This is a genomic window from Brevundimonas sp. SL161 (genome assembly GCF_049896985.1).
Taxonomy (GTDB): domain Bacteria; phylum Pseudomonadota; class Alphaproteobacteria; order Caulobacterales; family Caulobacteraceae; genus Brevundimonas.
This window is the reverse complement of sequence record NZ_JAFCVJ010000001.1, coordinates 387,979-443,082: the sequence shown is the minus strand read 5'-3', so window position 1 is coordinate 443,082 and position 55,104 is coordinate 387,979. Positions and strand designations below refer to the sequence as shown.

Annotated in this window: 55 protein-coding genes and 3 tRNA genes (2 of these 58 cut by a window edge); 20 read left to right on the top strand and 38 right to left on the bottom strand. The window is 65.8% G+C overall.

The window, feature by feature from the left end:
• On the top strand, positions 1-78 hold the end of the coding sequence (locus ACP7AU_RS02265) for a sulfurtransferase TusA family protein (RefSeq protein WP_426035696.1). 168 nt of this gene lie to the left of the window's left edge; only the last 78 of its 246 coding nucleotides appear in the window; its start codon lies off the left edge, out of view; its stop codon occupies positions 76-78.
• On the opposite strand, the gene ACP7AU_RS02260 is transcribed toward ACP7AU_RS02265, so the two are convergent.
• The gene (locus ACP7AU_RS02260; RefSeq protein ID WP_426050398.1) at positions 44-967 is read right to left on the bottom strand and encodes a YihY/virulence factor BrkB family protein; all 924 of its coding nucleotides are present in this window, start codon (positions 965-967) and stop codon (positions 44-46) included. The genes ACP7AU_RS02265 and ACP7AU_RS02260 overlap by 35 nt on opposite strands.
• 190 nt (positions 968-1,157) lie before the next feature.
• Between ACP7AU_RS02260 and ACP7AU_RS02255 the strand changes: the two genes are divergently transcribed.
• Complete coding sequence (locus tag ACP7AU_RS02255) at positions 1,158-2,474, top strand: diguanylate cyclase domain-containing protein (protein WP_426050397.1); 1,317 nt, start codon at positions 1,158-1,160, stop codon at positions 2,472-2,474.
• A gap of 209 nt (positions 2,475-2,683) precedes the next feature.
• On the opposite strand, the gene ACP7AU_RS02250 is transcribed toward ACP7AU_RS02255, so the two are convergent.
• From ACP7AU_RS02250 to ACP7AU_RS02240, 3 genes are all read right to left on the bottom strand, one after another.
• Positions 2,684-3,094 carry a hypothetical protein gene (locus ACP7AU_RS02250; RefSeq protein ID WP_426050396.1) on the bottom strand — a complete coding sequence of 137 codons (411 nt, stop codon included), beginning with the start codon at positions 3,092-3,094 and terminating at the stop codon, positions 2,684-2,686.
• A gap of 247 nt (positions 3,095-3,341) precedes the next feature.
• Positions 3,342-6,806, bottom strand: a complete 3,465-nt coding sequence (gene mfd, locus ACP7AU_RS02245; RefSeq protein ID WP_426050395.1) for a transcription-repair coupling factor — start codon at positions 6,804-6,806, stop codon at positions 3,342-3,344.
• Positions 6,806-7,126, bottom strand: a complete 321-nt coding sequence (locus ACP7AU_RS02240) for a succinate dehydrogenase assembly factor 2 (protein WP_426050394.1) — start codon at positions 7,124-7,126, stop codon at positions 6,806-6,808. The genes mfd and ACP7AU_RS02240 overlap by 1 nt, the downstream gene beginning before the upstream one ends.
• A gap of 98 nt (positions 7,127-7,224) precedes the next feature.
• On the opposite strand from ACP7AU_RS02240, the gene recG reads away from it, so the two are divergent.
• Positions 7,225-9,315 carry an ATP-dependent DNA helicase RecG gene (gene recG, locus ACP7AU_RS02235; protein WP_426050393.1) on the top strand — a complete coding sequence of 697 codons (2,091 nt, stop codon included), beginning with the start codon at positions 7,225-7,227 and terminating at the stop codon, positions 9,313-9,315.
• Here recG and ACP7AU_RS02230 read toward each other — a convergent pair.
• Genes ACP7AU_RS02230 through kdsA form a run of 4 tightly spaced genes read right to left on the bottom strand, consistent with a single transcriptional unit; the run spans position 9,312 to position 13,794 of the window.
• Complete coding sequence (locus ACP7AU_RS02230; protein WP_426050392.1) at positions 9,312-10,418, bottom strand: DUF3089 domain-containing protein; 1,107 nt, start codon at positions 10,416-10,418, stop codon at positions 9,312-9,314. The genes recG and ACP7AU_RS02230 overlap by 4 nt on opposite strands.
• Positions 10,415-11,404: an ADP-glyceromanno-heptose 6-epimerase gene (gene rfaD, locus ACP7AU_RS02225; RefSeq protein WP_426050424.1), complete on the bottom strand. Its 990-nt coding sequence runs from the start codon at positions 11,402-11,404 to the stop codon at positions 10,415-10,417. The genes ACP7AU_RS02230 and rfaD overlap by 4 nt, the downstream gene beginning before the upstream one ends.
• A gap of 8 nt (positions 11,405-11,412) precedes the next feature.
• Positions 11,413-12,885: a D-glycero-beta-D-manno-heptose 1-phosphate adenylyltransferase gene (rfaE2, locus tag ACP7AU_RS02220; protein ID WP_426050391.1), complete on the bottom strand. Its 1,473-nt coding sequence runs from the start codon at positions 12,883-12,885 to the stop codon at positions 11,413-11,415.
• An 18-nt stretch (positions 12,886-12,903) separates the two neighbouring features.
• Positions 12,904-13,794, bottom strand: a complete 891-nt coding sequence (gene kdsA, locus ACP7AU_RS02215; protein ID WP_426035680.1) for a 3-deoxy-8-phosphooctulonate synthase — start codon at positions 13,792-13,794, stop codon at positions 12,904-12,906.
• A gap of 93 nt (positions 13,795-13,887) precedes the next feature.
• On the opposite strand from kdsA, the gene ACP7AU_RS02210 reads away from it, so the two are divergent.
• Positions 13,888-15,345 (top strand): cryptochrome/photolyase family protein, encoded by a 1,458-nt coding sequence (locus ACP7AU_RS02210; protein WP_426050390.1) that lies wholly within the window; start codon positions 13,888-13,890, stop codon positions 15,343-15,345.
• Between the two features lie 9 nt (positions 15,346-15,354).
• Here ACP7AU_RS02210 and ACP7AU_RS02205 read toward each other — a convergent pair whose 3' ends face one another.
• Positions 15,355-16,920, bottom strand: a complete 1,566-nt coding sequence (locus ACP7AU_RS02205) for a cryptochrome/photolyase family protein (protein WP_426050389.1) — start codon at positions 16,918-16,920, stop codon at positions 15,355-15,357.
• Between ACP7AU_RS02205 and sseA the strand changes: the two genes are divergently transcribed.
• Positions 16,919-17,755, top strand: coding sequence for a 3-mercaptopyruvate sulfurtransferase (gene sseA, locus ACP7AU_RS02200; protein WP_426050388.1), 837 nt, complete (start codon positions 16,919-16,921; stop codon positions 17,753-17,755). The genes ACP7AU_RS02205 and sseA overlap by 2 nt on opposite strands.
• Positions 17,756-17,758: 3 nt before the next feature.
• Here the strand turns inward: sseA and ACP7AU_RS02195 are convergent, their stop codons facing one another.
• On the bottom strand, positions 17,759-19,087 hold the full coding sequence (locus tag ACP7AU_RS02195) for a dicarboxylate/amino acid:cation symporter (RefSeq protein ID WP_426035672.1): 1,329 nt from the start codon (positions 19,085-19,087) through the stop codon (positions 17,759-17,761).
• Between the two features lie 48 nt (positions 19,088-19,135).
• On the bottom strand, positions 19,136-20,275 hold the full coding sequence (locus tag ACP7AU_RS02190; RefSeq protein WP_426050387.1) for an amino acid ABC transporter substrate-binding protein: 1,140 nt from the start codon (positions 20,273-20,275) through the stop codon (positions 19,136-19,138).
• Between the two features lie 79 nt (positions 20,276-20,354).
• Here ACP7AU_RS02190 and metC point away from each other — a divergent pair, with 79 nt between their 5' ends.
• Complete coding sequence (gene metC, locus ACP7AU_RS02185; protein WP_426050386.1) at positions 20,355-21,527, top strand: cystathionine beta-lyase; 1,173 nt, start codon at positions 20,355-20,357, stop codon at positions 21,525-21,527.
• Here metC and ACP7AU_RS02180 read toward each other — a convergent pair.
• The 10 genes from ACP7AU_RS02180 to ACP7AU_RS02135 form a co-directional block, all read right to left on the bottom strand.
• Positions 21,524-21,784: a hypothetical protein gene (locus ACP7AU_RS02180; RefSeq protein ID WP_426050385.1), complete on the bottom strand. Its 261-nt coding sequence runs from the start codon at positions 21,782-21,784 to the stop codon at positions 21,524-21,526. The genes metC and ACP7AU_RS02180 overlap by 4 nt on opposite strands.
• A 20-nt stretch (positions 21,785-21,804) precedes the next feature.
• Positions 21,805-21,881, bottom strand: a tRNA-Arg gene (locus ACP7AU_RS02175).
• A gap of 116 nt (positions 21,882-21,997) precedes the next feature.
• Positions 21,998-22,303, bottom strand: a complete 306-nt coding sequence (locus tag ACP7AU_RS02170) for an ETC complex I subunit (RefSeq protein ID WP_426050384.1) — start codon at positions 22,301-22,303, stop codon at positions 21,998-22,000.
• Positions 22,304-22,375: 72 nt separating this feature from the next.
• Positions 22,376-22,452 (bottom strand) — tRNA-Pro (locus ACP7AU_RS02165).
• Between the two features lie 67 nt (positions 22,453-22,519).
• Positions 22,520-22,996 (bottom strand): DUF192 domain-containing protein, encoded by a 477-nt coding sequence (locus ACP7AU_RS02160; protein ID WP_426035664.1) that lies wholly within the window; start codon positions 22,994-22,996, stop codon positions 22,520-22,522.
• A gap of 23 nt (positions 22,997-23,019) precedes the next feature.
• Entirely contained in the window at positions 23,020-23,583 is a 564-nt protein-coding gene (locus ACP7AU_RS02155) for a cold-shock protein (RefSeq protein WP_426050383.1), read from the bottom strand.
• Between the two features lie 217 nt (positions 23,584-23,800).
• A tRNA-Glu gene (locus tag ACP7AU_RS02150) sits at positions 23,801-23,875 on the bottom strand.
• A 60-nt stretch (positions 23,876-23,935) separates the two neighbouring features.
• Positions 23,936-25,768 (bottom strand): single-stranded-DNA-specific exonuclease RecJ, encoded by a 1,833-nt coding sequence (gene recJ, locus ACP7AU_RS02145; RefSeq protein WP_426050382.1) that lies wholly within the window; start codon positions 25,766-25,768, stop codon positions 23,936-23,938.
• Positions 25,768-26,724, bottom strand: coding sequence for a class II fructose-bisphosphatase (gene glpX / locus ACP7AU_RS02140; RefSeq protein ID WP_426035654.1), 957 nt, complete (start codon positions 26,722-26,724; stop codon positions 25,768-25,770). Before glpX ends, recJ begins: the two co-directional genes overlap by 1 nt.
• 62 nt (positions 26,725-26,786) lie before the next feature.
• Positions 26,787-27,242: a hypothetical protein gene (locus ACP7AU_RS02135; protein WP_426050381.1), complete on the bottom strand. Its 456-nt coding sequence runs from the start codon at positions 27,240-27,242 to the stop codon at positions 26,787-26,789.
• Positions 27,243-27,326: 84 nt separating this feature from the next.
• On the opposite strand from ACP7AU_RS02135, the gene phaC reads away from it, so the two are divergent.
• Positions 27,327-29,306 (top strand): class I poly(R)-hydroxyalkanoic acid synthase, encoded by a 1,980-nt coding sequence (gene phaC, locus ACP7AU_RS02130; protein ID WP_426050380.1) that lies wholly within the window; start codon positions 27,327-27,329, stop codon positions 29,304-29,306.
• Complete coding sequence (locus ACP7AU_RS02125) at positions 29,303-29,677, top strand: hypothetical protein (RefSeq protein WP_426050379.1); 375 nt, start codon at positions 29,303-29,305, stop codon at positions 29,675-29,677. The genes phaC and ACP7AU_RS02125 overlap by 4 nt, the downstream gene beginning before the upstream one ends.
• Here ACP7AU_RS02125 and msrB read toward each other — a convergent pair.
• From msrB to ACP7AU_RS02095, 6 genes are all read right to left on the bottom strand, one after another.
• Positions 29,664-30,167, bottom strand: a complete 504-nt coding sequence (gene msrB, locus ACP7AU_RS02120) for a peptide-methionine (R)-S-oxide reductase MsrB (RefSeq protein ID WP_426035646.1) — start codon at positions 30,165-30,167, stop codon at positions 29,664-29,666. The genes ACP7AU_RS02125 and msrB overlap by 14 nt on opposite strands.
• Before the next feature lie 89 nt (positions 30,168-30,256).
• Positions 30,257-31,195, bottom strand: coding sequence for an N-acetyl-gamma-glutamyl-phosphate reductase (gene argC, locus ACP7AU_RS02115; RefSeq protein WP_426050378.1), 939 nt, complete (start codon positions 31,193-31,195; stop codon positions 30,257-30,259).
• On the bottom strand, positions 31,192-31,611 hold the full coding sequence (locus tag ACP7AU_RS02110) for a DUF3806 domain-containing protein (protein ID WP_426050377.1): 420 nt from the start codon (positions 31,609-31,611) through the stop codon (positions 31,192-31,194). Before ACP7AU_RS02110 ends, argC begins: the two co-directional genes overlap by 4 nt.
• A gap of 71 nt (positions 31,612-31,682) precedes the next feature.
• The gene (gene rpsI, locus ACP7AU_RS02105) at positions 31,683-32,183 is read right to left on the bottom strand and encodes a 30S ribosomal protein S9 (protein ID WP_303695693.1); all 501 of its coding nucleotides are present in this window, start codon (positions 32,181-32,183) and stop codon (positions 31,683-31,685) included.
• A gap of 2 nt (positions 32,184-32,185) precedes the next feature.
• On the bottom strand, positions 32,186-32,662 hold the full coding sequence (gene rplM, locus ACP7AU_RS02100) for a 50S ribosomal protein L13 (RefSeq protein WP_425991582.1): 477 nt from the start codon (positions 32,660-32,662) through the stop codon (positions 32,186-32,188).
• 184 nt (positions 32,663-32,846) lie between these two features.
• On the bottom strand, positions 32,847-33,938 hold the full coding sequence (locus ACP7AU_RS02095; protein ID WP_426050376.1) for a COX15/CtaA family protein: 1,092 nt from the start codon (positions 33,936-33,938) through the stop codon (positions 32,847-32,849).
• Between the two features lie 93 nt (positions 33,939-34,031).
• On the opposite strand from ACP7AU_RS02095, the gene ACP7AU_RS02090 reads away from it, so the two are divergent.
• From ACP7AU_RS02090 to ACP7AU_RS02060, 7 genes are all read left to right on the top strand, one after another.
• The gene (locus tag ACP7AU_RS02090) at positions 34,032-34,337 is read left to right on the top strand and encodes a transglycosylase (protein ID WP_426050375.1); all 306 of its coding nucleotides are present in this window, start codon (positions 34,032-34,034) and stop codon (positions 34,335-34,337) included.
• Positions 34,337-34,549: a DUF2842 domain-containing protein gene (locus ACP7AU_RS02085; protein WP_426050374.1), complete on the top strand. Its 213-nt coding sequence runs from the start codon at positions 34,337-34,339 to the stop codon at positions 34,547-34,549. The genes ACP7AU_RS02090 and ACP7AU_RS02085 overlap by 1 nt, the downstream gene beginning before the upstream one ends.
• A 399-nt stretch (positions 34,550-34,948) precedes the next feature.
• Positions 34,949-36,232, top strand: coding sequence for a tyrosine-type recombinase/integrase (locus tag ACP7AU_RS02080; protein ID WP_426050373.1), 1,284 nt, complete (start codon positions 34,949-34,951; stop codon positions 36,230-36,232).
• A gap of 976 nt (positions 36,233-37,208) precedes the next feature.
• Positions 37,209-37,409 (top strand): helix-turn-helix transcriptional regulator, encoded by a 201-nt coding sequence (locus ACP7AU_RS02075; RefSeq protein ID WP_426050372.1) that lies wholly within the window; start codon positions 37,209-37,211, stop codon positions 37,407-37,409.
• Positions 37,406-38,482 (top strand): hypothetical protein, encoded by a 1,077-nt coding sequence (locus ACP7AU_RS02070; protein ID WP_426050371.1) that lies wholly within the window; start codon positions 37,406-37,408, stop codon positions 38,480-38,482. Before ACP7AU_RS02075 ends, ACP7AU_RS02070 begins: the two co-directional genes overlap by 4 nt.
• Entirely contained in the window at positions 38,479-38,688 is a 210-nt protein-coding gene (locus ACP7AU_RS02065) for a hypothetical protein (RefSeq protein ID WP_426050370.1), read from the top strand. The genes ACP7AU_RS02070 and ACP7AU_RS02065 overlap by 4 nt, the downstream gene beginning before the upstream one ends.
• Positions 38,689-39,670: 982 nt before the next feature.
• Positions 39,671-42,277 (top strand): VapE domain-containing protein, encoded by a 2,607-nt coding sequence (locus ACP7AU_RS02060; RefSeq protein WP_426050369.1) that lies wholly within the window; start codon positions 39,671-39,673, stop codon positions 42,275-42,277.
• Positions 42,278-43,298: 1,021 nt separating this feature from the next.
• Here the strand turns inward: ACP7AU_RS02060 and ACP7AU_RS02055 are convergent.
• The 7 genes from ACP7AU_RS02055 to ACP7AU_RS02025 all read right to left on the bottom strand — a co-directional run bounded on the left by ACP7AU_RS02055 (position 43,299) and on the right by ACP7AU_RS02025 (position 46,503).
• Entirely contained in the window at positions 43,299-44,540 is a 1,242-nt protein-coding gene (locus ACP7AU_RS02055) for a helicase HerA-like domain-containing protein (RefSeq protein ID WP_426050368.1), read from the bottom strand.
• A 47-nt stretch (positions 44,541-44,587) separates the two neighbouring features.
• Positions 44,588-44,866, bottom strand: a complete 279-nt coding sequence (locus ACP7AU_RS02050; protein WP_426050367.1) for a hypothetical protein — start codon at positions 44,864-44,866, stop codon at positions 44,588-44,590.
• Positions 44,863-45,015 (bottom strand): hypothetical protein, encoded by a 153-nt coding sequence (locus ACP7AU_RS02045; RefSeq protein WP_426050366.1) that lies wholly within the window; start codon positions 45,013-45,015, stop codon positions 44,863-44,865. Before ACP7AU_RS02045 ends, ACP7AU_RS02050 begins: the two co-directional genes overlap by 4 nt.
• Positions 45,012-45,293 (bottom strand): hypothetical protein, encoded by a 282-nt coding sequence (locus tag ACP7AU_RS02040; protein WP_426050365.1) that lies wholly within the window; start codon positions 45,291-45,293, stop codon positions 45,012-45,014. Before ACP7AU_RS02040 ends, ACP7AU_RS02045 begins: the two co-directional genes overlap by 4 nt.
• Positions 45,290-45,778 (bottom strand): hypothetical protein, encoded by a 489-nt coding sequence (locus tag ACP7AU_RS02035; RefSeq protein WP_426050364.1) that lies wholly within the window; start codon positions 45,776-45,778, stop codon positions 45,290-45,292. Before ACP7AU_RS02035 ends, ACP7AU_RS02040 begins: the two co-directional genes overlap by 4 nt.
• Positions 45,779-45,780: 2 nt before the next feature.
• Positions 45,781-46,167: a hypothetical protein gene (locus tag ACP7AU_RS02030; protein WP_426050363.1), complete on the bottom strand. Its 387-nt coding sequence runs from the start codon at positions 46,165-46,167 to the stop codon at positions 45,781-45,783.
• Positions 46,168-46,239: 72 nt separating this feature from the next.
• Positions 46,240-46,503: a hypothetical protein gene (locus ACP7AU_RS02025; RefSeq protein WP_426050362.1), complete on the bottom strand. Its 264-nt coding sequence runs from the start codon at positions 46,501-46,503 to the stop codon at positions 46,240-46,242.
• 426 nt (positions 46,504-46,929) lie between these two features.
• On the opposite strand from ACP7AU_RS02025, the gene ACP7AU_RS02020 reads away from it, so the two are divergent.
• Entirely contained in the window at positions 46,930-47,196 is a 267-nt protein-coding gene (locus ACP7AU_RS02020) for a hypothetical protein (RefSeq protein WP_426050361.1), read from the top strand.
• On the opposite strand, the gene ACP7AU_RS02015 is transcribed toward ACP7AU_RS02020, so the two are convergent.
• Positions 47,193-47,963, bottom strand: a complete 771-nt coding sequence (locus ACP7AU_RS02015) for a hypothetical protein (RefSeq protein WP_426050360.1) — start codon at positions 47,961-47,963, stop codon at positions 47,193-47,195. The two genes, ACP7AU_RS02020 and ACP7AU_RS02015, sit on opposite strands and share 4 nt — an antisense overlap.
• 31 nt (positions 47,964-47,994) lie before the next feature.
• Complete coding sequence (locus ACP7AU_RS02010; protein WP_426050359.1) at positions 47,995-48,177, bottom strand: hypothetical protein; 183 nt, start codon at positions 48,175-48,177, stop codon at positions 47,995-47,997.
• A 176-nt stretch (positions 48,178-48,353) separates the two neighbouring features.
• Here ACP7AU_RS02010 and ACP7AU_RS02005 point away from each other — a divergent pair, with 176 nt between their 5' ends.
• The gene (locus tag ACP7AU_RS02005; protein WP_426050358.1) at positions 48,354-48,548 is read left to right on the top strand and encodes a hypothetical protein; all 195 of its coding nucleotides are present in this window, start codon (positions 48,354-48,356) and stop codon (positions 48,546-48,548) included.
• Positions 48,532-49,065, top strand: a complete 534-nt coding sequence (locus tag ACP7AU_RS02000) for a DUF2335 domain-containing protein (RefSeq protein ID WP_426050357.1) — start codon at positions 48,532-48,534, stop codon at positions 49,063-49,065. Before ACP7AU_RS02005 ends, ACP7AU_RS02000 begins: the two co-directional genes overlap by 17 nt.
• A gap of 80 nt (positions 49,066-49,145) precedes the next feature.
• Here the strand turns inward: ACP7AU_RS02000 and ACP7AU_RS01995 are convergent, their stop codons facing one another.
• Both ACP7AU_RS01995 and ACP7AU_RS01990 read right to left on the bottom strand, forming a co-directional pair.
• Positions 49,146-49,976, bottom strand: a complete 831-nt coding sequence (locus tag ACP7AU_RS01995; RefSeq protein WP_426050356.1) for a KilA-N domain-containing protein — start codon at positions 49,974-49,976, stop codon at positions 49,146-49,148.
• Between the two features lie 661 nt (positions 49,977-50,637).
• Positions 50,638-50,985 (bottom strand): hypothetical protein, encoded by a 348-nt coding sequence (locus tag ACP7AU_RS01990; RefSeq protein ID WP_426050355.1) that lies wholly within the window; start codon positions 50,983-50,985, stop codon positions 50,638-50,640.
• A 1,045-nt stretch (positions 50,986-52,030) separates the two neighbouring features.
• On the opposite strand from ACP7AU_RS01990, the gene ACP7AU_RS01985 reads away from it, so the two are divergent.
• Positions 52,031-53,578 carry a site-specific DNA-methyltransferase gene (locus ACP7AU_RS01985; RefSeq protein WP_426050354.1) on the top strand — a complete coding sequence of 516 codons (1,548 nt, stop codon included), beginning with the start codon at positions 52,031-52,033 and terminating at the stop codon, positions 53,576-53,578.
• On the top strand, positions 53,578-55,104 hold the 5' portion of the coding sequence (locus ACP7AU_RS01980) for a DEAD/DEAH box helicase (protein WP_426050353.1). Its footprint extends 1,059 nt past the window's final position; the window shows 1,527 of its 2,586 coding nt (coding positions 1-1,527); its start codon is at positions 53,578-53,580; its stop codon lies off the right edge, out of view. The genes ACP7AU_RS01985 and ACP7AU_RS01980 overlap by 1 nt, the downstream gene beginning before the upstream one ends.

The window sequence follows — 55,104 nt, the reverse complement described above, 5'->3', positions numbered from 1 at the left end:
GGACGGGTGATGTCGGTCGAGGAGACCGACGGCGTCCTGACGATTACCGTCGAGACGCGCGCCGCTCCGACAGATTGACGACCGAGGGGCTGTCCTCGGGCGCGATATCCGGCGCTCCCCTGGCCCGCGAGGCGATCTCCATCTCGGTGGCGAAGGCGCCGCCGTAGAAGATGGCGTTGACGTTCCACGACAGCCAGATCAGCAGGACCACGACGGCGCCGACCGATCCGTAGGTCGCGCCCAGCTGGGCGATCTGCTCGACATAGATGGCGCAGAGCCAGGACGAGATCATCGAAAGGATGGTCGCCACCGCCCCGCCGGCGATGGACGGGACCCAGGCCACAGGGTCCCGGTGCGACATGGCGTAACGATACAGCAGCGTCAGCCCGAGGCCGAGGCCGGCCGCGGGCAGGAAGCCGTTGAACGGCAGCCCGGCCTGCCCCGTGACCGGCCCGGCATGCTCCAGCAGCCGCGCGGTGACCACGGCGCCCGAAACGATGGTGAACAGGCCGAACGCCACCACGGCGACGATGAAGGCGAGGAAGTTGAACTTGAAGAAGCCGTGCGGCTCCGTCTCGTCATGAATCAGGTTCAGTCCGGCCAGCAAGGCCTTGAATCCACGATGGGCGGCATAGGCGCCGACCACCAGGGCGAAGGCGCTCTGGGTCGAGACGGCGCGGGCCGAAGCGTTCGACAGCCGCTCGACCTCGGCGCGGAATATGGCGCGGGCGGCATGGGGCATGACGTCGGCCAGGGCCGCCGCCTGCTCGCCGACCTGACCGATCGACAGCACGGCCTTGTAGAAGCCGATCAGGATGGCGATTGCCGGGAACACTGCCAGCAGGGCGAAGAACGACACCCCGCCCGTGTACAGCATGACGTCCCGGCCCCAGCTGCGGGCGAACGCCCGCCCTGAGAGCCGCACCCAGAAGCCGGGTGACGCCAATTCTGTAGTCTGTCCGCTCAAGCCGGTTCCCGCCGTAGCCCAAGGGGTGACTCTAGCGGAAAATCCTCGCTTTGGAAGCGGCCGGGCCACCGTCGTTTTCCCCTGCCGCGCGCATCAGCACCGTTGCGCCGAACGGGGCCGCGTCGGTATGGTCCGCCCGCTCCGTGTCCGGAGTCGCGGCCGTCCGGTCGCGCAGGGGGGGTCATCGATTTTGGGTTCGGATCCACGCGTTCTGGTCGTCGCCGAGACGGATGAGCGGATCGGCGCCTTGTGCCGCGGGCTGGACTCGCTGGGCTGGCGCACAATGACGGCCCGGTCGGGCGCCGCCGCAGTGGCTGCCCTGACGGACTTCACGCTGGAGGCGGCGATCCTGGACGCCGGTCACCCGGAGATTGACGCCCTTCCCGAGGCCCTGCGACTCGCGGCCGGCGCCCGGCGGCTGCCCGTCATCGCCCTCGGCCCCATGGCGGCGAGCCTCGCTGCCGGGACGTTTGATCTGACGATGGCCGAACCGCCGCATCCGGCCCAGGCCGCCCTGCGCATCGAACAACTGGTTCGCGCCGCCATCGCCGAGGAGGAGTTCCGCCTGCGTCAGGCGACCTTCGCCCTGCACGGCGCGACCCTGGATCCGGGGGTGCCTGATCCCAGCCCGGTTCGTATCCTGATCGCCGGCGCCCCGGATCACCGGTTCATCGCCCTTTCAAACACGCTGATCGCCGGCGGAGCCGAGGTGGTGGCCGCGCCGACGCCCTACACCGCCTTCGACTATCTGCACGAAAGCGCCTTCGACGCGGCGGTTCTGTGGGGCGCGCCGGACCATGCGCCGGCCCTGTCCATCGCCTCGGGCATGAAGCGGAACACGCGCCTCTATCACATCCCGCTGGCCCTCTATCTGCGGTCGGAAGGCGAGATCAATCTAAGCGAACTGTACAACCGGGGCTTCTCGGAAGTGGCGGCCGCCGGCACGCCGGAGCCCGAGGCCGCCGCGCGCGTCCTCGACCTGGCCCACACCCATCGCCGCCATCTGGCCATCCGCAAGGCTCTGGAAGGCGCGCGTGGCGCAGGCATCATGGATCCGTCTACAGGCCTGTTCACCCGGAACCTGTTCGCCAGCCATCTTGGGCGGGTCGCCGAGGGCGCTTCGGCGCGGCGGCGACCCCTGTCAGTCTGCGTCCTGCGGGTGGCGGACAGCGATAACCTGACCCGTGCGCGCATGGGCGGCTGGCTGGACCGGGCCATGCCCCAGATCGGCGCCATGGTGTCGCGCCTCGTTCGGGTCGAGGACACGGCGGCCCGACTGGCCCCCGAGGTCTTCGCCCTCGCCCTGCCCGCCACCCCCGGACCGGCCGCGCGCCTGGCGGTCGAGCGGATCGCAGCGGTCATCGGCTGCACCGCCTTCGACGCCGGTCCCGACCGGACGCCCTTCGTGGTCGACTTCAGCGTCGGCGTCGCCGAACTGATGCCGGGCGAAGGCGCCGCCGCTGTTCTTGAACGCGCCTCTGCCGACATGCAGACCCAGCTCGCCTGACCGATAGACAGGACCATCCGGACGCGCATAGTCCGGCTCAGCCATCAAGCGGGCCTGTGACTCCATGGAGTTGGACTGCTCTTCACTTGGTCCACCAAATGCATCGGTGAAGGGACCAGAATCCGTCGTGGCTGACCAAGGCGCTGGAGCAACAGGCACGGCCGCAGCACAGCGGTCGGACGGTCGGAGGGCGGCGCTTGAGGCGCAGCTTAGCCTTGGCCGGGGGCTGGTTGGCAGGTGGGCTCATCCGACCCTTGCTGATCCACGCGATAGCCGCCTTCACCATCGCTGACGATGCGCACGGCGCTCCGGGCGTAGTAGGTTCCGCCATTCCGGGCCTGGTCAGAGAAGCATGCCACGACCGCTTCGCCTTCCTGCCGAATGATTGTCAGGCCGATCGTCCAGCTGCGGCGGCCCGCGACCTGCTGCGTGAGGTAGGCCCACCCAGCTTCGTTAGTGGGGCCGGCGAAGCCCCAATCGGCTGGTCGCTCCAGCCCTTCTGCCGCACGCGGTCGAAGGGAGTTTCGGAATGTCGTCATATCCAGCTTCGACAAGATATCGGCAGCTTGGGGATCGCTCATCGAAATGGCGGTTGCGAGGGCGACGGAAACGAGAATCATGGCGCTGTTTCGGGACAAGAGGTGGATGCCACGAAGGAAAGCGGCGGGGGGGGCGTCGAGTCACGAGTGCGTGCGTCGGCAGGTAATTCTACATCGACATCGCCGAGGTCAGGATCGACGAGGGCAGGCTCAGACGATTCAGGACCTTAAAGGGCCTCACACACTACGAAGCCATCTGTGGGGCTTAGGCTGACGAGCCGGAACGCCTCAAATACGGTCTGGCCCACCTCAATTCGGGACTGAACACCTAGGCCCCCGCCACCCGCGCCAGATCGGTCGTGATGCGCTCGGCGACCTTCAACCGATCCTCGGGGGTCGGCCAGTCGCCCTTCACGACGATCTTCTGATCCGGGCGGATCTTCCAGAACGCGTGGTTCTTCTGGATCAGGCCGACCAGCCCCATCGGGTTCGGGACGGAGTTGTCGCGCAGGGTCAGGACGCAGCCCTTGGGCCCGATGTCGATCCGCTCGATACAGGCCGTCTTGCAACTGGCCTTGATGCCGACGATGCGCAGCAACTGTTTGGCTTCATCCGGCAGCGGGCCGAACCGGTCGATGAGTTCGGCGGCCAGGGCCTCACGGGACTCGGTGTTCTCGGCGTCGGACAGGCGGCGATAGAGGCTCAGACGAACGTTGAGGTCCGAGACATAATCCTCTGGAATCAATACAGCCGCGCCGACGTTGATGGCCGGTGACCAGCCGCGATCGACGGGACCGCCCTCGCCGTTCTGGCGCAGCTCGGCGACCGCGTCCTCCAGCATTTGCTGGTACAGTTCGACCCCGACCTCGCGGATATGGCCCGACTGTTCGTCGCCCAGCAGGTTGCCGCCGCCGCGCTGATCGAGGTCGTGGCTGGCCAGTTGGAAACCGGCGCCGAGGTTGTCGAGCGACTGCAACACCTGCAGCCGCCGCTCGGCCGACAGGGTCATCGGCCGCTTCGGATCGACCGTCAGATAGGCGAAGGCGCGGGCCTTGGACCGGCCGATCCGGCCCCGGATCTGGTGCAGTTGGGCGAGGCCGAACATGTCGGCGCGGTGCACGATCAGGGTGTTAGCGGTCGGAATGTCGATGCCGCTCTCCACGATCGTGGTCGAGACCAGCACATCGTAGGAGCCGTCGTAGAAGGCGCTCATCACGTCTTCGAGCTGGGTCGGGCTCATCTGGCCGTGACCGACGACGAACTTGATCTCCGGCACCTGGATGCGGAGGAACTCCTCGATGTCGGGCAGGTCGGACAGGCGCGGGCAGACGTAGAAGGCCTGACCGCCGCGGTATTTCTCGCGCAGCAGGGCCTCGCGCACCATGACCGGATCCCAGGGCGCGACATAGGTCCGCACGGCCAGGCGGTCGACCGGAGGTGTGGCGATGATCGACATCTCGCGGATGCCGGACAGGGCCATCTGCAGGGTGCGCGGGATCGGGGTGGCGGTCAGGGTCAGCAGATGGACGTCGGCGCGGAGGCTCTTGAGCTTCTCCTTGTGCTTGACGCCGAAATGCTGCTCCTCGTCGACGATGACCAGGCCCAGGTCCTTGAACCCGACCTGTTCGGCGAGGACGGCGTGGGTGCCGACGACGATCTCGAACTGACCATCCCTGAGCCCGGCTCGGGTTTCAGCCGCATCCTTGGCCGTGACCATGCGCGACAGATGCCGGACCTTGATCGGCCAGCCGGCGAACCGCTCCGAGAAGGTCCTGAAGTGCTGGCGGGCCAGAAGCGTCGTCGGACAGACGATGGCGACCTGTTGCCCGCTCATGGCCACGACGAAGGCGGCGCGGATGGCCACCTCGGTCTTGCCGAAGCCGACGTCGCCGCAGATCAGGCGGTCCATCGGCACGCCCTTGCCGAGGTCCTCCAGCACGTCGCCGATCGCGTTGAGCTGGTCGTCGGTCTCTTCATAGGGGAAGCGGGCGCAGAACTCGTCGAACAGACCGGCCGGCGGATTGATCGCCTCCCCCACCCGGAGCGCGCGCTTGGCCGCGAGCGCGATGAGCCCCTCGGCCATGTCGCGCAGCCGGGCCTTGGCCTTGGCCTTGCGACCCTGCCAGGCGGCGCCGCCGAGCCGGTCGAGCTGGACACCATCGGATTCGGATCCGTACCGGGTCAGAAGATCAATATTTTCAACCGGCAGATAGAGTTTGCTATCACCGGCATAGAGGAGCTCGAGGCAGTCGTGCGGCGCCTCCTGGATCTCGAGTGTCTTGAGACCCTCGTAGCGGCCGATGCCGTGGTCGAGGTGAACGACGAGGTCGCCCGTCGTCAGGGCCGAGGCCTCGGCGAGGAAGTTCGACGCCCGGCGTTTCCGCTTCGGGCGGGCCAGCCGGTCGCCGAGGATGTCGGTCTCGGAGATGACGGCGAGGGCGCCGGTCATGAAGCCATGCTCTACCGGCAGGATGGCGCGCAGATAGAGGTCCTTCGACGCGGTCTGCACATCGGCCCAGTCGCGCACGGCAACGACATGCTCCAGCCCGTGATCGGCAAGCATGACGCCGAGGCGATCGGACGAGCCCTCGCTCCAGGAGGCGAACAGGACGCGCTTGCCGTCGGCTTTCAGCCTGGCCGCATGGTCGGCGACGGCCTCGAACAGGTTGACGCTGTCCTGGGCCCGCTCGGCGGCGAAGGTCCGACCCAGACGGCCGCCGGCGTCCTCGGCCGCGGTGTCGAATGGCGACAGACGGCGGACATTTCGCCCGGCCAGCGCCGAGTTCCAGTCCTCCTCCGGCATATAGAGGCGGTTCGGCGGCAGGGCGCGGTTGGCGCCGCCGCCCCCCTTTCCAGACTGGGCCTTCGACGCCTCCTGGCGTGCCTCATAAGCGTCGCGGGTCAGGTTCCAGCGGTCTGTACGGGCGGCGTCGGCCTGGTGGTCGAGGAAGATCGAGGCGCGATCCGGAAGGTAGTCGAACAGGGTCTCGAGGCGGTCGTAGAGCAGCGGCATCCAGTGCTCCATGCCCTGACGCCGGGCGCCCTCGCTGATGGTCGCATAGAGCGGATCGTCGCCGGGCGCGCCGAACAGGTTCAGATAGCCGGTGCGGAACCGGCTGATGGTCCCGGCGTCCAGCAGGGCCTCGGACACGGGAGACAGGGCCACCTCGGTGCGCTGGCCGGTCGAGCGCTGGGTCGCAGGATCGAAGGTGCGGATCGATTCCAGTTCGGAGCCGAACATGTCGAGCCGCACCGGCTCCTCGAAGCCCGGCGGAAAGACATCGATGACTCCGCCGCGCACGGCGTATTCGCCGCGCTCGTTGACGGTCGAGGCACGCATGTAGCCGTTGGTGGTGAAATAGATCTCGAGCGCCTTGATATCGAGCTCCCGCCCGACGACGGCCAGGAACCCAGCGGCGCAGGTGACCTCGCGCGGCGGCGTGCGCTGCAGGGCGGCGGCCACGGTCGTGACGACCAGCAGAGGCCGGGTCTCGTCGGCGGCGCGCCCGGCCAGTCGGGTCAGGGCGGCCATGCGTTCGGCCGAGATGCCCGAGGTCGGGCTCAACCGGTCGTAGGGCAGGCAGTCCCAGGCCGGAAACTCGACGATCTCGACGTCCCCGGCGAAGAAGTTGAACGCCTGCACGAAGGCGCCGGAGCGCGAGAAGTCGCGGGCCACGAAGACGCCGACGCCGCCGGAGGCCTTCAACCGTTCGGCGACGACGAGAGCGTCCAGCCCTTCCGGCGCGCCGCCCAGTTCCTGATCGGTCCGCCGATCCATCCTGGCGCCGTCCATCAGCCCGCCCCATCGGCGACGGCCGCGGCGACGTGGGCGCGCATGAAGACGCGCAGCTTCATCATTAGCGGCGTGTCGTGCTCGGCCGGCGTCGGCCGGGTCTCGATGATCCAGGCGTAGAGGTCGTGATCGTTGTCCTCGGCCAGCAGGGTCTCCAGCGCGTCGAGCTCGGCGTCGCTCAGGCTCGCACCCTCGCGCTCCATGAAGGGGCCGAGCACCAGGTCCGCCTCGCGGAAGCCCCGCCGCCACGCCCTGAAGGTGATCCGGCCCAGCCGCTGCTGGCGGAGGTCGGTGTCGGCACGCACATCGTTATCGGCCACAAGAATCCTTGCCCGGTCCAGTCATTCAACAGTGGTTTCCAGATAGCGCTCCCCATCCCGTTTCGCCAGCGCGGCCGCACCGTCTAATGTCATCGGCGATGCGGCCCCAGATTCTCTTTCCCCTGTTCGCGGAGGTCACCATCCTGAAGGGGGTGGGGACCAAGGTCGCTCCCCTGATCCAGAAGCTGGCCGGGCCGCTGGTGCGCGACGTTCTGTTCCTGGCGCCGGTCGGGGTCATCACGCGCCGCAGGACCCAGGCCGCGGATGCGGTGGAGGGCGAGGTCGGAATCTTCGACGTCGTCGTGGACCGGATGATCGCGCCGGCTCGCCCGGGCGTGCCGCTCAAGGTCCGGGCCAGCGACGAGACCGGCTTCGTTCACCTGATCTGGTTCGGCGGCAGTCCGCAGCACATCGACCGTCAGCTGCCGCAGGGCGAGCGACGGCTGGTCTCCGGTAAGGTCGAGCGGTTCAATGGCGAGGTCCAGATCGTCCATCCCGACTGGATCGTGCCCCTGGACAGGAGCGAGGAGATTCCGGCCGTAGAGCCCGTCTATCCGGCCACGGCCGGGCTGACGTCGCGGGTGGTGCGGAAGCTGGCGCTCGGCGCGCTGGGTTCCGCGCCGGAGTTGCAGGAGTGGCAGGATCCCGCCTGGCTGGCGAAACAGCGGTGGCCGGGCTGGCACGCGGCGATCGAGGCCCTGCATACGCCGGCGGGCGAGGCCGATCTGTCGCCGGATGCCGCGCCGCGCCAGCGACTGGCCTATGACGAACTGTTCGCCCATCAACTGGCGTTGGCGCGACGGAAGCGCGCGCGCCAAATAACGCCCGCGCCCATCATCGCGCCCGGAGCCGTGTCGCAGGCCTTGCTGACCGCCCTGCCCTTCACCCTGACCCATGCCCAGGCCAGGGCCGTGGCCGAGATCCGCCGCGACCTCGCCTCGGGCGAGCAGATGGGCCGGTTGCTGCAGGGCGACGTGGGCTCCGGCAAGACGGCGGTCGCGGCCCTGGCTCTGGCCGACGCGGCTGGTTCGGGTTTCCAGGCGGCCCTGATGGCGCCCACCGAGATCCTCGCCCGCCAGCATTTCCAGCGGCTGGCTCCGATGCTGGAGGCGGCCGGGGCGCCGACGATCCTGCTGACCGGCCGCGACACGCCGGCGGAACGGCGCGAACGGCTGGCGGCCCTGGCGTCAGGCGAGGCCAGGGTGGCCATCGGCACTCACGCCCTGTTCCAGGACGCCGTCCGCTTTGACCGACTGGCCCTAGCGGTCATCGATGAGCAGCATCGGTTCGGGGTCAATGAACGCAGCCGACTGCAGGCCAAGGGCGATCCGCGCGTCGGCGGCGTCCACCTGCTGACCATGTCGGCGACGCCGATTCCACGCACGCTGGAACTGACCCAGTACGGCGAACTGGAGGTCAGCCGGTTGATGGAGAAACCGCCGGGGCGAACGCCGATCTCCACCGCGGTCCTGCCGCTCGCACGGATCGGCGAGGTGGCGCAGCGGCTCAAAGCGGCGGTCGAGAGCGGAGCCCAGGCCTACTGGATCTGTCCGCTGGTGGCGGAATCCGAGGTCAGCGATCTGGCCGCCGCCGAGGAACGGGCGCGCGACCTGCGGCGGATCCTGAATATCGAGGTCGGCCTGGCCCATGGGCAGATGCCGGGCGCCGAGCGGGAGGCGGTCATGGCCGATTTCTCCGACGGGCGGCTGTCGGTGCTGGTCGCCACCACGGTGGTGGAGGTGGGTGTCGACGTGCCGAACGCCACCATCATGGTCATCGAACACGCCGATCGATTCGGCCTGGCCCAAATGCATCAGTTGCGCGGGCGGGTCGGACGCGGGGCGAAATCGAGCGCCTGCATCCTGCTTTACGGCGGTCAGGATGGGGGCCTGGGGGATACGGCGCGAGAGCGGCTAGAGACCCTGAGGCGCAGCGAGGACGGGTTCGAGATCGCGGAAGAGGATTTCCGTCTGCGCGGCGGCGGCGATCCGCTGGGCCTCAGGCAGAGCGGCTTCCCGGCCTATCGATTTGCTGATCCGATCCGGCACCGGTCCCTGCTGCTGGCGGCGGCGGACGATGCCCGCCTGGTGCTGGGCCGCGATCCAGACCTGACGGGTCCGCGTGGCGAGGCGATCCAGGTGCTGGAGGCGCTGTTTGACTGGAAGACAGAGCGGGGCGGGCTGGACTAAGGCGCGTCCGACGCTTCCCAGACGTTCAGGCGGCGCTCAACGTCCGCTTCAATATCGGCATAGAACAGATTGTAGGGCCGTGCTTTTCTTCGATCCGCCCAGTTGCCGATCTCGCGGAAGGATTCCGTGGTCAGCTCGGTGTGGCGCAGGATGCCGTCGACGCACCGGGTCGCTACGGCGCGGTCGATGAAGGCCGGTCGCACGCCCCATTCCAGCCCCGTCGCATTGGCCGCGCCGTGATGGAGGCGCGCGGGCACGGCGGCGTCGCTGCGGGCTCCGCTGACCGGATTGACACAGAGGGCTGCTCGGCCGCCGAGATCGACCAGTCGTCCGGCCTGGTCCCAGACCAGAGCGCGGCGCAGACGACGCCAGGCGGCGCCGTCATTCTCGTCTCCGACCTGTGACCAGCCGACGACGCAGCCGATACTGGTGGCCGTGACGCAGGCGGGCACGGCGGGCGACAGCGAGTCTTCGGCCACGATCACATCGACCAGATAGACGGCGACGATCCGGCGGCGAAGCGCAGCGTCCCCGGCCACACGTTCCCGCACCAGCCGGTCGATCAACTCACCCCCCTGCTCCACTCCGGCCAGCACCAGCGGTCCGGTTGGATGGGCGGTCAGCCAGACTTCGAGGGCGGCAAGGGCATCACCATAGGCGAAGGCGCGGGCGTCACGAGCGTCATCCCTCAGCGTCAACCGGGTGTAGAGCGACGCCTGGCGATAGCGTGGCAGGCTGATGGCGCCGGCCCGCGCAAACGGACCCGCATAGTTCGGGATCACCACCCGCTCCAGATAGGCGTCGGCCCCGGCGGCGCCGATCGGCCCGTTCCAGTCCTCGCCGCCGTCGAAGGTGGTCGAGTGCAGAAAGAAGATGGCGGCCGGGCCCGAGGTGGGGGCCCGCTCATCGCTCATGACCCAGGAGGCCGCCGAAGTGTAGTCCGGTGCGGGTGGCGGGTCGTAGGTCTGGAACGGCACCTGGGGGTCCAGACCGGCTTTCAGGATATCCCCGCGCCAGACCGTAACGGCGGTCGCGATCAGGAACACGAGGGCGAACCCGGCCCAGCCCACGCTCTGCGAGAAGGTCAGGCGCGGCAGTTTCACCGATAGGGATCCGGTTGCGACAGGAAGGACTGAACGTAGCGACGGACACCCTCTTCCAGCGGCGTCGACTGGCCGCTGAAGCCGAGGGCGCGGACGCGGTCCATGCGGGCCTCGGTGAAATACTGATACCGGTCGCGGATGACCTCGGGCATGTCGATATAGGTGACGGCGGGCTCCTTGCCGGCGGCCGCGAAGGTGGCATTGGCGAGGTCGAGGAAGGACCGCGCCTGGCCCGATCCGGCGTTGAAGACGCCGCTGACGTCGGGGGTACAGAGAAGCCAGTCGATGATGTCGACCACGTCGTCGACGAAGACGAAGTCCCGCAACTGGCCGCCGTCGGCGTAGTCGGGGTGGTGCGAGCGGAACAGGCTGACGGTCTCGCCGGCCGCGACCTTGGGCCAGATCTGGGCGATGACCGACTTCATCCCGCCCTTGTGACCCTCGTTCGGGCCATAGACATTGAAGAACTTAAGCCCGGCCCACTGACACGGCGCGTGGTCGCGCGAGGCCTCGCGCACAGCGTACTGATCGAACAGTTTCTTTGAATATCCGTAGGCATTTAGCGGCTGAAGCTTCGAGATTGACCCAAGATCATCGGCATCCTCGAACCCGGCCTCGCCGTCGCCATAGGTGGCCGCCGAGGAGGCGTAGATCATCCGCGTGTCGTTCAGGGCGCACCAGTCCCAGATGTCGCGCGACAGGCTGAAGTTGGTGCGCAGGATCAGGTCGGTGTCCTGCTCCGTCGTCGAGGAGATCGCGCCCATGTGGACAATGGCGCTGACCCGTTCGGCGTGACGTTCGAGCTGCACGAACAGCTCCTCCGGCTGCCAAAAGTCGGCGATGGCCGATTTGGCGATATTCCGCCATTTGCCGAGATTGGCGTCCTCCAGCCGGTCGCAGACTACCACGTCCCAGCGGTCCTCTGTGCACAGGCGAGAGACGATGTTGGAGCCAATGAAGCCGGCGCCGCCGGTGACCACGATCATCCGCCGCATCAGCCGGCCTCTCCGAGGGTGCTCTCAGCTATCTTCTCGATCGTCCGGGTGGTGGAATAGCCGTCGGCGAACGCCGCCAGACGCACTTCGCCGCCCCAGCTCTCGACCAGATCGCCGCCGACCACCCCCTCGCGGGTGTAGTCCGCGCCCTTGATCAGGACGTCGGGGCGCAGGCGTTCGATCAGTGACAGCGGGGTCGGATCGTCGAAGGAGGTGACGCGGTCGACACTGGCCAGGCCGCCGATGACCACGGCGCGGCTGTCGAGATCGTTCACGGGACGTCCATCGCCTTTCATGCGGCGCACCGACGCATCGGTGTTCAGGGCCACGACCAGCCGGTCGCACCAGGATCGCGCCTGGGCCAGATAGGCGACGTGGCCGCGGTGCAGGATGTCGAAACAGCCGTTGGTGAAGCCGACCTTCAGTCCCTGACGGCGCCAGGCCTCGACCTCGGCCGTGAGATCGTCGAGCGCCGTGACCTTGGCAAGGGCGGCACCGGCGTGCTGGCTCATCTCGGCCTCGATCAGTTCGCCCGGAGTGACCACGGCTGTGCCGCTCTTGCCGACCACGACGCCGGAGGCCAGGATGGCCAGCTGTACCGCCTGTTCCAGCGAGGCCCCGGCGCCGAGCGCCAGACCCAGGGCCGCCAGACCCGTGTCGCCGGCGCCGGACACATCGAACACCTCGCGCGCGCGACCGGGGAAATGCTGGACTGGCTCGCCGCGCCGCATCAGGCTCATGCCCTTTCCGGCGCGGGTGACGACGATCGCCCTCGCGGTTGTGGCGGCCAGCAGGGCCTCGAGCGCGGCCTCAATCTCGGCATCGGTCTCGACCGGCAGGCCGGTGGCACCGGCCAGTTCTGAGGCGTTGGGCTTAATCAGGTCGACCGCGCCGTAGCGGGCGAAGTCGCGGCCCTTGGGATCGACGATGACTACGGCGCCCGTCTGTTGCGCCTGCCAGAGAGCCGAGCGGATCAGGCGCTCGGTGATGACACCCTTGGCGTAGTCGGACAGGACGATGGCGGAAGCGTTTGAAAACACGTCCTCGCGGGCGAAGGCGCCGACCGCGATTTCTTCCTCGTCCAGCCGCATCAGCTGCTGACCGCTCGAGACGTAGCGGGTCTTGACGATGGTGCCGGCGGCTTCGGTCCGATCGATGAAATCCTCGATCCGGTCTTCGGCGGCGACCAGCCGGGCCAGTTCCTCACCCGCTGCGTCCACGCCCGTGACGCCGCCCAGCCGGGCCAGACCGCCAAGGGCCGCGACATTGCGCGCCACATTGCCGACGCCGCCCGGCATGGACACCGTGCGGCGAGAGCGCAGCACCGGGATCGGAGCTTCTGGGGAAATCCGGCTGACCTCGCCATAGACATAGCGGTCCAGCATCAGGTCGCCGACACAGGCCACCGTCTGATCGCGCGCGCGGTCGAGCAGGCTTTGCAGGGCGCCGAGGTCCAGGGTGCGATCAAACATCGCCTTGGCCTATCGGATTCAGGCCGCCTTCGCCATCCGCGCCTTCGACAGGTCGTCATAGGCCAGCAGCTCGGCGGCCAGGCCCTCGAACTGATCCAGCGGCACCATGTTCGGGCCGTCCGAGGGGGCGTGGTCGGGGTCCTGGTGCGTTTCCATGAAGACGGCGTCGACGCCGACGGCCACGGCGGCGCGGGCCAGGACCGGGACGAACTCGCGCTGGCCGCCCGAAGACGTCCCCTGCCCGCCCGGCTGCTGGACGCTGTGGGTCGCATCGAACACGACGGGGCAGCCGATCTCGCGCAGGATCGGCAGGGCGCGCATGTCGGAGACGAGGGTGTTGTAGCCGAAGCTGGCGCCGCGCTCGCAGGCCATGACGTTCGGATTACCCGCGCCGACGACCTTGGCGATGACGTTCTTCATGTCCCAGGGGGCCAGGAACTGCCCCTTCTTGATATTGATGGCCTTGCCCGTCGCGGCGGCGGCCAGCAGCAGGTCCGTCTGGCGGCTGAGGAAGGCAGGAATCTGCAGCACGTCCACGGCCTGGGCGGCCTCGCGGGCCTGCTCCTCGGAATGGACATCGGTCAGGACCGGCAGGCCTGTGACCTCGCGGATTTCGGCAAAGATCGGCAGGGACTCCTTCAGTCCCAGGCCGCGCGCGGCGCTGGCGGAGGTGCGGTTCGCCTTGTCAAAACTGGTCTTGTAGATGATGCCGACATTCAGACGCTGGCCGATTTCCTTCAGGGCATGAGCCATCTCGAGGGCGTGCTGGCGGCTTTCCAGCTGGCACGGGCCGGCGATGAAGGCGATGCGCGCCCCGCCGCCGATGACGACCGGCGTAGTGATGCCGTGGCCTGACAGGGTGATGACGGAATTGGGAGCGCTCACGGGCGGGCCTTCTCTTTGAGACATTCTGACGGATGGCGCGTTGGCGATGCCACGCCTATGGGGCGGTGAGGTGGCCCCGCGCGCCTTGTTTTTCAACCTACCACGGAGATCCGAGGCGTGACCACTGAAGGCGAGCCCCCCGTCATCCTGTGGTTCCGCCGCGACCTGCGGCTGGCGGACAATCCCGCGCTCGAGCGTGCCCATGCGACCGGCCGGCCCATTGTCCCTGTCTATATCCACGACGAGGGTTCGGCGGTTCGGCGCGAGGGGGCAGCGAGCCTGTGGTGGCTGGACAAGTCCCTGCGCGCCCTGTCTGCAAGGCTGGCGGAACGCGGAGCGACCCTGATCCTGCGCCGGGGCGATTCGGACGCCGAACTGCGTCGGCTGATCACCGAGACGGGCGCGCAAACGGTCTTCATGAACCGTTTGTTCGAGCCCGACGCCTCGCGCCGCGATTCCGATATCGCCCACGACCTGAAGGCCGAGGGCGTCGAATGCCGGGGCTTCAACGGCTCGTTGTTGTGTCGGCCGGGGGCGGTGCTTAACGGGACGGGCGGGCCGTACAAGGTCTTCACGCCGTTTCTGAAGAGCTTGCGCGCGCAGGCGGAGGCGCCGCCACACACGAGGGGACCGACGTCGTTCGGGGCGGTCGCGACGCTGGACAGTGACACGGTTGACGACTGGGGGCTGCACCCCTCCGATCCGGACTGGTCGAAGGGGTTCGACTGGACGCCCGGTGAGGCTGGCGGAATTGAGGCGCTGCGGCGATTCACATCCTCGGCGCTGAAGACCTACAGCGTCGGCCGCGACCGGCCGGCGGAGATCGGCGGCAGTCGCCTGTCGCCGCACCTGCATTGGGGTGAACTCAGCCCGTGGCGGGCGTGGACCGCTGTCGAGGAGGCGGAGCGAGCGGGCCAGGCCCCTGCGGCCGAGGCGGACAAGTTCCTCGCCGAGATCGGCTGGCGCGAGTTCTCCGCCCATCTGCTGCATCATTTCCCGACCCTGCCAGACCGGGCGTTCCGGCCGGAGTATGACGCCCTGCCCTGGCGGAATGACGACACGGGGTTCACGGCCTGGACGCGCGGCCTGACGGGGTACCCGATCGTCGATGCCGGCATGCGCCAGCTGTGGGCGACCGGCTGGATGCACAATCGGGTGCGGATGATTGTGGCCTCCTTCCTGATCAAGGATCTGCTCATCGACTGGCGCCGGGGCGAGGCCTGGTTCTGGGACACTCTGGTCGATGCCGACCTGGGGTCGAATTCGCAGAATTGGCAGTGGGTCGCGGGGTCGGGAGCCGACGCCTCGCCCTATTTCCGCATCTTCAATCCGGTCACCCAGGGGCGGAAGTTTGATGCCGAAGGCCGATACGTCCGGCGCTGGCTCCCCGAACTGGCCCGCGTCCCGAACAAATGGGTGCATGCGCCCTGGACCGCTCCGCCCGAGGTCCTGCGCGATGCCCGGATCCGTCTCGGCCATGACTATCCAAGGCCGGTCGTCCATCACGCCGAGGCCCGCGACAGGGCCCTGGCGGCGTTGAAGGCGATCAGCGGCGGCGCACGGGCCGACGACTGACGGGACGCCCTATTCCCGCCTCGGAGCCGCGCCCAGTCTGTCACGGGCCGCCTCGGCGTCGTTCAGCAGGGCGGTCCGGCGCTCAGGCCCGAAGTTTTCCAGGGTGCGGTAGGGCATTGCGAGTCGAACGTTGCCGCGCAGCCGCTTCTGGTTTCGTTCCAGAAAACCCCAGTACAGACGATTGAACGGACAGGCATTTTCACCTGATTTGGCCTTCACGTCGTACCGGCACGATCCGCAGTAGTCGCTCATCCGGTCGATGTAGGCGCCGGACGCGGCATAGGGTTTCGAGCCCATGATTCCGCCATCGGCGAAGGTGGCCATGCCGCGCGTGTTGGGCATCTCCACCCACTCATAGGCGTCGGCGTAAACCACCAAATACCAGTCGTCGATCTCGTCGGGATGGACGCCCAGCAGCATGGCGAGGTTGCCGGTGACCATCAGCCGCTGGATATGGTGGGCGTAGGCGTGGCTGCGGGTCTGGGCGACGACGTCGGCGACGCAGGCCATGTCGGTCTCACCCGACCAGTAGAACCCCGGCAGGGACCGATCTGCGTCGAGGAAGTTGCGCCGCGCATAGTCCGGCATCTTCAGCCAGTAGATGCCGCGCACGAATTCCCGCCAGCCCAGGATCTGGCGGATGAAGCCTTCGACGGCGTTCAGCGGCGCGCAACCCGCGCGATACTCGGCTTCGGCGCGGCGGCAGACGTCGAGCGGATCGAGCAAACCCAGGTTGAGCGAGGTCGAGATCAGCCCGTGCCACATCCACGGTTCGCCCAGCGCCATGGCGTCCTGCCAGTCGCCGAAGTTGGGCAGGACGTTCGTCATGAAGTCGGCGAGGACGCTCTCGGCCTGTTCGGTCGTCGTCGGCCACCCGAACTCATCGAGGTCACCGAAGTGATCCGGGAACAGACGCGCCACATCGGTGATGGCCGCCTGCGCAATCTCGTCGGGCGGGGTCCGCAGGCGCGCGGGCGGGCGCAGGCCCTTGGTCAGGCCCTTGCGGTTCTCGGCGTCGTAGTTCCATTTGCCGCCGACCGGCTGGCCGTCGTCGAGAAGGATGCCGGCATCGCGACGCATCTCGCGATAGAAGAACTCCATCCGCAGCTGGGACTTGCCGGACGCCCAGCGGCGGAAGCGGTCGTGCGGGCAGATAAAGCGACGATCCTCGCGCACCTCCACCGGGACGGCGGCGACGCCTGCAAAGGCGGCCAGCGCCTCGGCCAGACGCCATTCGCCGCATTCAGTGATCACAACCGCGCTGAAAGGCTGATCGTCGAGCGCCCGGTGCAGCTCACAGACGATCGAATGGGTGTTTGCAGGATCGTCGATGCGGACGTAGCGCACCGCGACGCCGCGCGCCTCAAGCCTCAGGGCGAAGCTGCGCATGGCGGCGAAGATCAGGGCGATCTTCTGCTTGTGGTGTCTGACGTAGGTGGCCTCGTCGTTGACCTCGGCCATCAGGACGACGTCGCGCGTCGGATCGAGACCTTCCAGAGCGGACAGGCTGTCGGACAACTGGTCGCCGAGCACCAGACGAAGCCTGGACGTCGCCCCCGTGGTAGTCTCGGTCATGGCCACACTCCCTCCTCTTGTCTCCGCAGCCGAACTCCTTACCGCGTCCGGCGATTCTGACCTTCGGATTCTCGACGCCAGCTGGCATCTGGACGGCACGCGCGCGCGGCCGATCTTCGAGGCAGGGCATGTGCCGGGGGCGGTCTTCTTCGAACTGGAGGCGATCTCGGACCGGGACGACCCCCTGCCCCACATGATGCCGTCGGCTGATCAATTTGGCGAACAGGCTGGTCGACTTGGCGTGTCGGAGACGGACCGGATCGTCGTCTATGACACCTTCGGTCTTTTCACGGCGGCGCGCGCTTGGTGGATGTTCCGCGCCATGGGCTGCGACCGGGTTCAGGTGCTGGATGGCGGCCTGCCGGCCTGGAAGCGCATGGGCGGATCGCTGGAGACCGGGCCCGCCTCGCCCCGCCCGGCCGTGTTCACAGCCGACCCCCGGCCGGACATGATCGCCGATGTGGCACGGGTCCGGGCGGCGCTGGACGCCGGAGAGCCGGTGCTCGACGCCCGCGCCGCCGTCCGTTTCGCCGGGTCCGCCCCCGAGCCGCGCCCCGGGCTGCGCGCGGGTCACATGCCGGGCGCGGTCAACCTGCCGTTCGGCGAATTGCTGACGGCCGAGGGGTTGATGCGTGACCCCGAGGCGCTGGAAGCAGCCTTTGCGGCGCGGGGGCTGGGCCCTGCGGACAGGCCGATCACCAGCTGCGGCTCCGGCGTCACCGCCGCCGTGACCCTGCTGGCCCTCGCCCTGCTGGGGCGCGAAGGCGTGCTCTATGACGGGTCGTGGGCCGAATGGGGCGGCCGGGACGACACAGAGGTCGCCACCGGCCCCTGAGGATCAGGCGACAGACGCCACGGTCGGCGGCGTTGCGGGCTCAGGCGAAACCGGGTCGTCCTTCTCGCCGCGAGAGACGACGGTGGCCAGGACCAGGTCGCCCGTCACGTTCAGCACGGTCCGGCACATGTCGAGGAAGCGATCGACGCCCAGGATCAGGCCGATGCCCTCGGCCGGCACCCCGACCATGACCAGGATCATGGCGATGACCGGCAGCGAACCCGCCGGCACCCCGGCTGTGCCTACGCCGCCCAGGATGCAGACCAGCATCACCACGACCTGCTGGGTCAGCGACAGTTCGATCTGGAAGAACTGGGCCAGGAACAGCACCGTGACGCCCTCGAACAGAGCCGTGCCGTTCTGGTTGGCGGTGGCGCCGACGGTGAGGACGAAGCGGGCGATCTTGCGCGGCAGCTTCAGCTCTTCCTCTGCCGCCTTCAGCGACACGGGCAGGGAGGCGTTGGACGACGCGGTCGAGAAGGCCACGATCATCGGGCGCTGCACGCCCTTGAAGAAGGTGATCGGGTTCATGCCGCCGCCGATCCAGACGACCAGCGGATAGACCACGAACATGTGGATCGCCATGGCGCCCACGGCCACGCCGACATAGGCCGCCAGTCGCACCAGCAGGTCCCATCCGAACAGGGCCGCCAGGTTGAACATCAGGCAGGCGATCGCGATCGGCGCCAGCTTGATGACCAGGTTGATGAGCTTCATCGTGACTTCGAGAATGCCCTCGATGACGTTCTGCAGCTTGTCGGTGTTGGGGCTCTTGGCCATGACAAGGCCGATCCCGAACAGCAGGGCGAAGATCATGATCGGCAGGATCTGGTTCTCCGACGCCGCCGTGAAGACGTTCGACGGGATCAGGTCCAGGAAGAAGGTACCGAACTGGACGCCTTCCGGCGCCCGCTCCACGATCGCCGCGGCGCCGTCCGCCCCCTGGGCGAGAAGCAGTTGGGCCAGGGCCGGATCGACACCATCGCCGGGGCGGAAATAGTTGACCATGCCCAGACCGATCACCACCGCGATGCCGGACACCAGGATGGTCAGGAGCAGGGTCTTGATGCCCGCGCGACCCAGGGATTTCAGGTCGCCCATCTCGGCCACGCCGACGACGAGCGCGGAGAAGAGCAGAGGGATCACCAGCATGAACAGGAGGCGCAGGAAGATCTGTCCTGCCGGTCCGGTCACGTTCGAGGTCAGCCACTGGACCCAATAGGTCTCCGGCCCGATGTACTGATTGACGTACAGGCCTCCGCCCAGGCCGATCACGAACCCGATCAGCATCAACCAGTGGAGCGGAATGCCGCCCTTCTTCGTCGTATCCATTCGTCCCCCGAAAGCCGCCGGCTGCGTCTTCGCAGCCGCGCTAGATCATCATCGCACCGGCAGGCCGTAGATCAGCCCGCCCGGTCTAGCGTTCCATTGTGCATTCAACCCGCGCGCCAGGTCGAGAGGCGATTGCGAACCAAGGTTCCGGTCGAAGATTTCGCCATAGTTGCCGACCCCCTCGACAGCGTCCGCCGCCCAGGTCTTCGACAGGCCCAGCCGCGGGCCGAAATCGCCCTCCGCGCCCAGCAGGCGGCGGACCTGTGGAACGCTCGAGGTTTCTGCCTGCTCATCGACGTTGGCCTGGGTCACGCCCATTTCCTCGGCAAGAATCAGGGCGTTCAGGGTCCAGCGCACGACAGCGGTCCATTGCTCGTCGCCGCGGCGGGTGACGGGGCCCAACGGCTCCTTGGAAATGACGTCCGACAGGACGACGTGCTGCTGAGGGTCCGCCAGGGTGGTGCGTGCGGCGGCCAGGGCCGAGACGTCGGCGCTCAATGCATCGCAATCCTCGCGGCCATAGGCCTGACGCGCGGCCTCCTCGGTCGGCAGGACCACGGGGCGATAGTCGATGCCCCGGCTGCGGAAATAGTCGTCGGCGTTGAGGGCGCTGGTCGAGCCCACCTGAACGCAGACCCGAGCGCCGGTTAACTCCGTGGCGCTGTTCAGGTTGAGCGAGCGCCGGACCAGGAATCCCTGACCGTCATAGTAGTTCACCCCGGCGAAGGCGAGTTGGCCGCCGGTGTCGCGCTCCATGGTCCAGGACGTATTGCGCCACAGGACGTCGATCCGCTCGTCGGCCAGGGCCTGGAACCGGTTCTCGGCCGTCAGGGGCACGAACCGCACGGCGTCCGGGTCGCCGAAGATGGCCGCCGCCAGACCACGACAGAAGTCTACGTCGAAGCCGCGCCACTCTCCCCGATTGTCGGTGTAGGCGAAGCCGACCAGACCCTGGTTAACGCCGCAGTTGAGCCGTCCTCGCCGCTTGATCGCGGCCAGCGTCGGGCTTTCGACAGCTGCGGTCGCCGTCGGGGTCGCGCCCGTCCTCGCCTCCGTGACCGGGGCTTCGGCCTCACGATCACGGTCGCCGCACGCGGCCGCCATGGTCAGGGCTGCGAGGCCCGCCATCCGCATCCAGAAAGCCGTGGTTGGTCCGCCCATGGTCTGTCCCGCGTTCGCTGTCGTCACGACTCTCCCGCCGCGACCCCTTGCGCCCCCGCTGCTTTAGAGGCCTTTGGGGCTTCGTTCGCAACCCGTCGAGGCCGCCATGGATCCGCTTTCCGACCGCACCCGGCTGATCGCGGCGGCGACCCGGCGGGGAGACGGACGCCGTCCGGTCAATCCTCCGATCGAGCGCGCCTCGACCATGCTGTCGGATGCAGTCGGCGACATGCGCGACGCCGGGCTAGGGCCGCTCTACGGCATCGACGGTACAGCGTCGCAGGATGCGTTGAGACGCGCGATCGCCGACCTCGAGGGCGCGGAAGGCTGCTGGCTGGCGCCGTCCGGCCTCGCCGCCATGACCCTGCCGCTGCTGGCCCTGACGAGGCCCGGCGACGAGGTTCTCACCACGGATGCCGTCTATGGACCTGTCCGGCGATTCCTGACCCGCTACCTGGCTGCGCGCGGCGTCACGGTCCGCTTCCACCCCGCCGAAGCCTCCGCCCAGGAGGTCGCGGCGATGATTTCCGACCGCACGCGGGTGGTCCTGATCGAAGCGCCCGGGTCGCTGACGTTCGAGATGATCGACGTTTCTGCCGTGGCCGCCGCCGCCCGTTCACGGGGCGCCCTGACCGTCATGGACAACACCTGGGCCGCCGGACTGGCGTTCAAGCCGCTCGGCCATGGCGTCGACGTCAGCGTCCAGGCCCTGACCAAATACGCCGGCGGCCATTCGGACCTGCTGCTGGGGTCGGTCTGCGCGCGCGACGCCGGCGTCATCAAGGCCATCGCCGAGGCCCATGAGGACATCGGCCTGTGCGTCTCGCCGGACGATTCCTGGCTGGCCCTGCGCGGCCTGCGCACCCTGCCTCTTCGCTATGCGGAACAGGGGCGGTCGATGATGCAGGTCGCCGGCTGGCTGGCGCGCCGGCCAGAGGTCTCGCGCGTGCTTGGCCCCGCCCTTCCCGGCGATCCGGGGCACGCGCTGTGGGCGCGCGACTTCACCGGTGCCGCATCCCTGTTCGGGGTGGTGATGAAGGGCGGGGATGCGAAGGCCGCCCATGCCTTCCTCGACACCCTCAGCCTCTTCGGGCTCGGCTACTCATGGGGCGGGTTTGAGAGCCTAATCACCCTTGAGACGCCGCAGATGGCGTTCCGGGAGAGGCCGCCGACGCTGGAGGGGCCGCTGCTGCGACTCCACGTCGGGCTGGAGCATCCGACGGAACTTGTCGCGGATCTGGAGGTCGGGCTCGCCGCCTGGCGGGCTGCCCTGCTCTAGACGCCGATCTCGGGCATCATGCCGGTGACGAACGAGCGCATGCCGGTCTCGGGGCGGAGCATGCCGCGCAGCAGGTTCACCGTCACCGCCGCATTGTCCTCGAACACGAAGCGGCTCCGGGTGAATTTGCAGGTGGCGAACCCAGGCTGTTTCACGCCCTTGAACACCAGCTGCGCATTCCTGAATTCGCAGTCGATGAAGCTGTTTCCGTCGAGAAGCTGACGGCCTTCGAGAACCTGATTGCGGATTTCGGCCATGGGGGTCCTTGCGATCGGGATGGCGCGCCCAGCAGGACTCGAACCTGCAACCGTCCGCTTAGAAGGCGGGTGCTCTATCCGGTTGAGCTATGGGCGCGTGTTCGGGAGCGTTAGCCGCACCGCCCGTGCGGCTCAAGCGATGGCTGGTCAATGGTCGAGTTCGCGGCTCAAGTCGTGAGCCGCCGCGCGGCGAGCGATCGCCGCCCTCTTGAATCAGTGCGTCCAGGACTGCTTGCGGGCGGTGGCGAAATTGTCGGCATAGGCCTTGAGGATCACCGGCGGCTCCTGGGGCTGATGCAGACGGAACGGAATGCCATGGCGTTCGGCGTAGGCGACGGCCTCTTCCTTTGTCTCGAATGTCAGGCGGACCTGGCCGTTCATGTCGGAAGAACTGGTCCAGCCCATCAGCGGATCGATGGTGCGCGCCGACGCCGGCTCGAAGTCGAGCCGCCAGTCCTTCGACTTGGCCTTGCCTGACTGCATGGCGGTCTTTGCGGGGCGATAGATGCGGGCCAGCATGGGCAGTCTCACAACATCCGTGGCTCAAGCAGCGCGACGCCGCGCGTCGAGCGGTAGCCACTCAAGGGATAATGGTCGGAGTGAGAGGATTCGAACCTCCGACCCTCTGGTCCCAAACCAGATGCGCTACCAGGCTGCGCTACACTCCGGCGGAGGTGTCTGCCAGCATCCGGCCCAACCTGCAACGTAAGAATGGGCCGCGACGCCAGATCGAGCTCAGGGGCGGAAGAAGGGGTGGACAACCTTGTCGCCGGCCTTGGCGCCGATCTCTTCCGCCCGGCCGGCCCTGAGTTCCAGCACGCCATTGGCGGCGCCATTCGACGGCAGCGGGGCTTCCGAATAGGGGGTTGCGTGGTGGGCGATCGAGACGATGCTGCCCGTCGGGTCGATGTAGAGGATGTCGAGCGAGCTGGGCGTATTGCGCATCCAGAATGACCGCTCCGCGGAATCGGGGAACTGGAACAGCATGCCGCGGTCGTCGGCCAGCGGCGGGCGGAACATCAGGCCGCGCTCGCGTTCCGGCTCGTCGTCGGCGATCTCGACCAGGAAGTCGTGCTCGCCCGAGGCGGTGACGATCTTCAGTGCCTCCAGCGGACGACCGGCTTCATCGACGGGTGCGGAGGATTTGGCGCAGGCAGACAGGACCAGGCCGAGGGCCAGGGTTCCGACAATGAGGAGACGTCTCGACAGCATGACCGCCCTTTCGGGGCGACCGATCAGTCGCCCGGTCTGATTTCCGCGACCACCAGACCCTTGGGGCCTTCGGCGAATCGCACCGCGACCGTCTCGCCGGGGACCAGATCGTCCAGTCCGCAGCGACGCAGGGTCTCGATGTGGACGAAGATATCGCCAGGATCGGTCGCGCGCACCACGAAACCGTATCCCTTGGTGCGATTGAACCATTTCACGGTGGCCACCTCGAGCACGCCGGCGGCCTCAGCGTCCCCCGGCTCGCGGATTGCGCGCGAATCCGCCCGCATCCCTTCGTAGCCGGATCGCCGAGCTGGCGCCTCGACCTCGCCTTCGCCAAGGTCGTGGACCTGGACCACCTGCCAGCCCTTGGGGCGGCGCGTGCAGTCGCATTCGATCGGAGCGCCTTCGCCCGCACTGTCCCAGCCGCCGTCCCTCAGACTGCTGATGTGCAACAGAACGTCCTTGGCCCCTGTCTGGGCCGGGTCATCGGGCACGATAAAGCCGTAGCCCTTGCCCGCATCGAACCATTTTACCCGGCCGGCGATCCGGACCATGTCCGGCGCGTCCAGCCCCTCGTAGTCAGACACTTCAAACCCCCCGCCCGCTCTCCCGACGAACGGTTCACGTTTAACACGGTTCTGTGAACGCGGGAAAACCGAAAAACGCCGGTTTCAACCTCATCGCGAACTTCACCGGGAATGAACTCGCCCGGCGTCTCGCTCAGGACAGAGCTCCACGGCACGATCCCTGCGCGTCGCGACGGCGACGGGGGGCGGCGGATCAGGATGTGTGGAATGCCCCGCGTGGCAGTCCCTAGGGGAGTCGAACCCCTCTTTTCAGGTTGAAAACCTGACGTCCTAACCGATAGACGAAGGGACCGCGGCGCGGGGAAGCGGCGATATAGCGGGCGATTCCGGGGGGCGCAAGCGCCGTTTCGAACTAACTAGCCATCCGCGGATCGGCGATGTCCTCGATCTCGAACTGCACGCCCTTGCGACCGTTCCAGTCGTCCGCCTTCAGACGACCCACGACGCTGAGACCGCCCTGCCCTGCCAGCAGCGCCCGGCCGGTCGGCAGGTCGGCACAGCGCCAGGCGATGGCCTTGACCGAGGCGCCGTCCGCCCCGACGAGTCGACAGCGCACATGGCCGCCGTTCATCTGCACCGGCTCGCGGGCCTGGACGCCGTGCAAGGCGAACAGGGGTTCGGGGTTGGCGGGGCCGAAGGGGGCCAGCCGTTCGAAATCCTCGAACAGGGCGCGAGACGCGGCGCCCGGCTCGATCAGGGCGTCGACCTCGACCCAGTCCAGCGCGTCGGCATCGGCCTGTTCGTCGGCCATGGTCCCGTTCAGGAAATCTCTCAAGGCGTCGATCCCGTCCGGCCGCATCGTCAAACCCGCCGCCATCGCGTGCCCGCCGCCGGCCAGCAGCAGGCCTTCGCGCCAGGCCGCCTGGATGGCGCGACCCAGGTTCATGCCCGGCTGGGACCGGCCCGAGCCCTTGGCGACACCGCCGACCGCGTCCACGCCGATGACGATGACGGGTTTCCGCCAGCGCTCGCGCAGCCGTCCCGCGACGATGCCAACGACGCCGGGGTGCCAGTCCTCGCCGGAGACCACGACCACGGCCGAGCCGTCGGCGTGCTGGCCGGTCGCCTCGACGCGGCGAGTGGCGGTCTCGGTGACCTCGCGCTCGACCTCCCGTCGGGCGATGTTGAGGGCGTCGAGCTCTTCGGCCAGGGCCCGGGCCTCGAGCGGGTCATCCGTAGACAGCAGGCGGGCGCCGAGATCGGCCCGACCGATTCGCCCGCCCGCGTTGATGCGCGGCCCGAGGATGAAGCCGGCGTGATTCGACTTCGCGGGGCCGGGTTCGGCGCCCGCGACAGCCAGCAGGGCCTTAAGCCCGGGATTGCCCCAGCTCGACATGACCTTCAGGCCCAGGCCGGTCAGGGCGCGATTGAAGCCGGTCAGGCCGGTGACGTCGCAGATGGCGCCGAGCGCGGCGAGATCCAGCCACTGGCGGATATCCGGTTCGGCGCGATCGGCGAACAGCCCCTGTTGGCGGGCCTCGCGGTTCAGGGCAGCCAGAAGGACGAAGACCACCCCCGCCGCCGCCAGGTTGCCCTGGCCTGAGGTGTCGCCGGGGCGATTCGGGTTCACCACGGCCAGACACTGCGGCGGCTCCTCGCGCATCATGTGGTGGTCGATGACCACGACCTTGAGCCCGACCGCGCAGGCGTGGGCGATGGCTTCGTTGGCCGCTGCGCCGCAGTCCACGGTAATGACCAGATCGGCGCCCGACGCCTTCAGCCGGTCAAAGGCCAGCGGGCTCGGCCCGTAGCCTTCGGTCAGACGATCCGGCACATAGAGGGGCAGGTCAGCCCCCATGGACCGGAACCAGCGCACCAGCAGGGCCGCGCTCGAAGCGCCGTCGACATCATAGTCGGCGAAGACGTGGATGCTCTCGCCCGCCTGGAGGGCGGCGACGATGGCCGCAGCGGCCGCGTCCATGTCCATGAAGGACGACGGATTGGGGAACAGCCGTTTCAGCGTCGGCTCAAGAAAGTCCGCGCCCTGATCCGCCAGGACGCCTCGAGCGGCGAGCGCCCTAGCCAGGGGTTCGGACAGGCCCAGCCCCTGCATATGCGCGCGGACGACCGAAGCCTCGGCCGGCCTCTGCCGCCAGGCGCGTCCGGACAGCGAGCGCGAGACATCGAGGAACCCCGGCGCCCATCCCTCTTTATGAGGGCCGGATGCGGGGGCTCCATCCGCCATCAGAGGGGGCGCGTGGTGTGGATGCGCCGCACGGTGCGGGTCGAGGAGTCCATGACCAGGGTGTGGGTGGTGACGAATCCCTGCCCCATCTTCACCCCGTCCAGCATGGCGCCCTTGGTCACGCCGGTGGCGGCGAAGACGGCGTCCTTCGACACCAGCTCATGCAGGTCGTATTTGCGGTCGAAATCGGTCACGCCGGTGCGTTCGGCGCGGGCGCGCTCGTCGTCGTTGCGGAACAGCAGTCGGCCCTGGAAGTGACCGCCGACGCATTTCAGCGCCGAGGCGGCCAACACACCCTCCGGCGCTCCGCCGGAGCCGAGATACAGGTCGATACCCGTTTCCGGCTCGGCCGTGTGGATGACGCCGGCCACGTCGCCGTCGGTGATCAGCATGACCCGAGCGCCGACTTCGCGCAGGGCCGCGATCAGGTCCTCGTGGCGCGGACGGTCCATGACGCAGACGGTGATGTCTTGCGGCCGCACGCCCTTGGCGGAAGCCAGCGAACGGACATTGTCGCCCGGCTTCATGTCCAGATCGACGGTGCCCGGCGCATAGCCCGGGCCGATGGCGATCTTGTCCATATAGGTGTCGGGCGCGTGCAGCATGCCGCCGCCGGCCGACATCGACAGGACCGTCAGGGCGTTGGCCATGGCCTTGGCCGTCAGGGTGGTGCCTTCCAGCGGGTCCAGGGCGATATCGATCTTGGGGCCTTTGCCGGTGCCGACCTTCTCGCCGATGTAGAGCATCGGGGCTTCGTCGCGCTCGCCCTCGCCGATGACGATCTTGCCGTCGATGTCGAGGCTGTTCAGCGCCGTGCGCATGGCGTCGACCGCCAGCTGGTCGGCCTGTTTCTCGTCGCCGCGGCCGATCTGGGCCCAGGACGCGATGGCCGCCAGTTCGGTGACCATGGCGGCGTCGGCAGCGAGGGTCGAGGCGAAGGGGGCCGTGTCAGCCATGTCGAATGCTCCTGAGGAAGGATGATCCCCGGATTCTCTCGACCGGGCGATAGGGACGAAAATCAGCGGGGCGCCGGGCCCCTGTCCACGGGCGGCGGAGCGGTTCCGCGCTGGCGCGTGCGGGCGGCGAAGGCCTCGACCTCCGCCTGGGTCTCGGCGGTGATCGGGGCCACGGCCTGGGCGTCGATGCGGCTGTTGACCTCATTGGCGAAGGCGACCGGATCGCCCAGCTGCCAGTCGACCCGCGCGGCCTCGGCGGCCAGGTCCGTGCCGCTGACGCGCAGGCCGTTCACGCGGGCGGCGACCTCCACGGGTTTCGGCAGGGGATCGGTCGAACGCGGAAAATCCTCCCAGCGGGGATAGGCGCGGTTGGCGTCCACCAGGGCCTGAACACGGGGCGCGAGGGGCGAGGCCTCGTCCGTCTGGGGGTCGAACGCGGTCGCGCATCCGCCCAGGGCCGTGACGGCCGAAGCGAGCAGCAAGCCGCCGGATATCTTTTTCGCCTGACGCGCGTTCATTTCGGGTCCGGTCTAGGCCATGATCGCGACAGGCGGAAGGGCGGAGCAAACGTCCGACGTCACAGCGGAGGCGCGCGGATACCCATGGCCAGGACCCCCAGGACCCCGCCCGAGCCCCTGCCCGTCGCCCGGGCGCCGCGGAAGTCAGGCCGCCCGACCTCGGCCAAACCCCGAGCGCCGCGTGCGCATACGGCGCCGGTCGAGACGGTCCCGCAGCCGGAACCCCGGGTCGAGGCCCAGGCTGAAGCGCCCACGGCCGGCTCGTCGCCCCCGGCTGACACTCCGTTCGCCTTCCCCGGCGCCGACCAGCGCGAAATGCTGGAGGCCCTGTCGCTGAACCTGGCCAGGGCGGCGATGACGGCGCAATCGGCGATCGCCGAGGCGGCTCTGTCACAGGCGGATCGCCCCGCCGCCCTGTCGCCCGACCCGTTCAACGTCGGCCCGGCGATGAATTCGGTGATGACCAGCCTCGCCTCGCGCCCGGACAAGCTGTTCGCGGCCCAGGCCGATCTGTTCAATCGCTATATGGACCTGTGGGCCACTTCGACTCGGCGCGCGGCCGGGGAAGAGACCCTTGCCCCCTCGAAAGACAAGCGGTTCAAGGACCCGGCCTGGTCGGAGAATCCGATGTTCGACATGATGCGCCAGTCCTATCTCGTGACGTCGGACTGGATGAACGGCCTCGTCTCCTCGGTCGAGGACGTCGATCCGCGCACCAAGCGGCGGGCTGAATTCTTCACCAAACTGCTGACCGACGCCTTCTCGCCATCGAACTTCCTCGCCTCCAACCCGGTCGCCCTGAAGGCCATGGCCGAGACCAACGGCGAATCGCTGGTCAGGGGGATGCAGAATTTCGCCGCCGACCTCGAACGCGGCATGGGCAAGCTGAAGATCAGCCAGGCCGACTACGGCAAGTTCGTCGTCGGCGAGAACGTCGCCACCGCCCCGGGCCAGGTTATCTGGCGCGACGAGCTGTTCGAGCTGATCCAGTTCGATGCGGCCACGGAGACGCAGCACGCCGTCCCGCTGCTGATCTTCCCGCCATGGATCAACAAATTCTACATTATGGATCTGCAGCCGGAGAACTCGCTGATCCGCTGGCTGTCGGCCCAGGGCTTCACCGTCTTCGTCTGCTCCTGGGTCAATCCGGACAAGGACAAGGCCGGATTCGGCTTCGACGAGTATCTGGAAAAGGGCATCTATCGCGCCGTCGAGAAGACGCTTGAGCAGACGGGTTCGAAGACCGTGAACACCGTCGGCTACTGCATCGGCGGGACGCTTATGGGGGCGGCGCTGGCGCATATGGCCGCCAGGAAGGACGGCCGTGTCGCCGCCACCACATTCTTCGCCGCCCAGCACGACTTCGCCGAGGCCGGCGACCTCTTGCTGTTCACCGACGAGCACTGGCTGGCCCATGTCGAGGAGCAGATGGACGCAGCGGGCGGCGTCCTGCCCGGTGCGGCGATGGCGGAGACCTTCAATGCCCTTCGCGCCAACGATCTGATCTGGTCGTTCTTCGTCAGCAACTACCTGATGGGCAAATCGCCTGCTGCGTTCGACCTGCTGTTCTGGAACGCCGACCAGACCCGCATGCCCAAAAAGCTGCACCTCGACTATCTGCGCTCGATGTACGGCCAGAACCTGTTGTCGAAGGGCGAGTTCACCATCGGCGGCATCAAAGTCGACCTGTCGAAGGTGACCATCCCGCTCTATTTCCAGGCCAGCCGCGAGGACCATATCGCGCCCATGAACTCGGTCTATCGCTCGGCCAAAGCCTTCTCGAACGCCGCCGTGACCCTGACGCTGGCGGGGTCCGGCCATATCGCCGGGGTCATCAATCCGCCCAGCGCGAACAAGTACCAGCACTGGACCAACGCCGCCCTGCCGGGGACCCTCGCCGAATGGCAGGCGGCGGCGGTGGAGCATCCAGGCAGCTGGTGGAACCACTGGGCCGCCTGGCTGGCCGACAAGTCAGGCGACATGATCCCGGCGCGTGATCCGAACAAGGGGCCGCTGAAGCCCATCGAGCCGGCCCCCGGCTCCTATGTGAAAGTGAAGTCTTGAAGCGTCTCGAACCGAACTTCCTGCTGGCCGTCTCGACCCTGATCGCCCTGACCCTGCTGATCGCGACCGGCGCCCTGTTCGGCGCGCCGGGAGGGGCGATCAAATATCCGGTCATCGCCGTGATCTGCGTGGTCGCCTTCGTGATCGGCAACGGCATCATGGCCCGGCGCATGGGCCGGGTGACACCGCCGATGATCAATCTCGACACGCCCGCGACCGCCGCCTGGGCTGGCGGCTTCCCGGTCGTGGTCATGCTGTTCGCCGCCATCCCGATGATCTGGAGCGGCCATGACTACGGACTGCTGGTCATCATCGCCTCGGTCATGGCCAGCGTGACGATCGAGTCGGCGCTGAAGGTCAGGCGGGCCTGAAGGTCAGGGCGACGCCGTTGTTGCAGTAGCGTTTGCCGGTCGGGCGCGGACCGTCGTCGAACACATGGCCTTGATGCCCGAGGCAGCGGGCGCAATGGTATTCGGTGCGGGGAATGCCGATGGCGAAATCCTGCTTCATGCCCAGCGAGCCCGGGATGTAGTCGTAGAAGCTGGGCCAGCCGGTGCCGCTGTCAAACTTGGTCCGCGACTGAAACAACGGCAGATCGCAGCCCCGGCAGACGAAGGTTCCTGCCCGATGCTCGTCGTTCAGCGGGCTGGTGAACGGCCGTTCGGTCGCTTCGTGGCGCAGGACGTCGTAGCTCAGGCCCGGCAACCGCGCACGCCACTGGGCGTCGGTCACGCGACGGAACGGCGAGCTGGCATACTGCGCCACGGAGGCGTCGGCCTCGCCCGAGGTGCAGGACGCCAGGGCGGTCGCGGCGGCGCCGAGCAGAAGGGTCCGGCGTGAGGTCGTGAGAACGTGGGTCATGATCTCTTATACGTCGCAAAGGCGGGCAGGGTTTCAAGCGTCGACCGCTGTAAACTCCGTGCATCCCTGCCTTCGCGGGGATGCCCGGATCAAATGAGCCCCGTCGCCTCGTCCAGACCCAGCATCAGGTTGAGGTTCTGCACCGCCGCGCCCGATGCGCCCTTGCCGAGATTGTCCAGCAGGGCGACCAGCCGCGCCTGCGCGCCGTCGCGATGGCCGAAGACATGCAGACGCATGCTGTTGGTGCCGTTCAGCCCCTCTGGGTCCAGGCCCGTCATCGCCTCGGCAGCATCCAGCCCGGCGACCTCGACGAAGCGGCAGCCGTCATAGGCCTCGACCAGGGCACCGTGGAGACGGTCGATTGACGGCGTCTCGGGCAGGGCCGAGAGCTGCAGCGGAACCTCGACCAGCATGCCCTGGCGATAGGCGCCGACGGCCGGGGCGAACAGGACATCGTGCTTCAGGCCCGAATGTTTGGTCATCTCCGGCACATGTTTGTGCTGCAGCGACAGGCCATAGGCGCGGAAGGCGTGGGTCGTGCCCTCTTGTTCAAACTCGGCAATCATTGATTTTCCACCGCCGGAGTAGCCGGACACGGCATTGACCGTCATCGGCCAGTCGGCGGGGATCAGGCCGGTCTTCACCAGCGGCCGCATCAGGCCGATGAAGCCGGTCGGATAGCAGCCGGGGTTCGACACCCGGCGCGAACCGATGATCTGGCCGCGCTGGACGGCGTCCATCTCGGCGAAGCCATAGGTCCAGCCCGTGGCGGTGCGGAAGGCGGTGGAGGCGTCGATGACCCGCGTCGTCGTATTCTCTATCATGGCCACGGCTTCCTTGGCCGCCTCGTCTGGTAGGCACAGGATGACGGCGTCGGCGGCGTTCAGCGCCTCGGCGCGCGCGGCCGGGTCCTTCCGCAGGTCGCCGGTCAGGGAGATGAACTCCAGGTCCGTCCGGCCTTCCAGCCGCTGGCGGATCTCCAGCCCCGTGGTCCCGGCCTCGCCGTCGATGAAGATGGTGTGGGTCATCGCCAATGCTCGTCCGTTAACTCAAGGCCCCGATTTACAAGCTCTCGAGCGAGTCGCTCGACCTCGGGACGTTCTCCGTCCTCAATACGCTTCGAGAGAACCGTCAGGGCGTTCAGGTTCACTTTGGAATTCTCCCAACATAGCGTTGGGTCCCGACCCCATTCGTCCTCGATAATTCGCCAGCTTATCGGTGCGATATGGGTGATCGCGTCTCCGAAGCAAACGCCGAAGCCCTGAAGGCGCCAGGTGTCCTCAACCGCCACGACGTCGGCATCCACGAGTAGTTGAAGCGTCGGAAGATCAATCTCGCCGCCGTAGCCGAGAGCCGTCTTGGCCAATTCGCGAATAGCCGCGCGCTGCCGGTCCATCTCCGCGATGTCGGCCAGGGTAAGATCTGAAAACGTTTCCCGACCCACGTGACCTCCCAAAGAAAAAAGGCGCCCCGGGTTTCCCCGGAGCGCCTTTGTATTCCAAGTCGCGATTGCGACTAGCGCTTCGAGAACTGGAACGAACGACGGGCCTTGGCGCGGCCGTACTTCTTGCGCTCGACGACGCGGCTGTCGCGGGTCAGGAAGCCGTGCGGCTTCAGGACCGGACGAAGGGCCGGCTCATAGTGCGTCAGGGCGTGCGACAGGCCGTGGCGGATGGCGCCGGCCTGGCCGGACAGGCCGGAGCCCTCGACCGTGCAGACGACGTCGAACTCGGTCTCGCGACCGCAGACGACCAGCGGCTGGGCAATCATCATGCGCAGGATTTCGCGGGCGAAATACTGCAGTTGATCCTTGCCGTTGATAGTGAACTTGCCGCTGCCGGGCATGACCCAGACGCGGGCGATGGCGTTCTTGCGCTTGCCGGTCGAATAGGCGCGACCCTGGGCGTCGACCTTGCGGACATAGACCGGAGCCGAGTTGTCGTAGCCGTTGTCCGAGGTTGCGAGACCCTTGAGGGCGTCGAAGCCGGTGGCCGTGTCTTCAGTGACGTCGGTCATGCTCAGATGCTCCGGGTGTTCTTGGCCGAACGGCCGGCGAAGTCGATGGTCTCGGGCTGCTGGGCGTCGTGCTCGTGGGCCGAGCCGGCGAACAGACGCAGGTGGGTCATCTGACCGCGCGCCAGCGGGCTTTCCTTGGGCATCATCCGCTCGACAGCCTTCTCGAGCACGCGCTCGGGGAAGCGGCCGTTCAGGACCTTCTGCGGGGTCGTCGACTTGACGCCGCCCGGGTGGCCGGTGTGGCGATAGTAGATCTTGTCGGTCAGCTTCTTGCCGGTGAACACGACCTTGTCGACGTTGGTCACGACGACATAGTCGCCCGAGTCGACGTGGGGGGTGTAGGTCGGCAGGTGCTTGCCGCGCAGACGCATGGCGATAAAGGTCGCGAGACGGCCCACGACGACGCCTTCAGCGTCGATGTGAATCCACTTCCTCTCGACCTCGGACGGCTTCAAGGCAGCCGTGGTGCTCTTCAGCATGAGGTGGTTCCTGAAATAGGAGGCGAAACGGGGTCGCTCCGGACGGGCCGAAGCGAGCGAAGGCGCGCTAGTAGGGGAAACATCCACAGGCGTCAATGCCGGTTCGCGCGCGCAACTCGCCCTATATTACTGTTCTAAAACGGCTTTTCTGTAACGGTATCAAAATACCGCCCGATTTGACGGGCTAGACGCGGGGTCCGGACATGAAAAGCCGGGGTTGCGAGCGTCGGACCAGCCAGAGATTGGCCGTCGCCAGGGCCAGGACGACCGCCGCCCCCGCCTGGTGCAGCCCGCCCAGCCACAGCGGCACGGCGTGGATCAGGGTCACGATCCCCAGCGCCGCCTGCAGCCACAGGGCTGCGGCCACCACGAAGGCGGCCAGACCCAGCCCCTCGGCCAGCCGCCAGCGCCAGGCCTGGACTGCGTAGATGGTGCCGCCGATCAGCAGGCCATAGGCGAAGACCCGGTGATTGAACTGGACCAGGGCCTGGTCATGCAGGAAGGCCAGACCGCCGAGACCCCAGTCGACAGGCGCCAGGACATCGCCGTTCATCAGCGGCCAGTCAGTGTAGATGAAGCCGGCCTTGGCCCCGGCGACGAGACCGCCCAGCAGGCATTGAATGAAGATCGCGCCCAGGAGGATGGCGGCGCCCCGGCTCCAGCCTGCGGGCGAACGCGAATGCTCCTCGCCCGACCAGGCCTCCAGCCCCGTCCAGATCAGGCCGGCGAAAATGACCAGGGCCAGCCCCAGGTGGGTCGCCAGCCGCTCGGGGGCGACATCGACCCGTTCCGACAGGCCCGAAGACACCATCCACCAGCCGATCAGCCCCTGAAGTCCGCCGAGGGACAACAGCAGGGCGCAGCGCCAGATCAACCGCGTCGGCATGGCCATCCGGCCGAGGAAGCCCCGCCCGGACAGCAGCCGGAACGACAGGAAGGCGAAGAACGGCACGGCGAACACCACGCCGACCAGCCGCCCGACGAGCCGGTGGAACCACTCCCACCAGAAGATGGCCTGGAACTCCCCCAGCGACATGCCGGCGTTGATCTGGGCGTACTGCGGGATCGCCTTGTATTTCTCGAAGGCCTGGGCCCAGTCGGCGGCCGACATCGGCGGCAGGGCACCCATGATCGGCTTCCACTCGGTGATCGACAGGCCTGAACCCGTCAGTCGTGTGATCCCCCCGATGACCACCATGGCGAACACCATGGCGGCGCAGACGAACAGCCAGACGGCGACGGCTCTCGATTGGTCCCGACTTCTGAAACGGCTCATTCGACGCCTGACGCTCCAACGGATACAGTGTCGCTAATCGCGGCGACCGGGGCGGTATGCCCTTGGATCGTGGCGAGATCAAAGTCCGAAGTCATGACGCAGGGTCGCATGCCGACCTGCCTGGAGCCCCCCGTTTTGGAATCACTGCTGGAATACGCCGATATCGTCGTCGCCGTTGTCGGGGCGTTCGTCCTCGGCTGGATCGCCGATCTGCTGACAGGGCGGAGGGGGCTGTTCGCCGCCTCGCTGGTGGCCCTGACCGGTGCGGCCTGCGGCTGGTTCCTGGCGGTGCGCGTCTTCGGGGTCTCGACGATGGACGAGTTCGGCTGGGTCCTGTGGTCGGGCGCAGGCACCGTGCTGGGTCTGGTCACCTACTATCTGTTCCGGAACACCCGCTGATGGGGCTGCGCGCGCGTCGGGCCATCGCCTCGGTCGGCATTCTCGCCTTCCTCGTCCTCTATGTGTGGGGGGTCATCGCCATCGGCGCCCATGTGCCGGATCATCCGGTGGCGACCCTGCTCTTCTACGGTCTGGCCGGAACGCTGTGGGGCGTGCCGTTGCTGCCGCTGATGTCCTGGGCCGAGGGCAAGCCGTTCCTGAAGAAGCGGTAGAAGCGCGCCCCAATCCCGCTCAAGCCCTGAGCGACCGCGTCGCGAGCGATAGCACACCAAACCCGCTCAAGCAGCGAGCCGCCGCGCGGCGAGTGATAGCGCCTCAAACATGCAAAAAGGGGCCGCTCGAAAGCGGCCCCTCTTTGCCGACTCATTTTCCTGAAAAGGAAGATGGTCGGAGCGACAGGATTCGAACCTGCGACCCCTTGACCCCCAGTCTGTTTCTTTGAGGTATCTGGGCTTGGCCTGCGTCCCGCCAGCAGGCATTTGGATTTCGCTTTTCCGTTTAAATCCCTCAACTAACTAGATAAATGAGGGATTCTGAGATGGCTGAAGGGCTATTGACGTACCCCGGCATACTGTGGCCTGTGGCGACATTGGTGGCGACACGGAGCGGATATGCCGACCCTTTTGATCGATCGTACGACAGTGGCAGCACTGCCGGTTCCTGAGCGCACGACCGTCTACTACGACACCAAGCTGCCGGGCTTCGGCCTGCGCGTCACGGCTTCTGGTGTCCGGACGTACATCGTGGAGTACCGACCTGGTGCCGGCGGGCGCCAGACGAACAAGCGCCGCATCTCGATCGGTCGAGACTCGCCGGCCTTCCGAGCCGACGCCGCCCGGAAACGAGCGACGGATGAGTTGGCCCGGGTTCGCTTGGGCGCAGACCCTGGTGCAGCCCGTGCCGAGCGTCGCCGGGCAGCCACGGTCTCCGATGTCCTGGACGCCTACCTCAGCGAGCGCATCGCGGTGACCCGGAAGGCATCCACGCATTCAATATTTGAGGGGCACATCCGAAACTGGATTCGTCCCGAGCTCGGAACCCGCATCGCTGTCGAGGTTACCCGTGCCGACGTCGCCAAGCTTCACAAGAAGGTCGGAGCGACGAAAAAGGTCACAGCCAATCGGATTGTGGCGCTGCTTCATGCGGCATTTGCCTACGCCTCGAAACATGACCTGATTCCGGAAGATCACCGGAACCCCGCCCATGGGGTCGATCGCTTCACCGAGACAGGTCGTGAACGCTTCCTAAGTTCGGAGGAGATCGGCCGACTGGGTGACTCCATGCGACTGGCGGAAACCAGTGGCCTCCCCTGGTCGATCGATCCGACGAAGAAGACACGCCACGTCAACACGTCGGTCAGCGCCACTAAGGTCGATCCGTTCGCCTTGGCCGCGATCCGACTGTTGATGCTAACGGGTGCCCGCCTGCGTGAGATCTTGAATCTGACGTGGTCTGAGGTCGATTTGGAGAGGGGCGCTCTGCATCTGCGCGACAGCAAAACAGGCTCGAAAGCGATCCTGCTGGGCCCAGCCGCACTTGAAATCCTTCGCAACCTCCCCCGCCTCGGCAAGCACGTGATTCCGGGTCGCGGAACGCCCGGCGAAACGGGGAACTTGGTCTACCTGCCGCGCCGGGATCTGAAAAAGCCATGGGCGGCAATCACGGTGCACGCGGGTCTTCCCGGGCTTCGGATTCACGATTTACGACACTCGTTCGCTTCCTTCGGCGCCGCGTCGGGCCTGGGTCTTCAGGTCGTCGGAAAGCTGCTTGGTCATGCCAATCCATCGACCACGGCGCGGTACAGCCATCTCGCGGACGATCCGCTCCGTCGGGCGTCCGACGCGATTTCTGGATCGATCGCAGCGGCGATGGCTCTTCAGGCGGACGTGGGATGAGGAGAGTCCACGAGCAGGAAGCTCAACGGAATTCCGAGGACGAGCGGGCGCGCAAGCGCAAGGACGCTGTCGCGAAACTGTGGGCCGAAGTCAAAACTGTTGAGAATCGCGAGTGCCAACTTATTGCCATTCTGGAGTCACCGCCGCTCCAGTGGTGGCCCCAAAGAGAACCTTTCCAAACGCCCCATTATCCCGTTGATCTGACCGATGATGAGTATCCCTTCGTTGGCCCTGAGCTCCCGCTAAAGGAACGGCAGACTGACGCCGAGCGCCGGCGGGAGCAGGCCGCGCATATAGGCTCGCTCCAGGCCTCAATCGATTTGAAGGCCCGCCTTCTCGCCGCCCGCGAGCACTACGCGATGCCATCTAGACTTGATAGCGGCAGTAAGGTGGTGCTGCGTATGCTCGCTGAGCATTCTACGTTCACGGCGCTACATATGCCGACCCGGGGGCCAGTTCAGAGGCCGCCACTACGCCGCTGGGGGGCGCCAAAACCGAACTGGGCCGCTCCTACGCCGGCAGGCACCAAGGGTCTGTCATCGCAGACGGTTCAGAAGCTGAGGCAAGCACGGAAATACATTGCGCGTGGGATGTCGCAGGCGGCAGCCTACCGAAGGGTCGCGGAAGATTGGAACAACCTTCAGAGCGCGATGAAGGCCATAGATCGGACTCATGTCGAAGAACTTTTGACGTGGACTGCCATTAAGCAGCTGGACCATAAGCACAGAGATCATCAGATGCCCTCCCCTGCTTCATCTACCAGCTTTGAATCTAATCTAAACCAAGGGGCTTGGCAGACGACCCTGGAAGTCTACTTCCAGGCCCTGTGGGGGCCCCCGCTGGCGTACGTGGGGCATTTGCCCAACATCGATGTCCAGGGCGTACGCGTAACCGTAACATCACCCTCCGGCTGACCCACTAGAACGTTACCGGGTCCATCCCGCACCCTCTCCTTCCAGACAGAGGAGGAGCCGCGGTGACCGCAGCCAAACTAATCAGTGTCGACGAGGTGGCAGAGGTATCTGGCATCTCGAAGTCCCATCTAATCCGATTGCGCAACTACCAGCCCGATCGGTCGCCGCCGTTTTTACGATTGGGGCGCCGCTGCCTCTATCCGGTTGCCGCGCTCGACGCATGGATTGCTGAGCGTGTCGCAGCGACGCGAGGTGCGTTGTGAGCGCCGTCGTCGACCAGCGACTTTCTGAACTCCAGCCGCACATGGACAGCCTGGGCGAAGCGGCCACGCCAGGGGCCCGCGCTGCAGTCATCGCCGGGTTTGGCCACCGCACCTGGTTCGCCATGCAAAGTGATCGACAGTTCGAACTGGCTCGGCCGGCGGGCGGGCTTCGAGCCGACCCCGAGAAGGCCTTCACGACCGATGTCTCGAAGCTGAAGGACTACCTGAGGTCGGACACGATCAATACGGTCGTCTTCGACATTGAAGATGAGCACGGCCGCGTCCGCTGCGTGTTCGACATCGAGTTCCAGCGTGTCGACAGATACCGGATCTACCAGACCGGCACCGTCCATCCGGGCCCCACGAAGTCTAAGAAGATCGACGCACCCGTTGCGAGGCCCAAGCCGCAACCCATCGTCGTCCCCGCCATCAATGACGCTGCGCAACGACTTGCAACCGCGGAGCAAGCGTTCGCCCGTTCAAAGGCCGTCCACGCCGCCGCTGTCACGAAGTACGGAGAGCTCGCCTCCTCGGCGAGGGAATCTGACGATAAGGCAGCTCGGCTAACGACCCAACTTGGGAAAAGACTCGCCACCGAAGTCATGGCCGGCAATGACCTTGCCGACGATCATCCAGAAACTGATCGCATCAAGCGCCTCGAACTTAAGCGCGACGCGACGAACTTTGCGCTGCCCTTGGCAGCCGAAGCCGTCGACGCAGCCGCTGCCCTCATTCAGACCACCGGCGCAGCTCGGGTTAGAGCTGCCTTGGACTGGGCTGCGGCGGAGCAGGCTGTCGCCCTATCAGATGCCAAGGCCCTCCTCACGGCTATGGCCCCCGCTCTCGTACGACTGGCGGCGATCGATCGGGTGAAAACCCGGCTGATCGGTGCGGCGCCGAAAACGACCGATCCAACCCATCCCGGTCTGATTTCTACCGAACGAGTGAGCGGGGCGCTGGTGAAGCAAGTCCCGACATTGCTCCGCCCCCCTGAGCTTGAGCCTGAACATTTGGCTGCGGCGATCAGCGCCGACGTCGAGATCATCAACCAAACCTTGGAGACCAACTCGTGATCACACTCAGAGCAATCGCTGCCATCCAGCGTCCCGAACTTTCCGGCGTTTCCGATCTCGTTGGCTACGACGACGACGGCATGCCGATCATGCGTGCTCGGACTGAAACCGTCGAGCCGGGCGCACTCTTCGAGGTCGACGAAGCCGATGTGGCTCGGCTGCTTCGACTGGGCGCCGCGACCGACGACCTTTCGACGGAGGACTGACATGACCCAACCGACAATGGATAACAATATAGTCCGAGTAGGAACGACCAAGTCGGTTCGCGGAGCGGGGCGGCCGTCGAGGGCCGAAGCAAAGCTCGCTCGCAATAAGGAGAGGGCCCGATGCACGCCGGGGGGTCGCGCCGATCGCTTGTTGGCTCGCGGCGACCAAGGATCGGCGTGCACGCCCGGGGGTCGCGCCGATAAACTTTTTGCCCGTCACGGCGACGGGGCAGTCCGCGCTCCTCAAGGTCGCGCAGCCCAACTGTTTGCGCGGCAGGGCAAGGGTGGCGCTCGGGCCGATCCCATCGTTGGTGAGGCACCTCCCCCTGCCGCTTCTACACCCACCAATCTGGCATCAGTTCCAACTGTCGGACTTCGCGATGCGGCAACAGTGGCGCTGGCCGGCACTACCCGAGGCGCGGCCACCAGGACGCTTTTGCGGATGGCCACGGCTGACGCTGGGATTCGAACGGCACTTTTGGACACGGATGCCACGGGCAGGAATACCAACGTGGCGGCTCTGGCAGCCGCGGTCGTCGATGGCGTCTGGCGTGATCAGGAGTCGAAGAAGGCGGGACGGTCCAATGGCTGACCGACACGTCGGCTCAACCTCTCCGCATCGTTGGGGAAAGCTTGTCGCTCAGTTGACGCGGCGGGGTCTCACCCGAACGACCGCTTTCAAGAATGTACTGCGGCGCGCGGCTAAGTGCGACAAGCCCAAGGTGCGGACGTGAAAGCCCGCCAATGCCCGTGGAAGCGGTGGCAGCGTGAACGACGGCGGTCCCTGATCGCCGTCGGCATGCCCCCTCTTCTCGCCACGCGGCTTTCCAAGCAGGAAGCGGCCGGTCGAAAACGATTGGGCGCGCAACTCGGCAACGACCTGGTCCGGCGGGCCGAGTTGGTGGTCACACCCACAGGCCAACTCGCCCTCGCCCTCCCTCCAGTCTCCACCTAGTCCACCCCCAAATCAGGAGCCGTTTTTATGGCCCGCACGGCTACCCAGGGTCGCTGCTCCGCAGCGGCCGAGCGACCCCGCACGCCTAGCGAACAGGACGTGCTGTCCGCTGTCGAACCACTGGTCGACGCGGGTATCGCAGTTCACTGGCTGCATCGTCGCGAGAAGCGGCCGATCGGCGAACACTGGCAGACCGCGCCGGTTCACACCCTCGAATCACTTGCCGCCTCGTATCAACGCGGCCTCAACGTCGGCGTCAGGCTCGGCGAACTGAGCAATACGCCGTTCGGCTACCTGCATCTGATCGACATGGACATCCGCGACCCCGATCAGGCCGGCGACGCCTGGGCGGTCATGCTCAAGATGTGGCCCGAGGCCCGCGATGCGGCCTATGTGATCAGCGGATCGGGCGGCGAGAGCCGACACCTCTACTTCTTCACTGACAAGCCGTTCCGCTCGGCGAAACTGGCCAAGTCCGCCGGTCACGCCATGGTCTTCGACCCCAAGAAGGGCCGCGACGTCCGCAAGAACGACTGGGAAATCGAACTGTTCGGCTCGCCCAAGCAGGCCGTGCTGCCGCCTTCGGTCCACCCCGACACGGGCGAGAACTACCGCTGGGGTCGCGAACTGAACTTCGACCTGCTGGGTCTCGGCATCGGTGCGATCCTGCCGTCGGATCTGGTCGAGACTTGGGGCGCCGCCGAAGACAACCTGTCGCTCGGTGACGATGACGACGATGGTCTGTGGGCCGCCGTCCGCTCCTCGCCGATGGGCCTGTCCGAGGCCGACATCGAATCGACCCTGCGGGATCTGCCCGAGGATTTCGTAGACGACTACGACAACTGGGTCATGGTCGGCATGGCCCTGCACCACGAGTATGAGGGCAGCCAGGTCGGCTTCGAGCGCTGGTGCGAATGGGCCCGGCAATCGGCGAAGTTCGACGTCAAGGAGAGCAAGTACCGCTGGACGAAGGCCTTCAAGGGCACGTCCACGCCGGTTCGCATGGCCACGCTCATTCAGGCCGCCGGCCGCGCCCGCCTCGAACGCGAGATGGGTGAACTCGACGACCTGATGAGCGACGAAGACGAATCACCTGCGCCGCGACCGGCCGGCACCGCCCTCGCTTTGGTCGACGACTTCGATTCGATGTTCGACGCCGACGTGAACGCCGAGTTCGAGGTCGAGACCGCCGATTCGATCGACCTAGACGACCTGCTCGCGCCCATTCCGGCGATCACACCGGGTGCTACTGGGGTCACAGGTCTCGGGCCGGTCGATCCCGAGTGGAAATCCTATCTCCAGATGAACGAGGATGGCGTCGGCATCAAAGCGACGCTCCACAACCTCGAACTGATCATCAAGCACGATCCACGCACCCGCGGGGTGATGGCGACGAACGAGTTCACGCAGGAACTGGTGCAGATCGCGCGACCAAAGGCCTTCAGGCTCAAAAAAGCGGGGCCCAAGCCTGTCCGCCAGCTTTCCGGACCTGAGTGGGTGCTAGGCGACGCGATCAACGGCGATCTCTGGACAAGCAGCCAGGACGGCTCGATCCGTATCGTCCTCGAAGCCCCAACGCGGCAGGGCGGCTATGGCCTCAGAACATCAAAGCGGGATCTCGACGATGCGCTGAACGCCTGTGCCAGCCAGAACCGTTTCCACCCGATCCGAACGTACCTTGAAGGTCTGACATGGGACCGTACGCAGCGCGTGGCCAACCTGTTCGTCGACTACGTCGGCGCTCCCGACACAGCTTATCACCGCGAGGCCGCGCTGCTGTTCATGCTCGGCGCCGTGACGCGGGTGTTCGAGCCCGGCCACAAGTTCGACTTTGTGCCGATCCTCGAAGGCCTACAGGGCAAGCGGAAGTCCACCTTCATCCGTATTTTGGCGAAGCACTGGTTCTGCGAACTCGAAGGGGACTTCCACGACACCAAGGCCATGGTCGAGAAAATGCAGGGGGCCTGGATTCTGGAGATTGCTGAGCTTCAGGGTTTTAGCAAATCTGAGGTCACAACGATCAAGGGCTTCATCAGTCGGACATTTGACAAGGTGCGCTTGGCCTTCGAGCATCGAGCCAAGCAGTTCCCCCGGCAGTGTGTTTTCATCGGCTCGACCAACGACGTCGAGTATTTGAAGGACCACACGGGCGGCCGGCGGTTCTGGCCGATCGAATGCGGTGTAGATGAGATCAACACCGACCGCCTTCATCAGAACGTCGATCAGCTGTGGGCCGAGGCGCTAACGATCTATCGCGAGTGGCGATCTAATCAACCCGTCGGCGACCTACCTCTATTCCTCAAGAATGAAGCGGCCGCGAGGGAAGCTCGTGAGCTTCAGGAAAGCCGGCGCCAAGAGACTGCTGAGGAGCAACTCGCGGGCCAGCTTGGACGATGGCTCGACAGTCCGATCAATGACGACCTGGGCTACGACCATTTGGACGACGCCGCGGTTCGCTCTCGCGTTTGCTCTGTCGAGATTTGGCGTGAGATGATGCATAACGACGGGACACCAGATCAGCGAAAGTCGGTGGAGATTGGACGAGCACTGCGGCTCCTCGGCTGGCGTCCAATGAAGGACCCGCGGAAAACCAAGAAATACGGCAACCAGCGGGTCTACGAACGGGCCGCGTAGATCATCGATTTAAATCGAACTTTGAGCCCGACGCTGATCCAGTGTCGGGCTTTTCGTTTTCGGGCTGTAGTTTTCGGTTAACTTGAGAAAAAGCTGTAGTCGGAAAAGTTCCATCATTTTAGTGAGTTACACCTCCTACTACAGTAGCCACAGGAACTACGCCCCCTGCCAATAGCTGTCGTGGGACGGCCAGTGGGTGGGGCTGTGCCTAGCGAGGCACTGCGGTTCATCCTCCTTTTTCTCAACTCCCAGGAAAGCTGTGGTTCTTGTAGCTACTGTAGTTTTTGGGAAAAACCCTAAATCCTACAGTAGCTTATTCGACTACAGGATCGACTACAGGAATCTCGAACTGCTCATCCTGTAGTCAAGCGTCGGTTTTTCCGGAAACCCAGTCGACGCAGCGCCGGGTCCGTCCAAGTGCCTAGGTATCTTTTCAGAACGTTCGAGATCCGGGCTCAGCGGGACCCGCGGCCCTAGCTTTTTTCGGTTGCCAGGACCCAAAGCCATTGATATGATTGAGCTTTTCGGCCTGGGACCCGACCTGCAGCCCAGTCGCCCGGACCCTCTTTCGCCCGTCGATGCGCCTAATCGTCCATTCAAACGATCGTCCTAGGCGATGATCCTGACGCGCGACCACGCGACCCCAGAATGCCCGCCCTCACTGGCGTTGAGCCCTATCGCCCTGCAGTCCGGACACCGGCCCCATGCCCAGCCCATTGGATGCGCTCGCCGATCGTCACGACCACGCGTCAGACCGGGCGCCCAGATAGGGCCCTCTCGCGCCGTCCAGGACCACGCAATAGGACACCGGGCCCACGGCCTTCCCATAGCGTCAGCCTCGCCTCGTCAGCCGTGGCCGGTATCGATCGTCAGCCCAGCCCATGCCCAGCCGTGGCCGGTATCGATCGTCAGCCCAGCCCATGCCCAGCCCTGGCCGGTGTCGAGCGTCAGGACTCCAGACGTGAAAAAGCCCGCCGCGACCAATGGCCGGGCGGGCTAGGTATTCGGTCGAGAAGCGACGCTAGAGGCGTGCGCAGACCGTCCAGAATGCGACGACGATCGGAACGCCCCATATCAGAGTCGCCAGCATGGGGCGCCGTTTACGAGGCGGGCCCGGTTGCCATTGAACGGGCGACGGCGCCGCCGCGACGACAGGAACAACGGCCGCGACCACGGGCGACGCCACATAGAACGCCTCCGCCTCGCCCGGATCTAGCGGGCCCAGTCTAGCGGCGGGCCGTGCGATCCTGACCACGTCAACAGGTAACGGGACTCCGTCGGCGCCAACAGTCGAGACAAGGGCGACGCCAACGCCAAGGGACTCAATCGCCCGCGCGGCATTGAAGCCGGGCGCCCTTGGCAGGCTATCGGCTGCAGCGCGAACGGCCCTGGCGTCAGCGGCCGTCACGGCGCGGAGTCCGTGCTGAATCCGGTTTTGAAGCTGGCCTGCGATTCCCGTCGGAAGGTCAGCCGGCGATTGCGTGACGAAGACAAGGGCGACGCCTTTAGAGCGTATCAGCCGGACGATGGACTCCAGCTTGGCCACTAGCGGCGGAGGGGCGCCGCTGAATATCAGATGCGACTCGTCCAGAAAGAGCGCGAGGCGTGGCCGGTCCAGGTCGCCGACTTCAGGGAAGCGGCCGTACAGGTCAGAAAGCAGGAACGCGCAAAGGGCCCCATACAGGCCCGGGGTTCGCGTCAGCCGGTCACACTGCAGAACGGTAATCAGACCGCGGCCGTGGTCGTCCAGTCGCGCGCATAGGGCGACGTTTAGGCATGGGGCGCCGAACGCCTCGCGCGCCTCGCGTTCCAGGCGGAGGGCGGAGCGTTGAACGGCCGCGACGCTGCTAGGCGTCACTAGACCATAGGTCGCCGAATAGTCGCGCGCGTTGGCGACCACGTGACTTAGCAGGGCCCGCAAGTCGGCGAGAGTGGCGAGAGGGAGGGACTCGGCCTCGGCGACTGCGAAAGCGACATCTAGGGCGCCCGATTGCGCGTCTGATAGGTCCAGGGCCCGGGCGATCAGGTCCGGGCCCATGCGCCACAAGTCCAGGCGAGCCGCGCGGCCGGTGTCGCCCATGGGCGACCATAGTTCGCCAGCGTTGGCGCGAAGGAGTCCCGATAGGTCGCCTTTGACGTCCAGGACAAGGGACGGGACTCCCATAGCGGCGAAGCCTTCGGCCATACTGGCGAGCGTGGTCGTCTTGCCGGTCCCGGTGGCGCCCGCGACAAGAGCGTGACGATTAGCGAAGCGGCCGGCCATGCGAACGGGCCCGCGGCCCCCTTGGCCAAGGTGAAGAGCGGCGCCGGTCATGCGACGTAATCCCGAATCGTCGCGTTGTGACCTGCTAGCCGCAAAGCCCATGAACGGCGCGACGCGACCCAATCGCCCGCGACGATGAACGACTCGAATTCGACCCGGGCGAACGCGTCGCCCCTGAAATGGAACGCGACAAAGGCGCGGCCGTCGCCCTTGGCGTAAACGCTTGCGCGCTTCACCGGATGGCGTCGCGCATAGGTCAGAATCCCGCGAAGGTTCCGCGACCTGGCGACGGGCTCGCCGTCGACATTGTAAACGACGACGCTCATTTGCCCGCCTCCGCCCGGGCGCGACGCGACGCATACAGGGCGTTAAAGTGAAGCTGGCGCCAGTAGAGTCGGCCGCCCGGCGTGTGACGATTGCGGGCAAAGGCGCGGCGCATCTGCGCAGCATAAGCCAAGCGTTCGGCGTCGTTCATTGGCTCGCCTCCGCCGTATCGCGGTCCAGGTCGACGATGATTCCCGTTCGCAGATTGCGGCCGATAAAGAGCGTCCCGCTATTGCTGAAAACGTAGCAATAAACCCGGCGCCAGCGGCCGACGACCCGGACCATGTAAGCCGTCGGGATGCGCTCGCCATAACCCGACGCGGTCCAGGTCAGGCCAGCGACTTGGTGAGGCATGGGCGACTCTTTCGCTTCGACCCGTTCGGTTCGCATGGGCTCACCCGCGCGGCCGTGCTGCAGATAGCCGATCATCGGAAAAACCTCGCGCCTGGTATGACATCCCGGACTTGCGCCCTGGCGTCGTCGCGATTGGACGCGCGAAGCGTCATATCTAGCGAGCCGTCGTCAGTCGCAGCCCAATAGAGGGCTTCACCATGCCCCCAATAGGCGCCTTCCGGATCGTAACCGCCCGAGTCGAGCCGGACCTTGCGCAGCGTCACTTTCGGCGAGGCGGCGACGCGTTCACCGTGCGACTTGATCAGGACGCGGTATTCCTCGCGACGATCGCACGCATCTCTAGCAGCCGCTTCCCATGCGCTCGCCTTCCAGCCGTCGGAAGGCCGGTTTTCCTTCAGGCGCATGGCCCGGTCCAGGTCCTGACAGGCCGCGACAAACTCGCCTTCCAGTTCTGCGAGCGAGCGGGACTCGGGTGCGATTGACGGGCGACCCATGGGCGCGCCTCGCGTCCAGTCGCCGCAATAGCCTTGCGGGGCATTGGTCTGATAGTTCGGGTTCATAATCAGACCGCCTGCAGGACGGTGAAGCCTGCCGAACGGAGTGCCGATTCATGGCCGTGCGACTCCATTGTAGCGGCTGCAATGATCAGGGCCGCGCGATTGGCGTTCATCTTCGCCAGCCATTCGGGATTCCGGCCTTTGTCATCCGACGGCGCCGGGATTTTCGCGATCGCGGCCGAAACGGCGGCGGAGCGCTTGTCGTATCCGAAGCCGTCAGCATGGGCGCGGACCATTTCGACGCCGATTAGGTGCACGTAAGCCCAAAGGCGGCCGGCGCCGTCGGCGGGAAACTTGAGCGCGACGGTCGCGACCCGCTCGTCATCCTTCAGAATGACGAAAGCAGACACGCGCGCGAACGCACTTTGGTGTTGATCGTAGACGTTGGGCATTTCGGTACTTTCCGAATGGGGCCCCGGCACAGCGCCAGGGCTCAAAGGGTGATTAGGTCGCGGGTTAGCGCTCTAGCGTCCCGCGAGTGCGTATTCGGCCAGGCGGTGGGCAAAGCCGATTTCGACGCCGCTCCAGCGGCCGGACGCGCCTACGGCCTTGATCACGTGGCCGAGAAGGCCGGGCACTTCGGCGTCGCGCATGACCTCGATCAGCGCATCAGCGTGGCCGTGACCCTGGCGATTGTCGGCGGCGTAGTCGCCCGAAGCTGCCGGCATTGCCATGAAGCTGGCTGCGAGGGAGGCGACTGAGGGGTTGTTCTGAGTCTGAGTGGGCATGGGATTAGCTCCTGAACTGTCGCTGCACCGTGCTGCGACTGTCGGACTATCCGACACTTCAGGCCTGCCCGTCAATAATAATAACGCAGTATTCGCCTACTCTTATCAGTCGTTCAGTTGCACTTATCAGTTAGATATTTCCCGCAGACATTCAGTCGGGTGACGGCTGCTAGCGAACAGACCCGAAGAAATGACAATCGGTCCTGTTGTGCTTCATCTTCACTCAGACCCGAGGAAATAGGCAGGCCCAACAGTCTCACGCATCGGCGTAGACCCAGAGAAATACTTCGCTTAGGCGGAGCTTCTAGACGCCCCGCCGGGCTCTAACGCGGGAGCAGTTCGTCGGGAAACGTCGCCTTGGTCTGCCGAAGGGTTTCAGCGGCGGCGTTGTCGGATAGACAGACAGTGTCAACTCGGAGAAATACAATGGCCCGCCCTGCCCTCGCCTCGGAGACGCTTGCCGAACTCGGCGTTCAGATCTTCGGCCCGGACTGGGCAGCCTCCATGGGCAGACTGACCGGCATCAACGCGCGAACGCTCTTGCGGGTGAAGGCTTCGGCGGCGGCCGGCGAGGAGTATCCAGCCGCACGCGGCGCACTCGCGGAACTCGTGACGGCTCTGAACCGCGTCGCCGGCCTTGCCCGGAGCGAAGCCGACCGCCTGGGCGTCAGCCTTCGGTCGCACGAGTCCTAAACCGGCTGTCGCGGCGTCGGCGCGATTGCTTCGGCCCCGTCCCACGCTGCCTCGAAGGCTGCGACTTTCATCGCCGCCATTTCAGGATCGGCCCGCTGGATCGTGGCCGGCGCGCGCTTCGCAAAATCCTTCAGCGACTGGGTCAGTATCCAGGCGGTCGATCCGTCAACGATCAGCAGCCGGTCATGGAGCAGCATCGGTGTCGTCGCCCGGACCTGGAGAGGTCGAGCGGTCCCATACTGGCCGATCCATCTGTCCGCGGCCGGCAGCAACGCCGGTTTCATGCTTCCCTGGTCCGTGAGAAGGCGTACCGACACGCCCTCTGGGGCCAAGCCAGCGAAGTCTACCACCGCTGACGCGTCCATGTATGGGTCGACGATCAAAACGTCCCGGCCCGCTTCGCCGAGAATACGAGCGATGGCTGAGAAGGCATCGAACTGCGCACCCGGAGAAACAAAGGCACCTTGCGAGGCCGCGGGCAGTTGGAGCTCCAGCTCGGAGAGCAGGCGATGCAGACTCAATATGATCTGCCGAGAAGCGCCCTTTGCATTCATGGTGGCGACTAGATTTTCAACGTGACCATCAAACTTCACGTAGTCGAGGCCGACTGGTTTCGCGATGCGGACCAGCGCGGAGGCACGGCCCAGCCATTGAATGGTGGTTGTCGGAAGCGTGTAGTTCGCGTCGAATGCGACTAGGTCAGGCGGAGACGCGAGTAGCGCGCCGATCTGATGATAGATGGCTTCGGATGTGAGCTTGGCAGTCATGGTGCCACCTTCGGTCAATCGCGACCGAGAGTCAGCCCGGCCAGCGCGCGACACCCAGGCAGACCAAAGCCGCTGCGAAGACCAGTAGCCAGCCGTCAGCCTTGGCAACGTCCGGGTGAACCGGCTTTCCGAGCTGGCGGCGCCGGATGCTCCAGAGGGCGAAGCTCATGCCCAGGCCGCCGGTGATGATGTCGATGTCGGGAGACCAGAGCATGGGGCCATCGTGTCAGATGCCCAGTACGCGCGCCAATCGCCGACGTGCCGCGGCGTCGCAATGACCCCCGCCTATCAGGCCGTTCGGAACGATTTCTTGACGATGCGCTCTTCATAAACCACATAGGGTCTTACGTCGGTCGTGGGACTCTGTCCGCCAGATCGGGATTGGAGACGATGAAAAAGCCCGCCAGCAACTCGCCCCGAAGCTACGGCTTCATGCTGCATGGAGCCCGATCGATCTCCCTTATGCCGTCGGTCGTCAACGCGGGCGCCTATCTCTCCAAAGGCGGCATTCGTTCCGACTGGAAGAAAGTCGGCGGCGATATTAGGTCGTCCATGAGCAAGTTCGATCGTGAGCGAGTCGGATAACTCCCCCGATGACGGGGTAACGACGAACCAACTTACGCAACTGATCCTCAAAGAGGTTCGGCCTTACCTGCAGCCAAACAAAATACATCAGGCCGAGCAGCAGATCGGCGCCATGGTTGTCCACGAGCTTCACCAAGAGTTCCATCAGGGACCGCTGCCGGCTCCCCGTCAGCTCGTCCAGTACGAGCAGGCACTTTCGGGATCCGCCGAGCGGATCATGGCGATGGCGGAGAACGAGCAGAACCACCGCCACACAAACGAAACTCGCCTCATCAAAGGCGAGGTGACCCTGAAGTTCATCGGCCAAGCCCTCGCGTTCGCTGCCCTCATCGTCATGATCTGCCTCATCGGCTACATGGTGCAGAAGGGCTACCCGATACAGGCCGCCAGTCTAGGCGCGGTGATGATTACCGGCGTCGTCGGACTCTTCCTGGCTCCGAAATTCTTCCACCAGCAGGAGCAACCGCCCGCGAAAAAAGCGACCCCGAAAACGGGTCGTGGCGGGCGCCGGAAGTAATCTCGCTAAGCCGCATCCGCCTATCCGGACGTCTTTCGGGGCGAGGGGTAGGCGCCGGCCGAAGCCGACGCCCTTATCCGTTAGGCAGCGAGGGGGAGCGATCGCACGCGATCCCGCTGCTCCAGTGACGCAATGGCAGCGGTTGCTTCCTCGACCATGATACGCCCATCGGCCACCAAACGCTTGAGGTAGGCTGGCATCTTCGTCGGCACATAGACCTCGCGGAGCCAGCGACGGAATGATGGTAGCGCGTCCTCGGGATAGCAGTTTGGCATCTGGGGATTGGACAGCGCCTGCCGGTAGAAGTCTGGATAGTAGTGTTCGAACTTCAACTCGCGACCGAAGCGATCGGCCAGCTTCTCCGAACGCCAGTGCCGGGCCCAGACCTTCCCAACACTGATGTCGATCAAGATCTGCAGCCCCGGATTGATCCCGCCTCGGATCAGGGCTGCATACAGGTCGGCAGTTTCCCGAAATACGCAGAAATAGCCCAACGGCACTCGGTCATGAATGAGATCCAGGCGTTCGTTGAAGATGTTCCATGCGCGCTCAGCCCGGTCGGCGCCGGTCATCCATTCCAGCACCCACTTAGACACGAGGACGGCGAAACGCGGTGACGCCCATTGCGCAAGGTGCGTCGCGACCTGCGGATGAACCCAGCTACCGCGCAGCTCATTCTGGCCAGTCGTGATGCTTGAAACCAGGCCGTCTATGGGAATCCCCATAGACCCCGAAAGCTCGGCCATAAACTCGACGGTGGTCTTCAGGCGTTGGTAATCGCCGAAGAGCTTTCCGGCTGCTTTGCACATTGCCGTGGCGTTGATGTAGCCATCGCGCTCTCGCTGCGCGATGATTTCGCCGCGGTAGTCGTGGGGAATGAGGTCAAGCCTCGGCTGTTGGGAGGTAGTCATGGTTGTGATCGTCCTATCGGCCCTTACGGGTCCGCTAAACGGATCGTTGACGACCACCCTGTCAGAGTGCTTACACTCCGCTTGAGAGTTGGTGGTAGTCGCTGCCGGTCGATCCAGACCCCGGCAGTATCGTCAGAAGTAGAGGCCGTCGGCGCGTCAACGCCGGCGGCTTTTCTTCATCAAATCTCAACTTTCATATTGGACGCAGATGCCTAATCAATGGTCAACGGCTTGACTGTGGCATTTGTCGCGAATCGGTTCTTCGCGGGGATTGGGATGTGCAAAAGCCCGCGATGGTGGTGCGACGCTCCTAAGCCGCATCCGCCTCCCAAGGCTCAGTCGCCGTCGTCTCTCAGAGCAGCGACCACCAACTGAATCTCCACCTTGCCTTCCTCCAGGCTCTGGACGCCCATTCCATCACGGACAGGAGCTTGTCAGCGGCGCTTCCTCGGCCGGGGTCCAGCAGCAAGTCCATGACATCGGTTATTGACTGCTGGCGGCCCATGAGGACACCGGCACGGTAGGTCGGATCGTCGGCAAGGCTTTCGTCCATGACGGACGGTATCACGGTCATGCGGCGTCCGCTTCCCAAGGCCCCAGACAGCAAAACGCCGGCCCCTGCGAGGGAGCCGGCGTTGTCTTTCCGTTGAGAATCTGGCGCTTAGGAGCCGCCGACCAGTGTGCCGATGCAGGCCTTATCAACCTGAGACGTTCGGATCGCTGTGATGCGCTGCGTGATCGCCTTGTCGGCATCGGAGCGGGCCATAGCATTCCCAATTCCGAAGTCCCCGAGGAAGCCGGCTGCGGAGCGCCAGTCCAGGTTGGCGGTGTCGGCGATCTGTGCCTGCACCTGTTCAGCTCGGATAAGCTCCAGGTTCAAGTCACCGCAGTCCATTGCTGACGCCTCAGCTGCAGAGAACGTCGTCGCGATCGGATAACGTTTGGTCGCGCACGCCGTCGAAGTGAGCGCGACAACCAGCATGATACTGGTCGTCAGAAGCTTTTGCATAATGTTCCTCCCCGCGCCCTCCCGGCGCGAAGCGCGACCGTAAGCGACAACGTCTCCGAGAGTCTAGGCGGCGGCTGCCCTTCATGGTTCGGAGCAACCCTGTGGATTATCAGAACAAAAACGGAACATTCTCTTGCGCGACGCCCGTACGCGGAGTCACAAGTGACCCGGGTCGGCAGCCCGGAGAGAGCGAATGAGCGACCGATCCTTAGCGAGTTTGCTCGCCGAGCTGGACGCCGAAATGGCCCGCAAAAACGACCCGGGCTCAGCGGCAGATGAAATCCTGACCTGCGTTGAGGCTCGGGTTCCGGGCGCCATATTGCGCTCCGCCGCCCGCATCCAACTCCGCAGCCTTGGCTGCACGATCTCCGCCCCTCGGTGATGCCATGCCTGATCCAAACCGTCCCCCAGTTGCGCGGGAAGATGTCGTGCCTGAGCACGGCCGCCGGATGGTGGTCCAGTGTGATCGACCGGAGTGCGGCCAGGCGGTCCTGATGGACCCAAGGCCCCTGTTCGGCTCAACCCACAAATGGCCTGCAGCGGGCCGATCCAACCGTTTCCGATGCACCTGCGGCAGCCGCGTGGCGAGCGTCTCCTACACGCGGAACTCGGCGCAAGCTGAGGGGCCAATCCCCGCTGCCGCCCTCGCTCTCTGGTTCTGACGTGGGCCGGAAGAATTTGGATCGCTACAGCCCTGACGACTGGCGCAGGGCCGGCCCTACCGTACGGGCGGTCATCGAGAACCGTTGGCGGGTCTATACTGAGTGCGAGGTCTGCGAGCTGCGGATGGTCGCTGACCTGCCGCGCATCGCGAAGGCCAAGGGCAACGCGTTTAGCCTATGGGGCCAAACTGCCAGGTGCCGGCGCATGGGATGCCCGGGGAAGGTCACCTTCTATGCCCAGCCCCCGGGAGCGGGGCTGACTATTGCGATGACTTAGGTCCAACGGGCGGGACAGTGAGGAGCATCGCTTCGCGGTTCGAGGGTTAGGGCACCAAGTGGAACGGGCCCTTGCCACCTCCGGGCGAAGCGGGCGATGACGGGCCATGCCCACACTCTCCTGGCTAACCCGCGACCAAGACCTGAAGGCCGCCAGCCGCGCGCCGTATCGCCTGTTGCAGGAGGTGCCGGAACTGGGCCACGGCGACCTAGACACCGGCAATATGCTGATCCAGGGCGACAATCTGGAGGCGCTAAAAAGCCTGCTGCCCTTCTATGCCGGTCAGGTGAAGTGCATCTACATCGACCCGCCCTACAATACGCGTTCCGCGGTTTCCGAGCACTATGATGACAACCTTGAGCACAGCCTCTGGCTGGCGATGGTATGGCCTCGGCTGGAACTGCTTCGGGAACTGTTAGCCGACGACGGCTCGATCTGGGTGTCCATTGACGACAACGAGTCGCACTATCTCAAAGTCATTATGGATGAGGTTTTTGGCCGGGGGAACTTTGTCGCCAATGTCGTTTGGCAAAAGAGATACTCCCGGGAAAACAGGGGTGCGATCGGTGACGTTCACGAACACATCCTTGTTTATGCGCGTGATCCTGAGAAGTTTAAGACTGGCCGGAACAAGCTGCCCCTCGATGTCGCTCAGGCCAAGATTTACAAGAACCCCGACGACCCCAACGAAGCCGACCCAACGAAGCGCTGGCGCGGGCTTCCTATGACAGCCCAAGGCTACCGGCCCAATCAAATGTACCGAATTACTGCGCCCAATGGGCGCACACATCTGCCCCCCGAAGGTAGATGCTGGTCTACGATTGAACCTGAATTCGAGAAGCTGAAGGACAAGGATCGAATCTATTGGGGACGCGACGGCAACGCACAGCCAAGTGTCATTCGGTTTTTGTCAGAAGTCGACGGATTGGTTCCGTGGACGTGGTGGCCTCACTCCGATGCGGGGCATACGGACGAGTCAAAGAAGGAAGCTAACGAGCTGTTCGGTTCAGATGTGAGCTTTGGTACTCCCAAGCCAGAGCGACTGATGGAGCGGATCCTCCACATTGCAAGTAACCCGGGCGACCTCGTTCTCGACTCCTTCCTCGGCTCCGGCACCACGGCGGCGGTCGCCGCAAAGATGGGACGTCGATACATCGGTATCGAGATGGGCGACCACGCTGTCACTCATTGCCAGCCCCGCCTGACCAAGGTGGTCGACGGCGAACAAGGCGGAATCTCGAAACCCGTCGGTTGGACTGGCGGCGGCGGCTTCCGCTTCTGGAGCCTCGGCGCGACAGTGTTCGACGAGACCGGCCGGATCAGCGCGGGCATCGCCTACGCTACCCTCGCGGCGCATGCCTGGTTCAGCGAGACCTCGGCGCCGCTCGATCCGAAAACTAAGGGTCCACTGCTCGGCGTTCATGGGGACCGGGCCGTGGCCCTGCTCTACAATGGCGTGCTTGGCGACAAGCGCCCCGCCGGCGGCAATGTCCTGACCCGCCAGACGCTGGCGATTATTCGGGAGGGCCTGCCGGCCGATTTCGACGGCGACCTGATCGTTTACGGGGAACGGAGCGCCTTCACCCCGGCCACCCTGGCGCGCGAGCGCATTGCCTTCCGCCAGACGCCGTATGACGTGAAGGCGCGCCGCTGATGCAGCTAAAGCCGTATCAGGACGCCGCGCTGACGACCCTGCGGGACTTTCTCGCCCGGGCGCAGGAAATCGGCCCCGCCGCCGCCTATGCCGAAATCACGGCCCGTCCCGCAATCAGGGAACGGCTCGGGCGTTACGCTAGGGCCTACACGCCACCCAGCGGGCTGGAGAATGTGCCCTATGTCTGTATTCGCCTGCCCACCGGGGGTGGCAAGACCCTGCTTGCCGCCGAGACGGTCCGGGTGGCCCGCGATGCGAGCCTGAACCGCGACTACCCGCTGGTTCTGTGGCTGGTCACCTCCACCGCAATCCGCGCCCAGACAGCGGACGCCCTGAACGACCATCGCCACCCCTACCGCGCTGCCCTGAACGAAGCCTTCGGCGGCAATGTCCGGGTGTTCGACATCGCCGACTTCGCCCAGGTCCGACCGCAGGATCTGGCGGGCAACGCCTGCATCATCGTCGGCACTGTCCAGGCGCTCAAGGTAGAGAACACCGAGGGTCGCAAGGTTTACGCCCACCACGAGGAGATGGAGGCCCATTTCAGCCGTCTGCCGTCGGCCCTGCTCGATGCCCACCCCGATCTGGAACGTGACACTGCCGGAAAGGTGAAATTCTCTTTCGCCAACCTGCTGCACCTGAACCGGCCGCTGATGATCGTCGACGAGGCCCACAACGTCGTCACCGGCCTGTCGGACATGATGCGCCAGCGGGTGAACCCCAGCGCCGTGGTCGAGTTCACGGCCACGCCCAGGGGCCGCAGCAACATCCTGTTTAACGCCACGGCAGCCGAGTTGAAGGCCGAGCAGATGATCAAACTGCCGATCGTTCTGCAGGAGCATGCCAGCTGGCAGGGTGCCGTGGCTGGCGCGGTTGAGAAGCGGGCGGCACTGGCGAAGCTGGCCGAGGCCGACCGCGATTATATACGGCCCGTCACCCTGTATCAGGCCGAACCGAAAGACCGCGAAGTGACGGTCGAGGTGCTGAAGCAGCATCTGATCGACGATTGCAACGTGCCCGAGGACCGGATCGTGGTTGTCACCGGCGACCAGAGAGGTCTGGACGGGATCGACCTGCGTGACCCGGCCTGCAAAATCGAGCACGTCATCACGGTACAGGCCCTGAAGGAAGGCTGGGACTGCCCCTTCGCCTATGTCTTTTGCTCCGTCGCCGGGATCAGAAGCGCCACAGCCGTCGAACAGCTGCTCGGCCGAGTTCTGCGTATGCCCTATGCGAACCGTCGCAAGGCAATGGAACTAAATAAGGCCTACGCCCATGTGTCGGAGCCGACCTTCTATGCGGCGGCAACGGCGCTAAAGGACGCGCTGATCGACATGGGCTTCGAAGACGGCGAAGCCGAAGAGGCGATCGAGCATCCGCAGCTGCCGCTCGGCGAGGGCCTGTTGTTCGACCCTGCGCCGGAACCGTTCCGTTTCGAGATGCCAGATACGCCCGAAGTTCGAGCTGTCTATGCTGCAGCTGGCATCGCTCCGGTCGCTTCGGCAGACGGAGGCATTGTGTTGACG

Excerpts from the sequence above, each read along its gene's own strand:
- ACP7AU_RS02250 (WP_426050396.1), bottom strand. The coding sequence starts at position 3,094 with ATGATTCTCGTTTCCGTCGCCCTCGCAACCGCCATTTCGATGAGCGAT.
- mfd (WP_426050395.1), bottom strand. The coding sequence starts at position 6,806 with ATGGACGGCGCCAGGATGGATCGGCGGACCGATCAGGAACTGGGCGGC.
- recG (WP_426050393.1), top strand. The coding sequence starts at position 7,225 with ATGCGGCCCCAGATTCTCTTTCCCCTGTTCGCGGAGGTCACCATCCTG.
- rfaD (WP_426050424.1), bottom strand. The coding sequence starts at position 11,404 with ATGATCGTGGTCACCGGCGGCGCCGGCTTCATTGGCTCCAACATCGTC.
- rfaE2 (WP_426050391.1), bottom strand. The coding sequence starts at position 12,885 with ATGTTTGATCGCACCCTGGACCTCGGCGCCCTGCAAAGCCTGCTCGAC.
- kdsA (WP_426035680.1), bottom strand. The coding sequence starts at position 13,794 with ATGTCTCAAAGAGAAGGCCCGCCCGTGAGCGCTCCCAATTCCGTCATC.
- sseA (WP_426050388.1), top strand. The coding sequence starts at position 16,919 with ATGGCCACACTCCCTCCTCTTGTCTCCGCAGCCGAACTCCTTACCGCG.
- ACP7AU_RS02205 (WP_426050389.1), bottom strand. The coding sequence starts at position 16,920 with ATGACCGAGACTACCACGGGGGCGACGTCCAGGCTTCGTCTGGTGCTC.
- ACP7AU_RS02195 (WP_426035672.1), bottom strand. The coding sequence starts at position 19,087 with ATGGATACGACGAAGAAGGGCGGCATTCCGCTCCACTGGTTGATGCTG.
- metC (WP_426050386.1), top strand. The coding sequence starts at position 20,355 with ATGGATCCGCTTTCCGACCGCACCCGGCTGATCGCGGCGGCGACCCGG.
- ACP7AU_RS02180 (WP_426050385.1), bottom strand. The coding sequence starts at position 21,784 with ATGGCCGAAATCCGCAATCAGGTTCTCGAAGGCCGTCAGCTTCTCGAC.
- ACP7AU_RS02170 (WP_426050384.1), bottom strand. The coding sequence starts at position 22,303 with ATGCTGGCCCGCATCTATCGCCCCGCAAAGACCGCCATGCAGTCAGGC.
- ACP7AU_RS02160 (WP_426035664.1), bottom strand. The coding sequence starts at position 22,996 with ATGCTGTCGAGACGTCTCCTCATTGTCGGAACCCTGGCCCTCGGCCTG.
- recJ (WP_426050382.1), bottom strand. The coding sequence starts at position 25,768 with ATGGCGGATGGAGCCCCCGCATCCGGCCCTCATAAAGAGGGATGGGCG.
- glpX (WP_426035654.1), bottom strand. The coding sequence starts at position 26,724 with ATGGCTGACACGGCCCCCTTCGCCTCGACCCTCGCTGCCGACGCCGCC.
- ACP7AU_RS02135 (WP_426050381.1), bottom strand. The coding sequence starts at position 27,242 with ATGAACGCGCGTCAGGCGAAAAAGATATCCGGCGGCTTGCTGCTCGCT.
- phaC (WP_426050380.1), top strand. The coding sequence starts at position 27,327 with ATGGCCAGGACCCCCAGGACCCCGCCCGAGCCCCTGCCCGTCGCCCGG.
- msrB (WP_426035646.1), bottom strand. The coding sequence starts at position 30,167 with ATGACCCACGTTCTCACGACCTCACGCCGGACCCTTCTGCTCGGCGCC.
- argC (WP_426050378.1), bottom strand. The coding sequence starts at position 31,195 with ATGACCCACACCATCTTCATCGACGGCGAGGCCGGGACCACGGGGCTG.
- rpsI (WP_303695693.1), bottom strand. The coding sequence starts at position 32,183 with ATGACCGACGTCACTGAAGACACGGCCACCGGCTTCGACGCCCTCAAG.
- rplM (WP_425991582.1), bottom strand. The coding sequence starts at position 32,662 with ATGCTGAAGAGCACCACGGCTGCCTTGAAGCCGTCCGAGGTCGAGAGG.
- ACP7AU_RS02095 (WP_426050376.1), bottom strand. The coding sequence starts at position 33,938 with ATGAGCCGTTTCAGAAGTCGGGACCAATCGAGAGCCGTCGCCGTCTGG.
- ACP7AU_RS02090 (WP_426050375.1), top strand. The coding sequence starts at position 34,032 with ATGACGCAGGGTCGCATGCCGACCTGCCTGGAGCCCCCCGTTTTGGAA.
- ACP7AU_RS02085 (WP_426050374.1), top strand. The coding sequence starts at position 34,337 with ATGGGGCTGCGCGCGCGTCGGGCCATCGCCTCGGTCGGCATTCTCGCC.
- ACP7AU_RS02080 (WP_426050373.1), top strand. The coding sequence starts at position 34,949 with ATGCCGACCCTTTTGATCGATCGTACGACAGTGGCAGCACTGCCGGTT.
- ACP7AU_RS02060 (WP_426050369.1), top strand. The coding sequence starts at position 39,671 with ATGGCCCGCACGGCTACCCAGGGTCGCTGCTCCGCAGCGGCCGAGCGA.
- ACP7AU_RS02055 (WP_426050368.1), bottom strand. The coding sequence starts at position 44,540 with ATGGCCGGCCGCTTCGCTAATCGTCACGCTCTTGTCGCGGGCGCCACC.
- ACP7AU_RS02050 (WP_426050367.1), bottom strand. The coding sequence starts at position 44,866 with ATGAGCGTCGTCGTTTACAATGTCGACGGCGAGCCCGTCGCCAGGTCG.
- ACP7AU_RS02045 (WP_426050366.1), bottom strand. The coding sequence starts at position 45,015 with ATGAACGACGCCGAACGCTTGGCTTATGCTGCGCAGATGCGCCGCGCC.
- ACP7AU_RS02040 (WP_426050365.1), bottom strand. The coding sequence starts at position 45,293 with ATGATCGGCTATCTGCAGCACGGCCGCGCGGGTGAGCCCATGCGAACC.
- ACP7AU_RS02035 (WP_426050364.1), bottom strand. The coding sequence starts at position 45,778 with ATGAACCCGAACTATCAGACCAATGCCCCGCAAGGCTATTGCGGCGAC.
- ACP7AU_RS02030 (WP_426050363.1), bottom strand. The coding sequence starts at position 46,167 with ATGCCCAACGTCTACGATCAACACCAAAGTGCGTTCGCGCGCGTGTCT.
- ACP7AU_RS02025 (WP_426050362.1), bottom strand. The coding sequence starts at position 46,503 with ATGCCCACTCAGACTCAGAACAACCCCTCAGTCGCCTCCCTCGCAGCC.
- ACP7AU_RS02020 (WP_426050361.1), top strand. The coding sequence starts at position 46,930 with ATGGCCCGCCCTGCCCTCGCCTCGGAGACGCTTGCCGAACTCGGCGTT.
- ACP7AU_RS02015 (WP_426050360.1), bottom strand. The coding sequence starts at position 47,963 with ATGACTGCCAAGCTCACATCCGAAGCCATCTATCATCAGATCGGCGCG.
- ACP7AU_RS02010 (WP_426050359.1), bottom strand. The coding sequence starts at position 48,177 with ATGCTCTGGTCTCCCGACATCGACATCATCACCGGCGGCCTGGGCATG.
- ACP7AU_RS02005 (WP_426050358.1), top strand. The coding sequence starts at position 48,354 with ATGAAAAAGCCCGCCAGCAACTCGCCCCGAAGCTACGGCTTCATGCTG.
- ACP7AU_RS01995 (WP_426050356.1), bottom strand. The coding sequence starts at position 49,976 with ATGACTACCTCCCAACAGCCGAGGCTTGACCTCATTCCCCACGACTAC.
- ACP7AU_RS01990 (WP_426050355.1), bottom strand. The coding sequence starts at position 50,985 with ATGCAAAAGCTTCTGACGACCAGTATCATGCTGGTTGTCGCGCTCACT.
- ACP7AU_RS01985 (WP_426050354.1), top strand. The coding sequence starts at position 52,031 with ATGCCCACACTCTCCTGGCTAACCCGCGACCAAGACCTGAAGGCCGCC.